The sequence below is a fragment of the Vibrio sp. genome, assembly GCF_048266485.1.
Lineage (GTDB): Bacteria > Pseudomonadota > Gammaproteobacteria > Enterobacterales > Vibrionaceae > Vibrio.
Genome location: NZ_JBLWZK010000004.1, coordinates 115,344 through 173,014, shown reverse-complemented (window position 1 = coordinate 173,014; position 57,671 = coordinate 115,344). Strand labels below are relative to the sequence as shown.

The following is a 57,671-nucleotide window of genomic DNA, read 5'->3' as shown; positions in this document are numbered from 1 at the left end:
TTGATATTACCTCCGAAGGTAGCCAAGCCGAGCAAGCGCTGTCCGCAATATGTGCCTTAATTGAACAAAAATTTGATGAAGAAGAATAAATAGCTGCTCATCAAGTTTTAACCTTCCCTTTTAGTCTCTCATTCAAAGCAAAAATACCGCTCTCAAAGCACTATAAGCTATGACATTTACCGTTAAATTAGGCTAATATTCACACCTCAAATATTATAGATGTCATTCAGGTGTATTTAGGAAACGTATCATGGCTGAACAACTAGAGTTTGAACTCACTCATCAAACCCTCCAAGAAGTAAGCGAAGCCATTGAAAGTGGTCGCTTTGTCCATGTTCGTCGTCAACTACAAGACATGGAACCTGAAGATATTGCACACCTTTTAGAAGCCTCCCCACACAAAAGCCGTGACGTACTCTGGCAACTGACTGATCCTGAAGATTACGGTGAGATCCTTGATGAACTTTCTGAAGATATCAAAGATAGCATCGTCTCAAAAATGGCCCCAGAGAAACTGGCCGAAGCTACCGAAGGCATGGATACCGATGATGTCGCCTATGTCTTACGTAGTTTACCTGATGACGTTTCGCGTGAAGTCCTTGATCAAATGGACTCTGAGGATCGTGAACGTGTCGAAACCGCCTTATCCTATTCCGAGGATAGCGCTGGTGGGTTAATGAACACCGACGTTATTACTATTCGTAGTGATGTCGATGTTGATGTTGTCTTGCGTTATTTACGCATGAAAGGGGAACTACCAGAAGCTACCGATGCTTTATATGTGATTGATAGCGAAAGTAAGTTAATTGGTCATTTATCTCTGACCTCACTCATCACATCACAAATCGATACCCCTATAACCGAATTGATGGAAGATGCCGATGAAGCTATTTCGGTTTATACCAGTGCAACAGATGTCGCTAGCTTATTTGAACGTCGTGATTGGGTATCGGCTCCGGTGGTTAACGAAGATGGTCAGTTGGTCGGTCGTATCACTATCGATGACGTGGTCGATGTTATCCGTGAAGATGCCGAGCACTCAATGATGAGTATGGCTGGTCTAGATGATGACGAAGATACCTTTGCACCAGTCGTTAAATCAGTACGTCGTCGTAGTATTTGGCTAGGAGCCAATGTATTAGCGGCACTGGCTGCCGCTTCCGTATCCAACATGTTTGAAGGCACCTTGGCACAAATGGCCTCAGTTGCTGTATTAATGACCATAGTACCGTCTATGGGCGGAGTTGCCGGTAACCAAACTGTAGCACTAGTTATTCGCGGCTTAGCATTAGGCCATATTGGTAATACCAACCAACGCTCATTATTATTCAAAGAAGCAGCCATTGGCTTCCTCAATGGTGTGTTATGGGCCTGTATTATTGGCGGTATTGTGATGTTTTGGAAAGGTAGCGTAGTGCTTGGCACCATCATGGCCGTTGCAATGCTCGCCAACTTACTGGCCGCCGGTATTGCAGGGGTAAGTATTCCAATCTTACTGAAGAAAATGAATATCGACCCAGCACTCGCTGGCGGAATGGCACTAACCACCGTCACCGATATGGTGGGATTATCCGCTTTCCTAGGTCTTGCGACCTTGATGATTAAGATGAATATGATTTAAAACGAAGCTCGTTTCTCGGGTGCTTCGCTGCTAGTTTCTCGAAAAAACGGTTTCGGAACTCGTTGCTTGGACGCTGCTCGTCTATCAAGAGAATCAATTTAGCACCGTCATTCCAAAAGTGAGGAACGAACTGTTTAGAATCTCCTATAATGGTTGGAGATCCTGAACTGCGTTCCTACGTCGCTTTTCAGGATGACGGCTTTTCCCCAGAAACTAGGAACTAGGAACCGCTCTTTCATCTTTTCCTAGCCACGAGAAACGAGCACTCGAGAATCGCTTATCTATTCCCCCGCAACCTTCATCGAATCAATCAAAATCGACCCTGTCTGAATTTGCGAACGGGTTTCCACATCCGTGCCTACTGCTGAAATATTGTTGAACATATCTTTCAAGTTACCGGCAATGGTGATTTCGGAAACTGGGTACTGAATGACACCATTTTCTACCCAGAAACCTGCTGCGCCACGTGAGTAGTCACCGGTGACCATATTAACGCCTTGTCCCATCAATTCGGTCACGATAAGCCCAGTGCCCATGTCTTTAACGAGTTGACCAAAGTCTTGTCCGGTTGATTCAACAAACCAGTTATGGATACCACCAGCATGGCCGGTTGGAGTCATGCCCATCTTACGTGCGGCATAGCTAGTTAATAGGTAGGTAGATAACACGCCATCACTAATGATTTGGGCATCTTTGGTGTAGACACCTTCACTATCAAATGCACCAGATGCTAAGCCGCGAAGCACATGCGGTTTTTCAGCGACATTAAACCAGCTCGGTAAAATTTGAGTATCCAAACGGTCAAGTAAGAAAGAGGATTTACGGTAAAGATTACCACCGCTGATCGCCATCACTAGGTGACCGAGTAAACCGGTTGCTACATCGGCTTGGAATAGAATAGGAAACTGGCCGGTTTTCACTTGGCGTGCATCTAATCGGTCGATGGTTTTCTTAGCCGCTTGCAAGCCTACACTTTCTGGCGTCCATAGATCATCTTTATGACGAGCAATGGTATAGCTGTAATCACGCTCCATTTCACCAGTTTTACCTGCACCAATCACGCTACAGCTCAAGCTATGACGGCTCGATGCATTACTCACTAGCAAGCCATGACTGTTGCCGTACACTTTAATACCGTAATGGCTATCATAACTCGCGCCATCACTTTGCTTGATCTTGTCGCTGTATTCTAAGGCGGCTTGCTCAGCACGAATTGCCATTTCAGAGGCATAATCGGGGTTTGGTTCATCAGGATGGAACAGATCCAAATCAGGGATCTCTTTAACCATTAATTCTTTTGGTGCTGGTCCTGCGTAAGGATCAGGGGAAGTAAACTTAGCAATATCTAACGCAGCGGCTACGGCTTTTTGAATCGCATGATCACTCAAATCAGAGGTTGAAGCACTGCCTTTACACTGACCACGGTAAACGGTAATACCTAATGCACCGTCACTATTAAACTCAACATTTTCAACTTCACAAGCGTGAGTCGTAACACTAATACCAGTGGTTTTTGTGATCGCAACTTCGACCGCATCGGCGCTGACTTTCGCAGTCTCCAACGCTTTTGCGACGGCGGCTTCCAATTCAATTTTTTGCTGTGCGATTTGCTGTTTTGCGTCCATATCCACTCTTATCTAATTTATTTCACTATTATTACCTCTAGGATAACAAGAATTTCGCTTTCTCCCCATAATTCTTGCTAAAATAGCCCAATAAGATTCTCATATTAAGAGTAAGTAGAGATTATGGCTCGTAAAAACCAAAAAGCACCTTGGGAAGAAGAAGAGGAAATCATCTGGGTAAGTAAAACCGAGATGAAAGAAGATATGGAAGCCCTACAAAAATTGGGCGAAGAGTTGGTCGGTTTGAAACCGTCTTCCTTGGATAAATTTCCATTAGATGATGATCTACGTGAAGCTATCGCTAATGCGCAACGCTTTAAAAACGAAGCCAAGCGCCGCCAACTACAATACATTGGTAAGCTAATGCGCCAAGTGGATCCTGAACCGATCCAAGCAGAATTAGATAAGCTACGTAATAAGCACTCACAAGCGACTGCTGAACTGCACAAGCTGGAAGAAATGCGTGATCGTATTATTACTGAAATCGACCCTGCGATTGAAGAGGTCATGGAGCAACACCCAGAAGCGGATCGTCAACGCTTACGCCAACTAGCACGCCAAGCGCAAAAAGAAAAAGGCGGCAATAAGCCACCGAAAGCGTCGAGAGAGATTTTTCAGATCTTGAAGGTGTTGAAAGAGCTTTAAAAGATAAAAGAAAGTTGCGAGTAGCGAGTGCGCTTCGCTTCGAGAACCGAGTAAAGACAAAAAAGCAGTTCTGAAATCTCAGACTGCTTTTTTTGATCTTGTTTCTGTATACCGGAGACAAGTACGATCTTTACACGCTACTCACAACACGTCACCCACAACCATGCCTTTAGCTCCCGATCGCAACATCCTCGAATCTCGATAAATCCCAAAGCACCGATCGAGCAACGAGCTACGAGAAACGCAGTGTCCGAGACTCGAAAACACACCGTGATGCGAAATTCGTCCAGTAACCGCCCCTAGAAACTAGGAACGCTTTTTCTTTTCCTCTACTGCGTCCCACCCACCGTAATCGAATCTAACTTCAAGCTCGGCTGGCCAACACCTACTGGTACGCTTTGACCTGCTTTACCACACACACCTACGCCTTTATCAATCGACAGATCATTACCTACCATTGAAACTTGCTGCATCGCTTCAATACCTGAGCCAACCAATGTTGCGCCTTTAACTGGTCGAGTGATTTTACCATCTTCGATTAAGTAAGCTTCAGATGCTGAGAAGACAAACTTGCCAGAAGTGATATCGACTTGACCACCACCAAAGTTAGGAGCATAAAGCCCTTTCTTGATCGTAGAAATGATTTCTTCTGGAGTATGCTCACCTGGCAACATGTAGGTATTAGTCATTCGTGGCATAGGTAAATGAGCATAAGATTCACGACGTCCGTTACCGGTTGGTGCGACGCCCATTAAACCAGCATTGTGCTTATCTTGCATGTAGCCTTTTAATACACCATTTTCAATCAGAGTATTGTATTGACCTTCAACCCCTTCATCATCGATATTCAATGATCCACGTAGATCTTTTAAAGTGCCGTCATCAACAATTGTACATAAGTCTGAAGTAACTTTTTGACCCAACTTGCCAGAGAATACCGAGGACTCTTTACGGTTAAAGTCACCTTCTAAACCATGACCTACCGCTTCGTGCAGGAGTACGCCCGGCCAACCTGAACCTAACACTACAGGCATAGTACCGGCTGGCGCTTCATCGGCTTCTAGGTTAACCAATGCTTGGCGAATAGCTTCATCGGCAAAGTGAATCGCTTGAGTTTTGCCATCTGCCATTGTTTGCATAAAAGCTTGATAGCCGTAACGACCACCGCCACCTGCACTACCACGTTCACGACGCTCACCACGTTGGGCTAATACCGAAATAGATAAACGTACTAATGGACGAACATCACCAGCGTAAGTGCCATCGGTTGCTGCAACCAGCACTTGCTCATACACGCCACTAATACTTACCGACACTTCTTGAATTAATGGCTCTTTGCTACGGATGTAGGCATCAATTTGCTTTAACAGCTCAATTTTTTTCTGTTTATCTAGGGTTTCCAGTGGGTTAACCGCTTGATAAGTTTGTGGCGTTACGCTGCGAGTAAAGGCTTTTACTTGGGTATTTTGGCCTTGTTGAGCAATACCACGCGCCGCAACCGCACTTTGTTGTAAACCATTAATATCGATTTGATCAGAATAAGCAAATCCCGTTTTCTCGCCGGCAATCGCTCGGATACCGACACCACGGTCAATATTAAACGAGCCATCTTTAATGATGCTGTCTTCTAATACTAATGACTCATGCCAGCTAGACTGAAAGTAAATATCCGCATAATCAATATGGCGAGTGGCAATGCTCGCTAATGTTTTTTGAATATCGCTATCGGTTAATCCCGACGGCGCTAATAATTCGCTTTCTACCTTAGTAAGTGTCATAGGTACTCTATTGTTTGGGTTTTAATTGACGGACAAATCGAGCGTGTTGCATCACGGGCATGCGTTGTCGAATGTCTTGGTTGATCTTGGTATCAATGGTAACGGTTATATAGCCTGCTGTCTCGGGTAAACATTCAACTATCTGCCCCCACGGATTAATCACCATCGAGTGACCCCAAGTTTGGCGACCACAAGGATGAGTGCCAGTTTGCCCAACTGCAACAATCCAACATTGAGTTTCAATGGCGCGCGCTCGCAATAACGGCTCCCAATGAGCGTTACCGGTGACATAAGTGAAGGCGGCAGGAACCACAATCACATTCGCACCGTCTCTCCTTAGCTGCTGAAATAACTCAGGAAAGCGCAGGTCGTAGCAAATGGAAAGCCCTAAATTAGCAAAGGGAGTTTGCGTAACAACCACGCGCTCACCCGCCAGAAAGGTTTCCGACTCACGATAGCGTTGATGACCATCACTGACATCCACATCAAACATGTGCAACTTATCGTAATCCGCTTGTAGTTCACCCTCAGAGGAAAACACCAGACAAGTGGTTTTGACATCATCACCAACTCGAATAGGAAAGGAGCCGACCACCAGCCAAACGCCATAATCATTGGCTAATTTTGCTAGAGCCGATTGTAACGGCCCTTTAGCTAAAGCTTCTGCATGTTGATGATAGTCTTCTCTGTGACCAAAAATAATCGCATTTTCTGGCAAGATAACCCAATCAACTTGCTGGTCTTGCATTGCTTGTAGCTGCTGTTCAACAAATACCAAATTATCTTGAGGATCTGGCCCCGAGGTCATTTGAATTAGTGCGACTTTAGACATATCCACACTCCTTGTGAAATTTAGTTCTACCAGACTATTTAGACGATTTATCCAACTGATATTCACCACGACTACGAGAAATTTCTTTTACTTCTGGTGCATCCAATGGACCTTTCACCGAGTACTGGACCTTAGTAAATACATCAACAACGGGTGACAACACTTTGGTAATAGCAAAAATTGCCACTGCCGTTTGAGGTGCAACCGCAAAAGCTGCCACCAAAGGCACACTCGAAGTTAAGTCTGGAATAAAGGTCACTTCCGCATCCACTAAACGAGTATTCAGATCCGCTTGCCCTTTTAGCATTAAATCACCGGCTGAACCATCCATCTCAAGATCGTTAGTAACAAAGATCCCATGCTTGATGTCACCGCTACCTTTGATGGAATCAAACGTCATACCGTCATCAAACACGCCAGTAAAATCTAGCTGCATCTTACGAACGATGGAATCTAAGCTAAACAGTCCCAACAAACGAGCTGCACCATTGACATCGGTGATCACACCATCTTTAAACTCAGTTTTTAAATGTCCATTTAATGTATCGGTTTTCACCGACCAAGGCGCACCATCCCAATTTGCAGCCATTGAAAGATCAAAGGACGCTTTTTGAATACCGGAGTTAATCCCAAAACGAGCCATTACCTCAGAGTTATTCTTACCGGTTAAGCTCAAATCAAAATTAGAATGACTCTTCTCACCAGATAATTGCCACCAGCCTTTTGCCTGCAAGTGGTTTGAACCGGTTTTAAAATCCAAGTTTTTCCAAACCAGCTTATCTTTATCGCGCTGCAACTGCATATCAACCGTACCAACTTTATAACCTTGCAGCCATAAGTCGCCAATTTTCAATGATAGATTCGGCATATATTGATGGAACTGACGATCAAATTCGCTAATCAAAGGTTCATCTTCAGCTTTACCTGAAATTAGTTGCGCATCTTGATTTTCTTTCTTGTTATCCCACTCAGGAATAAAAATATGTACTGATTCTAGATCTAGGCTTAAATCTTTTTTATTGCGGTAATGACCACTACCGACAATTTCACTACTCGATAAATTAAGCTGCCAATCTTGCGGTTTATGGATCGCATCTAGCTTCACCTGATGCCAATCTAAATCGCCCAACACCAAAGTTTTCGTTTTAATATTAATCACTTCAGGTACAGGTATCGCTGGCATATCAATGCTTGTAGCTTGAGCTTGCTGGCTACTGGCTTTTTGTAGGCTAACTTTATCACCATTGGTAGTCGACGAACTTTTAGCGGAATGTTCAGTAACACGTAATCCTGCCTCAACTGGTTTAATGTTTAATGTTGGATCTTTATTCACCGCAAAATCAAACCACTCATCAGCATTGAATTTATTAGTATTGATCGACAAATAATGACCACCAATAGGACTAACCTTAAACTCTCCCCGTCCGACAATTATGTTAGTCGCACTTAACACGGGCGTTTTAGGACGAATATCAATATCAGCTTGATACTTCACATTAGGGAGCGATATTCTCGCATTCACTGTTTCTTGGTTACCGGCAGCTTGCAGACGACCTCGGCCTTTAATACCTAAAGCTTTACCGAGTGGTGCGGGGTATTGACTGGTTAAAAACTCTAAATCGGCATTGCCATCAACCTGATAAGTAAAGCCAATATCACTCAAATGCAAATCAACGCCTAAATTCCACGGCGCATTCCCAGCTAAAGGCTTCAGCCACGTCGAGTCCACTTGTTTCTTCAACTCAGGAATATCGGTATCACCTACCACATCAATTTTCACCGCATAGCCCTGACCTTGGGTATGGCTATTAAAATCCAACGCAATAGGTTGATTTAGCAAGTTAGCTTTTAAGCCTGAACCAATCACAACATCATTTTTAAACTCAATTTTTCCGTTTGCTTTTTCAAGTTGAATCGACGGAGTTTGTATCGTAATCGGATTCTCTTTTAATTGCGCAAAACCACTGACATCCGGATCACTACCATCAAATGGTATATTTAAGCTAAACTCGGCATCGACTGGCCCTGAAACTTGTACCGCCGTTAGAGCTGCGCCAACCGAATCCACTAGAGGGCTGGAAGTCATATAGTCACGAACCGCTTCGCCATCCGCTTGTGCTTTAGCATTGATTTTAATGTGTCCGTTGGAATTTAAATTTGGAATAACACCGTCAATATGGCTCGCATGTACATCCATCAATGTCGCGGAATCAGAGCTTAAATACATGCTAGCATTTTCAAACAACAAATCGAGTTGTAACTCAGTAATCGCCGGCCATGCTGTATCAAAGCTGAAACGTGCATTTTGTAGTGGCACTCTCGCTTGGAAAATTCCTTTATGATGAAGATAAGGGAAATCGTTTAGCGAGCCATACCAAAGAATTTGAGCTGTTTTAGCAGTACCGCTTTGAATTGCAGCAGAAAGGTAGTCAGTTAGATCACGCCCCAGTGCTAAAGTTGGTAGGTAACGCCATGTTTCACCAGCTTTTTTAACATCAGCTTCAACATACAAGGATAAAAATGGCGATTGCTCATCAGGGAAATCTAGTTCAAATTCACCAATCGCAGATAAATCTGAATTCGACACTTCAATTTTATCCGCCCAAAGCTTCCAACCAGTTTGATACTTTTGCCATACCAGATTGAGCTTACTTTGCTCGATGTTAAGAGGCGCTTGGAACACATCGCCATAAGGCACCACATCATCTTGCAATGTCGCCTTAATCGAAGCGTTATTGGCATCCCCCGTCACAGTTGCAGAAAGTTTATTAATACCAGGTAATAACCCCCATTGCTTCATTGCCACTTTATTTAGTGAAGCAGAATACGTCAGCTTGTTTATGTGCTTAGGAATATTGACGCGTATATCTTCAATCGAACCGGCGGGGTGTAATTTATCCAGCCATTCCATTGAGCCATTTTGGCTTTTCAATATGCCCAGCAAAGGAGTCAAGTTTTCAATATCTAAACGAGATAAATTCAACACTTGATGATCAGGTTGCCAATCCAACGCAAATTGAAATTGTGGCCACTTGCCATCATTAGTCTTTATTAAAAAATTAGAACCTAAGATCGTCCAACCGTCAGCGCTCGGTTTAAGGTTTACCACACCATGCTCAATACCGAGTTGATGTTTATTTTTTTTATTATGCCAAATTAAATGAGAGGGCTTCAACTCAACTAACGCATCGGTTGGTTCACCTTGTTTTAGCGTTAACCATGAATTGAGGCTGACTCGACCAGAATCAATAGTGGTTGACTCTTTAACGTACTGCGGCATCCATGGAGTCACACGAATATTTTCTGCTGAAACAAAAAACTGTCCATCGAGGTAACGTAAGCTCCCTTGCTCACTAAAGTTAGCGATCACAGAAACTTTGTTTAGATTGGCACCAGCAATACTGACGACACCTTCAGCTCGGTGCTGATTATCATTATTTTCCCAACGTAAACGCTCGATATCGACTAAACGAATTTCACCATTAAGCGCAAGATATTGAATACTAGAATCAACTAAAGAAAATTCACCAAGTTGGCGTAAAAATATATTCTGTATACCTTTTAGTGATTTATTTGAACCATCAGACTGTGGAGCTGCCTTTTTATTTTTTTCAGGAATTAAAGGCCAACGACTAAGATCAGCACGCAGTCCTTCAATTTTGATATCCGCTAATTTAAGTTGAAGATGAATTAAGGATTGAATCAAGTCGACTTCAGCATCAGCACGATCAATCGTCACAATCGGAATTTGCTCACCGGGCAAAAAGACTTGCACATGCTTTAGTGCTAATGCCGGCGTAATATTTCCCCAGTAACCGCGAATTGATTCAAATTGAACCTCAACACCAGTGGATTTCAATACTTGAGCTTCAATCTCATCACGATAATGATCAAGACTAGGAAGAAACAGACGCAGTAAAGTAACACTAATCGCCCATACCACCGCAATTGTTAATATTGTCCATAATAAAGTCCGCCACAGGCGATTAGGCAAGGTCACTCTCTTCTCCGCTACATCATCACAACGTCAAACTGCTCTTGAATATACAAAGGTTCAGCATGAATTTTAACTTCTTTTCCAATAAATACTTCGAGTTCACCTAGTGCATGTGATTCTTCACCTTGCAAGGCTTCCGCAACTGCAACTGCGGCATACACAACAAATTTGTCAGCATCATAAGCACGGTTTACTCGAGTCACTTCTCTCAAAATTTCATAACAGACGGTTTCAACGGTTTTCACCGAACCGCGACCTTTACAAGTAGGGCAACCAGAACATAGAACATGTTCAATACTTTCTCGGGTTCGCTTGCGAGTCATTTCAACCAAACCAAGCTGAGTAAAGCCATTAATATTGGTTTTCACTCGGTCTTTCGATAGTGCCAATTCCAATGATTGAATAACACGACGACGATGTTCATCTTCAAGCATATCGATAAAATCGATAATAATAATGCCGCCAAGGTTACGTAGACGAAGCTGACGAGCTATCGCTTGAGTCGCTTCAATATTGGTATTGAAGATGGTCTCTTCTAAATTACGCCGACCGACAAAAGCTCCGGTATTAATATCTACCGTCGTCATCGCTTCCGTCTGATCGATAATCAAATAGCCACCCGATTTCAATTCTACTTTACGATCTAATGAACGCTGGACTTCATTCTCAGTGTCGTACATATCAAAAATCGGTTTATCGCCATGATACAGCTCTAGTTTGTCGGTTAAATTAGGCACAAACTCGGCGGTAAATTCCAACAAAGTTTCATAGGCTAAACGTGAGTCGACCTGAATACGGCTGATCTCTGTGCCAACAAAATCACGTAAAATACGCTGCGCTAAACCGATCTCACCATACAGCATCGACTTGGTTTTATATTTACTACGTCGTTCATTGATCTTATTCCACAAACGTTTTAGAAAAGCGGCATCTTGCGCTAACTCTTCACTATCGGCCCCTTCTGCAGCGGTTCGGATAATAAAGCCACCGTTCTCATCACAATAAGGTAATACGGTTTCTTTTAGACGGTTACGTTCTGCTTCATCATCAATACGTTGTGATACCCCAACATGAGCTGCTCCCGGCATAAAGACCAAATACCGAGAAGGCAAAGTAATATCTGTGGTTAATCGCGCTCCTTTAGTACCGAGTGGGTCTTTAACCACCTGCACTACCAAATCTTGGCCTTGACGAACCAATTCGGCGATATCTCTTACTTGGAATTGCTTCTTTTCATTTTCTGCCACACATTCAGTGTGAGGAACAATATCTGAGGCATGTAAAAAGGCCGCTTTATCTAAACCGATATCTACGAAAGCCGCTTGCATACCTGGTAATACTCGACTGACTTTGCCTTTATAAATATTGCCAACAATACCGCGGCGTGATTCACGTTCAATGTGGACTTCTTGCAATAGCCCCCCTTCAATCATCGCGACTCGAGTTTCACTAGGGGTGACGTTGATCAGTAATTCTGCACTCATGATTGTGCCTCATAAATTTTGGGTCGCTAAAAAGGAATTAGTTAAGATAAATTCTAAAGATATTGCTTCAATAGCTCATCGGTCTCATATAAAGGTAGCCCCATTACAGCATGAAAACTGCCATCAATACGAGAAACAAAACGGCCACCAATACCCTGAATGCCATAACCACCCGCTTTATCGCACGGTTCGCCAGTTTGCCAATAGGTTTCAATGTCTTGTTCAGTTAGAGACTTAAACCATACATCAGTTATCACTACTTTAGTGTGATACTCAGTAGAAGTTGCGACAGTCACAGAAGTCATTACTTGATGTTGTCGATTGGATAACGCCTGCAACATGCGTAAACAGTCAGCATAATCGTTTGGTTTTTCGAGAACGTGATCATCGACAATCACGATTGTATCGGCCCCTAAAACAGGCAGTTCTGATGCTTCTGACATCGATGAAATCAATTTAACACCCGCTTGGGCTTTTTCACGAGAAAGGCGTTTTACATAATCGACGGGAGATTCGCTAGGCTGTTTTTGTTCTTCAATATTAGGCACCACAATATTGAATTGGTAACCAAGTTGAGTGAGAAGTTCTTTACGTCGCGGAGAGCCTGAAGCCAGGTAAAAATTAGGATGCTGTGAATCAGAAGAATTAGACATGCGGCCTCGCCAGTGAAAGTTGTTTAACCTCAGCAGAGGTTATTTATATCAAAATCATCAAAGTTGCAGTGCGAATAGATGCACAACGAACAGCACTGCAGCTTCAAATCCTAGCGCATGTGCCAATGTCGTCTCACTCTTCTTAAAAGTAAGAACATCCACGGCCATAAAATGCAGTTCACTACACCTGACCATAGAAGGTGAGGATTAAAATCGATATCTCTTATTATAAACTCACCGAAGAACTCGAGGAACTCTGCCAATACGGTTAGCCCACCAATCACGACACCTTGTTGCCACAATGCCATATTACGTAGTACTTGGAAGTTTAGTGCAACAAGGTATGCAGTAATCGACATGACGATACCGTGAACACCTAACGTCGTACCAATCACCAAATCCCAAAGTAAGCCTAAGATTAATGCCGTACCTACATTCACTCGATGTGGTAAAGCTAATATCCAGTAGCTAAAAATGAGAATAAGCCAGCTTGGACGCATCATTTCAAGTGGTCCAGGCCAAGGCACAGCCTGCAAAATAAGAGCAATAAAAAAGGATATCCAAATAATTAACTTGCTTCTAAATAAGTGATTAGTCATTACCAATCGCCTCTTCTTCAGTTAATTCGATGGTTTGAGCTTGCTTTTGACGCCCTTGATCAGGCCACACCAGTAATAAATAACGTAAGCGATCAAATTCAACCACAGGTTTAGCGGCAATTTCAGAAAAAGGAAGATGGTTATCATTTTTAACACTCGTGACATAAGCCACTGGATACCCTTCAGGATAACGACCTGCCAAGCCAGAAGTCACCAGTAAATCACCGGTTTCAATATGAGTACTGGTTGGTACATTTTCTAATTGAATCGAATCGATATCCCCATTGCCTGATGCAATCACACGAATATCATTACGTAAAACTTGAACCGGAATCGAGCTATTGCTGTCGGTTAATAACAATACGCGACTGTTATGAGCCGATACATTGATCACTTGGCCGACAATACCTTTTTCGTTAATAACAGGTTGCCCTTCATAAACGCCATCGGTACGGCCTTTATCGATCACAACCTCATGACGATAAGGTGATGAGTCAACAGCCATCACTTCTGTCACAACTTTACGTTCATCTCTTACATAAGGAGAGCCGAGTAATTCTCGCAGACGAACATTTTCTTCTTTGTATTGCTCAAGTAGCAATAAGTTACTCTTCAAGCTAAGAACTTCATTTTTTAAAGTACTGTTGGTTTGCACCAAGGTTTTCATACTATTTAAACGTTCATACATCCCATCAAACATGCTTCTTGGTAAATTCGCCGCATATTGAATTGGTGCTACCGAACTATTGAGTAAATATCGAACATTTGAAAAAGTATCTAAACGACTATCAGCCAGCATTAAGCTGGCCGATAAGATCAGTGCGAAAAATAAACGCAGTTGTAAAGAAGGGCCGCGGCCAAATATCAATTTCATGCAGTTAAATTGTTCTATCTATCCATATGGATAATTCCAAAATAATTGAAGTTTCAGCGAGACAACTCGTCAATGAACGCGATTAACAAGGCTACAACTTCAAGAATGAAGGTATTATTCCTCGCTAAATAGATCACCACCATGCATGTCTATCATTTCAAGCGCTTTACCGCCACCAAGAGCAACACAAGTTAATGGCTCATCAGCAACCACAACTGGAATACCCGTTTCTTCAGTTAATAAGCGATCTATGTCTTTCAGTAGTGCACCACCGCCCGTTAGAACCATACCATTTTCAGAGATATCTGAAGCAAGCTCTGGTGGACATTGTTCAAGTGCAACCATTACCGCCGATACGATACCTGATAGAGGCTCTTGCAATGCTTCTAAAATTTCGTTTGAGTTCAATGTAAAGCTACGCGGCACACCTTCAGCCAGGTTACGACCACGAACTTCCATTTCCATCACTTCATCGCCAGGGTAAGCTGAACCGATTTCGTGCTTGATTTTCTCAGCTGTCGATTCACCAATTAAGCTACCGTAGTTACGACGAACATAATTAATGATCGCTTCATCAAAACGGTCACCACCGATACGAACAGAAGATGAGTAAACCACACCATTCAAAGAAATCACGGCAACCTCAGTCGTACCACCACCGATATCAACAACCATAGAACCGGTTGGCTCAGAAACGCGAAGGCCAGCACCAATTGCCGCTGCCATTGGTTCATCAATTAAATACACTTCACGAGCACCAGCACCTAAGGCTGACTCACGAATAGCACGACGTTCAACTTGAGTAGAACCACAAGGCACACATACCAATACGCGTGGGCTTGGTTTTAAAACACTATTATCATGCACTTGCTTAATGAAGTGTTGCAGCATTTTTTCTGTTACGTAAAAATCAGCAATCACACCGTCTTTCATTGGACGAATTGCAGAAATATTCCCCGGTGTACGACCAAGCATTTGTTTAGCTTCATGACCAACAGCAGCGACGCTTTTTGCAGTACCAGTACGATCCTGACGAATAGCGACTACAGAAGGCTCATCAAGAACAATGCCTTGACCTTTAACATAAATAAGAGTGTTGGCTGTACCTAGATCTATTGAAAGATCGTTTGAAAACATACCACGAAGTTTCTTGAACATATTCTTCGTTATCCTAAGAGCGATAGAAGGAAATAAAATTGTGCTAAATGTACCAATGCCTTGCACTATCGGCAAGCATTAACCGTACACAGAGTAAGAATAAGCGGTATTCTTACATAAAGTTAACTCAAGGTCAGGAAAAAGATAGGTTAAAGAGCGGTTCCTAGTTTCGAGTCCCAAGTTTCTAGGAAAAGAAGATCGGTGATCGTTACTCGGTGCTCGGGCGTTCCACTGCTCGTGGCTCGGAAAAGATCAAAAGATAAAGACTAGGTTTCTAGTGGCTAGAGATGAAAACTGTCATCCTGAAAAGCGGCGTAGGTACGCAGTTCATGATCTACAACCACTTTAGAAGATTCCAAACAGTTCGTACCTCACTTTTGGAATGACGGTATTAAATTGATCACCCTCGAGAAACGAGCAGCGAAGCGCCCGAAAAACGAGCCTCGAAAACGCTCTTCCTAGAAACTAGGGACTAGAAACCCACAGCCTTCCTACTCTCCCGTTAAATTCGGCTCACCCCGGAATATAATTCGATCATTCCTTCGGTAAGCGTCAAAGTTAACTTTATCTTCAATGAAATGAATACTCATAGGTTGTTTAAATTCCTCTATTTACGCCAACGATTTCTACGACCAGGCTTAATCACACGTGTTGTTTCTATACTTGGTAGCAATTGCTTTTCAGTTGCAAAGAAGCGACCTTGGGCACCATCCAACCCTAACTGAGATAAGACAAACCATTCATTTTCTGTCTCCACACCTACCGCGATAACCTTCGTGTTACTGTCAACACAAGAACCTAATATACTACGAACAAATAATTGATTCTCGCTTCTCCTATCTATTTGTTTTACCAGGCTACGATGCAACTTTAAATAACTAATCGGCAATGTTTTTATGTAGTGAGTACTGACAATTGTTCTGCCAACTTGATTAACTATTATTTGACAACCTAAGCCTGAAAGCATCTTTAACACTGGCCGCATAACGTCCAAATCTGTCACTAAGTTTCGTTCAATAAAAGAAAAACTTAATCGATGCCTTACCTCCGTAGGTAGTTGTAGCAATTCATACCTTAACCAGCGCCGATAATCTTTTCTCTTAAATGGCACAGTAAATAAGTTGACCGCATAGCGATTTTCTAGCCATTCAGATTTCAAGTGACTAAATACAGTTTTGAGTATAGCTTGATCCAGAATTCTCTCATAACCAACCTGCTCAATTGCGGTTAAGAAACGAGAAGCTTTAATTATGTCGCCCTTCTCATCTTGAATTCGGGTGAATAATTGATAATGTTCAGTGGTTTTTAAGTTGTCATTTTCCATTAGGTAACAAGGCTGCTCATAAATAAATAGCTTATTTGAACTTAAAGATAAATCAAATAGATTCCGCCAACGAACACCACCACGATATTCTACTGGTTTATGCTTATATTTATTAAACTTAGCCCACCCATTAACCCCTTCTAATCGAGCACTTTTGATAGCCGTTTCCGCCTCATCAATAATCTTACCGCGACGCTCCCCTTGTGAAAAAATTGTTGCACCGATGTGGCACCAGTTTTCACTATCTAGATCGTTCGGAATATCGAGTTTTTTAAGCTGATTAATACATTGACTTGCTAGGATTGAGATTTCTTTTTCTGACTGATGAGGGATTAATAAAGCAAATTGACCACTGTAATAACGAGCAAATACTGCATTCGGATATTTTTGGGTTAAATTCATCAATACTTGACCGACTGTCACCAAAAACGCTTCGTATTCAGATTTTTCTGAGGTTTCAACAAACTCATCCCAACCATTAATTTCAACCGCCAAAACCCCACCACCTGCACCAGTTTCTTGCAGAGCGGAGGTCAAACGGCTATCAAATAACACTCGATTGGCAGCCCCGGTAAGTTTATCTAAGAAAGTATGAGTACGAATGAAGGTATCAAAGCGACTTCGCTCTTGTCTGGCATCATTTAATTCTTCAATCAATTGGGTTAATGCTTGACTTGCTGAGTATGGAAACTCTCTTTCATCACCTTGGGTGTACTGTTCAACTTGTCCGGCTAAAATCATCCGACCACGTTCTTCAAGTAGCTCTGAGCCATATAGTTGCTCTCTTAACCACTGCAACCCTTTCAATAAACAAAACATCACTAGCACAACCGCCAGTGTTAACGAAAAGAATGCTTCAAAAGAATAACTATTATTGGCATAAGGCGGCACAACTTGGAATTCAGCAAAATAATCTTGATTACGCTGAAGTGGGTAGTTTTTTGTATAGAGCAACAACTCATCTTGTTGTAGTAGAGATTTGTTTTGGAAAGTATAGATCACACCTGCTGGCGAGGTAATTTTCAACTCTCCAACATCACTGGCCTGTAACAATTTAGGTAGCCAATGACGCATAACATCAAAATCTTGTGGGGTTGATAACTCTTGATCAATAACCGTTGTCAAGCGCTGTAAGTTTTGATCGACATATTGCCCACCCATTTTTTTAAAGGTAAACACGCCCCCCACGAATAATATAAACATGGCACTCACAACAATCATGGTGACAAAAGCAACCAAGCGGGTACTTAGTTTTAATGTTGGAGTCGCTTTCATTAAGTCGAAGTTCCGTATCGAGTGAAATCTATTAAATCTATCTATTTGTTATTATAACAAAAAAGCCACATTTAAGATGCGGCTTTTTATCAAATCGTGCGATGACGAGCATTTTTATTCAGTTCAATGCAGTGATATTAGAATGGAATATCGTCATCAAAATCCATTGGTGGTTCATTATATTGTGGAGCCTGTTGCTGTGGTGCTTGCTGTTGCGGTGCACGCGGTGCAGATTGTTGTGCTTGAGGTTGTTGAGGCTGCCCCCAGTTACCTTGATTATTGCTGGCTGCTGGCGCCTGTCCACCTTGAGAACGGCCACCTAGCATTTGCATTACGCCATTAAAGCCTTGTACAACTACTTCGGTAGTGTAACGGTCTTGACCGCTTTGATCTTGCCATTTACGTGTTTGCAGTTGACCTTCAATGTAGACTTGAGAACCTTTACGTAAATATTCACCTGCAACTTCAGCAAGTTTGCCAAACAAAGCAACGCGATGCCATTCAGTTTTTTCACGTTGTTCGCCTGTCGCTTTATCTCTCCATGTTTCAGAAGTAGCAATGGTAATGTTTGCAACCGCACCACCGCTTGGTAGATAACGAATCTCTGGGTCGTTACCTAGATTTCCGACTAAAATTACTTTATTTATTCCGCGGCTAGCCATGTTCTGCTCCGTCTTAATACATTTCAAAAATAGCTGTCGATCATATCATGATTTATACAGCTAACGGTATAATAATATCGCCTCAACTCACTTTGAGATTAACCTTCATGTTCACTATAACCAATAACAAAAGTCACTACTTAGCATAGTAACTTCCAAAGCATTCATCATAAATTATTGAATACAATGAATCTCTTCTCAAAACCAAGAATCGTATAAAAAACCAGCATAAGTTTATACTATTCAAGCTGCAAGTTTCATACAGTCGCAATATAAAGAATCAATCGCGTTATTAAAAATCAAGAAGGCTCTGTTGACATGACTTGCCAAAATCAAGAAACCTCTGTGTATTTGTTATCGCCACTTATTGAGGCCAATGACGCTTTTATTTCAATAGTCACAACACGGGTTGATATTCAATTAACACTTATTAATTACGATGAAGTGACTAAAATCTTACATCAGCAAGAACCTTACATTTTGCTTGTTGATGCGCGCTTTACTGAAGAGGAATTATTTGAGCTACAAACTCACCCTATTTTACAAAAAGCTCAAGCAAACGCCCTTATCTTTGCTCCTGAAAAAGCCAATTTGGTCTTACTGTCTCAATGGTATAATTTGACCGGTTATTTTTATCAATCAACATCCAATGAGCAACTTTGTGACGAATTGATAAAAATGCTCACTGGACATAATTGCTTGCCTAAATCACTATTAATCAAATTATTCAAACATTGGCAAGCTCTTAACCACCAGCGGGCCAATCCAACGGTCAAAGCTAAACTATCATTGACCCGAAGAGAGCTAGAAATTTTGACTCACTTACAAATAGGTCAATCAAATCTAGATATTGCGGATTCACTATTCGTCAGTGAACATACGATCAAATCCCATTTGTATCGAATTTTTAGAAAGCTTAATGTCAGCAATCGTCGACAAGCTATTAACTGGGCTCGGCTATATTTATCTGAGGGTTAATTTCTACTAATCGCGAAGATGCTACCCTCAACCACCATGTTCTTTGCTATATTTGTGTTTCTAATGAAAAAAATGCTATTTTAGCGCACAGATACCCCCTATTTATACAAGGTCTCAAACATGATCAAAAAATGTCTATTCCCTGCTGCAGGTTATGGCACTCGTTTTTTACCGGCAACGAAATCTATGCCAAAAGAAATGATGCCGGTCGTTAATAAGCCGTTAATTGAATATGGCGTTGAAGAAGCCATTCAAGCTGGTATGAATGGCATGTGTATCGTTACCGGCCGTGGTAAACACTCATTAACCGATCACTTTGATAAAAACTACGAATTAGAACATCAAATTAGCGGCACTAATAAAGAAGAACTGTTAGTTGATATCCGTAATATCATCGACAGCGCTAACTTCACTTATGTTCGCCAACGTGAAATGAAAGGTTTAGGTCATGCAATTTTAACTGGCCGTGAATTAGTCGGTGACGAACCGTTTGCCGTGGTATTGGCGGATGACTTATGTGTAAATCCAGATCAAGGCGTTTTAGCGCAAATGGTTGCACTTTATAAACAATTTCGCTGCACCATTGTTGCGGTACAAGAAGTACCAAAAGATGAAGTCTACAAGTATGGTGTGATTGCTGGTGAGATGATCAAAGATGATCTTTACCGTGTTGATGACATGGTAGAAAAGCCAGAGCCAGGTACAGAGCCAAGTAACTTAGCGATCATTGGGCGTTACATCATGACGCCAGATATTTTTGAATTAATTGAACAAACGGAACCAGGCAAAGGTGGTGAGATCCAAATTACCGACGCCCTACTCAAGCAAGCTAAATCAGGCTGTGTTCTAGCCTATAAATTTAAAGGTAAGCGTTTTGACTGTGGTAGTGTTGAAGGGTACATCGAAGCGACTAACTACTGCTATGAGAATATGTATCTAAAAGATCAAGATACTAAAACAAGTAAGAACTAATTCGTAACCTTCTTTACATCGTAAGCTCTCCTAGGCCGTAATAAATTGCTATTACGGCCTTTATTTTTATCTCTCACCCATCACTACAACTGTATTTTTATACAGCTAACTATTTCCACTTTTCTTAACCTATGTAATACTTATCTACTACTTAACATTCAATACTCACCAATACACAGATTGGTATCACTTCTATCATTTATGAGAGCGTGAAGCATGGAAACAATTGAAGTTCGCGGAGCCCGTACCCATAACCTAAAAAACATCAACCTGACCATGCCACGTGACAAGCTTATTGTTATCACAGGATTGTCGGGATCTGGTAAATCTTCGTTGGCTTTTGATACTTTGTATGCTGAAGGTCAACGCCGCTATGTTGAATCGCTTTCTGCTTACGCTCGCCAGTTTTTATCCTTAATGGAAAAGCCCGATGTCGATCATATTGAAGGTTTGTCTCCTGCGATTTCCATCGAGCAAAAATCGACCTCGCATAATCCACGCTCAACCGTGGGTACCATTACTGAAATCTACGATTATTTACGTTTGTTGTACGCTCGTGTCGGTGAGCCACGCTGCCCAGAACACAATACTCCATTAGCGGCGCAAACTATTTCACAAATGGTAGACAAAGTATTAGAACTACCAGAAAACAGCAAACTAATGCTATTAGCGCCCATCATCAAAGAGCGAAAAGGCGAGCACGTAAAAACGCTACAAAATCTCGCGGCTCAAGGTTTTATCCGCGCACGTATTGATGGTGAAACTTGCGATCTTTCTGATCCACCTACCCTTGAGTTACATAAAAAACACACTATTGAAGTTGTGGTAGATCGGTTTAAAGTACGTGATGGCCTGCAACAGCGTTTGGCTGAATCTTTTGAAACTGCGCTCGAATTATCTGGTGGTACCGCCACCATTACTTGGATGGGTGATTCACAGCAAGAAGACATTATCTTTTCTGCCAATTTTTCATGTTCTCACTGTGGTTACAGCATGCGTGAACTAGAACCGCGTCTATTTTCATTTAATAACCCAGCGGGCGCTTGTGAAACTTGTGATGGATTGGGTGTTCAGCAATATTTTGACGCAGAGCGAGTAATTCAAGATGAGAGTTTAAGTCTTGCTAATGGCGCAATACGTGGCTGGGATAAAAAAAACTTCTATTACTTCCACATGCTAACCGCACTGTCAGAGCATTATGGTTTTGACTTACAGCAGCCATTTAATAAGCTGCCGAAAAAAGTCCGTGATGTGGTACTGCATGGTTCGAAAAAAGAAGAAATCGAATTTAAGTACGTCAATGATCGCGGTGATACTCGGGTCAAACGCCACGCTTTTGAAGGGATCTTAAATAACCTTAACCGACGTTATCATGAAACTGAATCAAATTCGGTACGTGAAGAACTGTCTAAATATATCTCCAATAAGTCATGTTCTAGCTGTGGTGGTGCACGTCTAAAAACTGAAGCTCGTCATGTATTTATTGAAAATACTGCACTACCTCAAGTGGTAGAAATGAGTATTTATGGCGCGCTGCAATTTTTTGAGTCATTAAAACTCACCGGGCAACGTGCTCAGATCGCGGAAAAGATCTTAAAAGAAATCAATGACCGCTTAAACTTCTTAATCAATGTCGGCCTAAATTACCTCAATTTATCACGCAGTGCTGAGACACTTTCTGGTGGTGAAGCGCAACGTATTCGTCTCGCTAGCCAAATTGGTGCAGGTTTAGTAGGCGTCATGTACGTGCTCGATGAGCCGTCGATTGGCTTACATCAAAGAGACAACGAACGCTTACTGAAAACCTTGATTCATCTGCGTGATTTAGGCAATACAGTTATCGTTGTTGAGCATGATGAAGACGCGATTCGCGCAGCCGACCATGTTATTGATATTGGCCCAGGGGCTGGTGTCCATGGCGGTAACGTAATTGCCGAAGGAACGATACAAGATATTCTCGACAATCCTGACTCTCTTACCGGTCAATACTTAAGTGGCGATAAGCAAATTGAAATACCCCAAAAGCGCACTCCAATCGATAAGAAGAAAACCGTTGAACTGATTGGCGCAACGGGTAATAACCTACAAAACGTTAACCTATCTATTCCTGTTGGTTTGTTAACTTGTGTTACTGGTGTTTCTGGCTCAGGTAAATCAACGCTGATTAACGATACTTTCTTTAAAATCGCTCACGCCCGTTTAAATGGTGCGACCACAGCTGAAGCCGCACCTTATAAAAAAATTAATGGCCTAGAGCACTTTGATAAAGTCATCGATATCAACCAAAGCCCAATTGGCCGAACCCCACGTTCAAACCCAGCCACTTACACGGGCATTTTTACCCCAATTCGTGAATTATTTGCCGGCACACAAGAGTCTCGTTCGCGTGGTTATAAGCCGGGACGCTTTAGTTTTAACGTACGTGGCGGCCGCTGTGAAGCCTGCCAAGGTGATGGTGTTATCAAAGTAGAAATGCACTTCTTACCAGATGTGTATGTACCTTGTGATGCCTGTAAAGGTAAGCGTTATAACCGTGAAACGTTAGATGTGCGTTACAAAGGTAAGAGCATTGATGAAGTACTAGAAATGACGGTCGAAGATGCTCACACTTTCTTTGAACCTGTACCAGTGATTGCTCGTAAACTGAAAACGCTGATTGATGTTGGCTTGTCTTACATCCGACTAGGCCAAGCAGCTACTACGTTATCGGGCGGTGAAGCACAACGCGTTAAATTGGCTAAAGAACTGTCTAAGCGTGACACCGGTAAAACCTTATATATCTTGGATGAGCCAACTACCGGGCTGCATTTCCATGATATTCAACAGCTACTAAACGTTCTACATCGCCTACGTGATCACGGTAATACCGTAGTGGTAATTGAGCACAATCTAGATGTCATTAAAACAGCCGATTGGATTGTCGACCTAGGCCCCGAAGGTGGCAGTGGCGGTGGTGAAATCATCGCAGCAGGCACACCAGAACAAGTGGTGAAGGTAAAAGGATCGCATACCGCGCACTTTCTTAAGCCGTTGTTGAAGTAGGGATTCGTATCTCGTTGCTCGATCGCTTTGCTGCTCGTTTATCGAAAAAACAAAACATGGATCGAGTAACGAAAAACGAAGTGCTCTAAAAACAAAGTGCTCGAGATTCGTAAATCACTTTTTCCACAAACAATGCTAACATAGCCGTCCTATAGACAACTCAAACATCTAGAGGCTGCACTGTACATGGCAACGTTACATATCCAAGGCACGAAACTTGAAGAAGTGCCTGAACCTAATATCTTAGCCAAACCATTTCTTTGGTCGCTAGGTGTGGTGTTCTTACTTGCCATGCATTTTTTCCAGCCCAATCCAGGTGGTGCGGGACTCGCTCTCTCTTTCAATTCCACAACTTGGTTAGCCTTAAGTGTTAGTTTTGGCATTGGCTTATATGCGATTGCCAATCAGCGAGTGTTACGCATTACGAGCCTCACCATAGTGATGTTTATTGCTTGTATTATTTTAACTCTGCCAATTTTCTATTCGACCGCCAATGTTCAAGATGCCATGTTACGCTTGATTGGGTTATGGGCAGGTTGGCTGTTGTTACTGATTTTGCATCAATATCCACTCTCTATAAAACAAAAACAGACGCTATTACTTCTCATCGTTGGCGCGGTATGTATCGAAGCTACCTACAGTTACTTTCAATACTTATTTTTAGAGCCGGGTAATTCATTTGGTTACAACACCGAACAAAATCGTCCGTTTGCAATATTCCAACAACCGAATGTCACCGCGAGCTTTCTAGCCACAGGCTTAGCCATTGGTTCTTATTTATTGGCGAGACAAAGCCAAACCAATGCTCAGCTACATAAAGTATTCTCCGGCTTGTTGCTGTTAATGCCAATTATCACTATTCCATTATTATGGGTACTTGCTTCACGTACTGGCTGGCTAGGTGCGACTGTCTCTACCGTTCTTCTGATCCCATATCTCGCTAAATGCTTACCAAAGCGAATGATGTCATTATGGCTCATTTCAATCATTGTCGGTTTGGCTGGCGGTTATACTCTCGCCACAACCAATGGTGGTAATGAGTTAATTGCTAAGAAATCCAATTTAGAAAGCCCGCGTCGTTATACCTTTCCGCAAACCTTAGATATGGTGATAGAAAAGCCGCTAACCGGATATGGTTATGGTCAGTTTGAACCGGCTTATATGATTTACACCGCAAGACAGCACCAGCTAAATTCGGACTACCACCCGGGATTGCCTTCAATGGATCACCCACATAATGAGATTTTATATTGGGCGGTAGAAGGCGGCACCGTATCGGTATTAGGTTTGCTCATTGCAGCCTTGATGGTCTTTCGTAAAGTACGAAAGTCTCCGTCAGGAACCCGTTTGGCGTTAATCGCTTTATTTTTTCCAATCGTGTTGCATACCCAACTTGAATATCCGTTTTATCACTCTGCGATCCATTGGATCACCTTTGTCATACTTATCTACTGGGTTGATCAGTTGACTTCTCAATATAAAGTGGTGAGTTTTAGCAAAATAACCAAAAGCTTATTGAGTGTATTTTCATTACTCATCCCGATCATTACCGCGTTTTTCATGATCACAGCTCTACATACCAACTATGTTCTCAGTCGATTTGAATATACCAGGCCGATCAACCCAGACTTATTAAACCAAGTGACCAACCCTAGTGTTTGGAAGGATAGATTTGATTGGGATGTGTACAGCACTCAACTCAACATTGGCTTGCACCTTGATAATCCTGAGTACATCCAGCCTTATATTGATTGGGCAACTCAAGTTATCAAGCGCAAACCAAGAGCCGCGTTTTATTCAAAACTGATCGTGGCCTACCAAGGCATTGGTGATGACAGAAAAGCGGAAGAGATCCGCAAAGAAGCCAGTTTCTTATTCCCGGCGCAAGATTTTTCAACGATTCGTTATATTCCGCCGGAGGAGAGGGTTTCAAGGGCAGAGGCGGCATCGGAGGCTAAAGCGGTACAGGAAAAATAGAAACGTAGCTCGTTACTTGAACGCTTCGTTTCTCGTGACTAGAAAAAGCAAAAGCTAAATTCACATCACGAGAAAGCATGGTTGAAACATCGGTAACTCGGTATAGCGTAACTCGTTACTCCAATTTTTTACTTCTTGTAGCAAAAAGCTCCGAAGTATATTTCGAGTAACGAGCTACGATAAGCGAAGCGTCCGAGAGTCGTTACTCCCCTATCGTCTCCTGCAGCGCTTTTAGACATAACGCCACATTTTCACTTTTGGCGCTATATCCCATCAAGCCGATACGCCATACTTTGCCAGCTAACGCACCTAAACCACCACCGACTTCAAGGTTATATTCTTCCAGTAGATGCTGGCGAGTTTCGGCATCATCGACACCTTCCGGTAAATATACTGAGTTCAATTGTGGCAAACGACACGCTTCATCCACCACATAGGTAAAGCCTAATTCTTCCAGACCTTGTTTTAGTTTCTGATGCATATCAGCATGACGTTGCCAGGCATTTTCTAGCCCTTCGTTATACAAGCCAAGCAAAGCTTCATGTAACGCATATAGACTATTCACTGGCGCAGTATGGTGATAACTACGTTTACCTTCACCACTCCAATAACCAAGTACTAGGCTTTGATCTAAAAACCAGCTTTGCACTGGTGTCGTTCTTGCTTGAATCTTAGCAATCGCTTTAGGAGAGAAAGTCACTGGCGATAAACCCGGTACGCACGATAGGCATTTTTGGCTACCGGAATACACCGCATCTAACTGCCATTCATCCACTTTAAGAGGCACACCACCAAGTGACGTAACTGCATCAACAATCGTCAGTGCATCATATTGCTTAGCCACTTTCGAGAGTGCTTGTGCATCACTTAAGGCACCGGTTGAAGTTTCGGCGTGAACAAAAGCCAGAATTTTGGCATCTGAGTTTTCTGCAAAGGCAGCGGCGACTTTATCGACACTAACCGGTTTGCCCCATTCATCATCCACCAGCACAACTTCTGCGCCACTACGAATCGCATTTTCACGCATACGTTCGCCAAACACACCATTACGGCAAATAATCACTTTATCACCGGGCTCAATCAGGTTAACAAAGCAGGCTTCCATACCAGCACTGCCGGGTGCTGAAACCGGAATAGTAAAATCATTTTCGGTTTGGAAAGCATATTTCAGAAGCGTTTTCACTTCATCCATCATACCGATAAACAGTGGATCTAAGTGACCTACCGTTGGGCGACTTAAAGCTTGTAGAACATCCGATGAAATATCAGAAGGCCCCGGGCCCATCAAAATTCGACGAGGTGGAAAAAAGCGCTGAATTGTCATAATAATCCTTAATGGTGTATTCCATATTTATCATTCGCTCAATGACGACTTTACCCTGGCTTTTGGGAAACCTCGTAAATAAACATCGGCGAAATTTGTGTGCTGTATATACCTAAAGTAATTGGAGTTGCAGTGAAGCGACAAGTGAATGAACGCCGTCAACAAAGCTGAAGCTTCAAGTACGCAGGGTATAATATAAAATTACCACGCTCTGAGAGCCACCTCATCGCGAAGCCATAAAGCTGTGAGCTTGCTCAATTAATTGTGTACATTATTGAATTTTATTGTCGACAAATAAAGTTGAAAAAATGTTATCAAATACTTATCTATTATTGACTTTTTTGGTGCAACAACGTTCAATGGAGACTCTTTCGACCATGGGATAATGGTTGAAAAGGAAGAGGAGCGTAACCCAGGCAGATGACCAGTGGATCCCGAGATCCAAAACTTGTCATTCAGGGGGAGTTACGCCGAGATGGGTAAATGCTCGGAAATTTATCGCATCGGTTGTTCAGGTTGAATCCTGGCAACTGTCACTGAGTACCTCACTTAGTGAAGAGCTTCTAAGATTTACATGGTCACGATTCTAGTGATTCACTTCTATGTATTTCCCCCGCTCTAAGAAATCTCTCTTCAACATTGGACGTTTGCTTATTGATATCAATAAGCTTTATTTGAGAATTATGGGAGACAATGCCGTGAGCGCATTTAACGTAGCAAAGTTTGGTGGCACCAGTGTGGCGAATTTCGAAGCCATGAGTCGCTGTGCCGCAATTATTGAAGAAACACCGTCAACTAAATTGGTTGTTAGTAGTGCCTGTTCTGGCGTGACTAACTTATTGGTTGAGTTAGCGCTTGGGATACAAAACTCGGATGATCGCCTTGCGACTTTAGAAAAAATTCGTGCGATTCATTACAGCATTATCGAGCAATTTTCCGATCAAGAAAAAACGCGACATGCGGTTGATACAATTTTAACTACTCTTTCTAGCATGGCTGAAGCAGCTTCATTTCAATCGAGCGATAAACTCACCGATCATATCGTTGCCTGTGGCGAGTTAATGTCGACCCACATTTTAACTCAGCTTATGGTTGAGCGCGGCATCAACGCAGTACGATTTGATATTCGAGACGTATTACGTACCAATTCTGATCATGGAAAAGCAGAACCAATTGTTGCCGATATTTCTATTCTGGCACAACAAAAGCTTAGCCCCCTTTGCCAGCAACATGTCGTGATCACCCAAGGTTTTATTGGTAGTGATGCCGATGGCAATACCACAACGCTTGGTCGTGGTGGTAGTGATTACAGCGCAGCATTAATTGCCGAGGCAGTTAAAGCCTCTGGTTTAGAGATTTGGACGGATGTTCCGGGAATCTACACTACCGATCCTCGTATTGCTCCGAAAGCCACTCCGATTCCTGAAATTAGCTTTAGTGAAGCCTCTGAAATGGCCAACTACGGTGCGAAAATTTTACATCCTTCGACTTTACTTCCTGCGCTTCGTCACCAGATCCCTGTATTCGTAGGTTCTTCTCGCGAGCCAGAAAAAGGGGGGACTTGGATCCGAAAACAAGTAGAAAGCGCGCCACTATTCCGAGCATTAGCGTTACGTAATAACCAAACTATGGTGACATTACGTAGTCCAGACATGTTCCAAACTTACGGTTTCTTGGCTCAAGTATTTAATATCTTAGCGAAATATCAGATCTCAGTAGACTTGATCACAACGTCAGAAGTCAGTGTGTCATTAACTCTAGATCAAACCAATACATCCGGCCAAGCTCCAGAACTACCAGCAGAGGTTCGCACAGAACTAGAACAACTCTGCCTAGTTGAAGTGGAATATAACCTAAGCCTAGTCGCCTTAATCGGTAACAAGATGAGCGCCAAAAAAGGCTACGCTAAACAAGTATTCAGCGCACTAGAAGATTTTAACTTACGTATGATTTGTTACGGCGCAAGCCCGCATAATCTTTGCTTCCTAATTGGCGCAGAAGAAGCAAAAAATGCGGTAGAAATGTTGCACCGGGAGTTGTTTGAGTAAAAAGTCTTTCGAGCACTTCGTTTCTCGTAGCTCGTATTTCGAAAGAGCGGTATTGTGTATATTTCAGTACCGTGTTTTCCTTTCTAATTTACTTTTTTTAGAAATATAAAAAACGCTAACAGATTACTCTGATAGCGTTTTTTCTTTTTCGAGTTACAAGCAGCGGAGCGCCCTAAAAGCAAAGCGTTCGAGAAACGCCGCCTAGCTCAAATTCGGCCCTAGCCATTTCTCCATTTCCACTTCATCCCAGCCTTTACGCTGTGCGTATTCTTCCGCTTGATCTTGTTGAATTTGCGCTATCGCAAAGTAACGTGAATCGGGATGAGAGAAATACCAGCCTGACACTGAAGCGCCCGGCCACATTGCATAACTAGAGGTCAAAGACATACCGATGGTTTCTTCAACGTTGAGAAGCTCCCACAAGCTGCCTTTTTCAGTATGTTCAGGACAAGCAGGATAACCTGGCGCAGGGCGGATACCTTGGTACTTTTCACGGATCAAATCATTATTGGTTAGATTCTCATCCGGTGCATAACCCCAAATATCTTTACGCACTTGTTCATGCATATATTCTGCAAACGCTTCGGCTAAACGGTCTGCTACCGCTTGGATCATGATGGCATTAAAGTCATCACCTTGCGCTTTATAAGCATCAGCTAATTCGCGCTCACCAATACCACCAGTAACCGCAAAGGCACCAATCCAATCCGCTTTATCACTGTCTTTTGGGGCAATGTAGTCTGATAAACAGTAGTTCGGGCCTTTTGGCTTTTCGGTTTGTTGACGAAGGTTGTGCAACACTTTAATCACGTCGGTACGAGTTTCGTCTGCATAGACTTCGATATCATCACCCACACTATTCGCAGGGAACATTCCGCACACACCGCTCGCTTTAAGAATGCCTTCTTGCTCGATTTGATCTAAGAAGACATTGGCATCTTCATACAAACGCTTCGCTTCTTCACCGACTTCTTCATGGTCAAAAATCGATGGGTACTTACCCATTAATCCCCAAGTTAAGAAGAACGGTGTCCAGTCGATGTACTGACGTAAAATCGCCGTATCAATATGTTCAAATACATGCATACCCGGTTTAACCGGAGCCGGTGGTGTGTAAGCTTGCCAGTCAATATTCACCTTATTGGCGCGAGCTTGCTCTAACGTTACTGGCTTAGTACGCGGACGCTTACGTGCGTGTTGCTCACGCACACGGTCGTAATCTAGGTTTAATTTTTCAACAAAGGCTGGACGTAAAGTGTCAGAAAGCAGAGCCGAACATACCCCAACAGCCCTAGAAGCATTGTTTACATACACCACTGGTTGAGAGTAGTTTTGCTCAATTTTCACCGCGGTGTGGGCTTTTGAGGTTGTTGCTCCACCAATCAGTAATGGCAAGTCAAAACCTTGGCGCTCCATCTCTTTAGCTACATGCACCATTTCATCAAGTGATGGCGTAATAAGACCAGATAAACCAATAATATCAACGTTTTCTTCTTTGGCGACTTTCAAGATAGTTTCGGTTGGCACCATCACACCAAGGTCGATGATTTCGTAGTTATTACATTGCAACACTACTCCAACGATGTTTTTACCAATATCGTGTACATCCCCCTTTACTGTCGCCAGTAAGATCTTACCGTTAGTTTGTCCAACTTGTTTTTCAGCATTGATAAAAGGCTCTAAATAAGCCACCGCTTGTTTCATCACACGCGCCGACTTTACTACTTGAGGAAGGAACATTTTACCTTCGCCAAATAAGTCACCGACCACGTTCATGCCATCCATCAACGGCCCTTCAATCACCTCAAGAGGTTTGGCAGCTTTAGTTCGAGCTTCTTCGGTATCTTCAACAATAAATTCAGTTATACCTTTAACCAGTGCATGCTCAAGACGCTTTTCTACTTCCCAAGTACGCCATTCTAATAGAGCAGGGTCTTCCCCTTTGCCTACGTCATTTGAACGATATTGTTCCGCTAATTCGAGTAAGTTTTCAGTCGCATCGGCATGACGGTTAAGCACCACGTCTTCCACCGCATTACGCAGCTTTTCCGGTACATTATCGTAAATTTCTAATTGACCTGCATTAACGATCCCCATATCCATACCGCGTTTAAAACAGTGGTAGAGGAATACTGCATGAATCGCTTCACGTACGTAGTTATTGCCACGAAATGAGAATGAAACGTTAGAGACCCCCCCAGAGATCATCGCATAAGGGAGATCGCGTTTAATATCACCGACAGCTTCAATAAAATCGACGGCGTAGTTATTGTGTTCATCAATACCGGTCGCGATGGCAAAAATATTAGGGTCAAAAATCACATCTTCTGGTGGGAAGCCCACTTCATCAACCAGAATACGGTAAGCTTTGGTACAAATTTCGGTTTTACGTTCACGAGTATCGGCTTGACCCACTTCATCAAATGCCATCACGATCACTGCCGCGCCATAGCGACGGATCAATTTGGCTTGCTCAATAAAGTTCTCAACCCCTTCTTTCATTGAGATAGAGTTGACGATGCCTTTGCCTTGCACGCATTTCAAGCCCGCTTCAATGACGTCCCATTTAGAGGAATCAACCATAATAGGCACTTTAGAGATTTCTGGCTCAGAGGCACATAGATTCAGGAAGCGTTCCATACAAGCTTTGGCATCGAGCATTCCTTCATCCATATTGATATCGATGATTTGTGCGCCATTGGCTACTTGTTCACGAGCCACATCAAGCGCTTCATCATATTGCTCTTCAACAATCAGACGCTTGAACTTAGCAGAACCGGTTACGTTAGTGCGCTCACCAACGTTCACAAATAATGAATCTTTATCTATGGTAAGTGGTTCTAAACCCGATAGACGGCAGGCTTTTGGTAGTTCAGGCAATGCGCGAGGTTTTATCCCTTCAACAACACGCGCCATCTGGCGAATATGCTCAGGCGTAGTACCACAACAACCACCCACCATATTTAAGAAACCACTTTCTGCCCACTCTTGAATGTGCTTAGCCATTTCACGCGGCTCAAGATCATATTCACCAAAGGCATTTGGCAGGCCAGCATTCGGGTGAGCAGAAACATGACTTTCTGAAATGCGCGATAGTTCTTCAACATATTGACGTAGTTCATTCGGCCCTAATGCACAGTTGAGGCCAAATGACAGCGGCTCAACATGACGTAGTGCGTTATAAAATGCTTCGGTGGTTTGCCCTGACAGCGTACGGCCAGAGGCATCCGTAATGGTACCAGAAATCATTACTGGCAATTTGAAGCCAAGTTCATCAAACACACTTAACACCGCGAAAGCACAAGCCTTGGCATTTAAGGTATCAAAGATGGTTTCAATCATAATGATATCTGCGCCACCTTCGATTAGCGCGCGAGTAGATTCAGAGTAAGCAGTCACTAACTCATCAAAGCTGATATTACGAAAGCCAGGGTCATTTACATCAGGAGAAATTGAGCAGGTACGGTTAGTTGGCCCTAGAACGCCGGCAACAAATCTTGGTTTATCTGGCGTTTTTGCTGTCCACTCATCAGCCGCTTCACGCGCAAGTTTCGCCGCGGCAAAGTTTATCTCTGCACTTAAGCTTTCCATGTCGTAATCAGCCATCGCGATAGTGGTGGCATTGAAGGTATTGGTTTCTAGAATATCAGCGCCAGCAGCTAAGTAGTCACTGTGCAACTTTTTAATTAACTGCGGTTGAGTTAAAACCAATAAGTCGTTATTACCTTTAAGGTCACTATGCCAATCCGCAAAACGTTCTCCTCGATAATCATTTTCTTGCAATTGATGAGACTGGATCATGGTTCCCATGCCACCATCAATCAATAAAATTCGAGATTTTAATAACGTTTGAATTTGATGTTTTACTTCATTGTGATGAGAATTTGCGCTTCCAGCCACGATATAACCTCTTTCCTTAAGTCTTTGATATACCCAAGTGACTTCAAGTTGCAGAATTCAGAGATTCACCCAGCCTTTAAGCAAGGAAGATTGGAAAAGGAATGTAATCACCTTTCAAACCAATCTGACGCCATATAAAGGGCTGAATGAAACTCCCAAAGGGCTAGTTAAAACAAGCTTTATACTGCGTTAAATTGAATAGAGATAGAACAACTATGATCGTATTCAATTTGCCTTGTTTAAAGCTTGTTTTATTCTTGCTGAAACTTGCCACTTGAAGTTACTTAGGTATACATCCTAACATAGAAATCTAGACGTCTAAAATAAGTTTTAAATATCTAATATATCCTTTTTAACATGCTTTTCATCTGCTTTATTCCAATCTTGTTAAAAATATATTGATATTTATTGATAAGCGCATGAAAATTGCAACATTACAGTTTGTTACATTAGTCAAGGTTAAATTATGTCGGTCTATAATACCCTTTGCTTCCTATCGTTTGCTGCGATGGTGATTGCATTGATTAACAGTAAATTTGGTCGCCTACAAACGACAATTGCTATTACAGCGGGCTCTATGATGCTCTCTCTAATTATTATTATTGCAGGTTATAGCGGCTGGTTTAACCTTATCGATATCGCTTCAAAAACGATAACGGAAATTAATTTTGAGAGTTTCCTATTAAATGGTGTGCTTGGTTTTTTGCTATTTGCAGGTGGTCTAGGTATCAAGTTACCGCATTTTTCTGATCAAAAATGGGAGATTGCCATCCTTGCTTTTGGTGGCACTTTATTCTCTACTTTCTTTATTGGTTTCAGTTTATATGCGATTTGTGATGCGATTAACATTCACATTGATTTGATCTATTGCATCCTGTTTGGTGCACTTATCTCGCCAACCGATCCCATTGCAGTACTGGCCATTGTTAAAAAACTCCAAGCACCGCAACGTATTTCAACTCAAATTGAAGGTGAATCTCTTTTTAATGATGGTATTGGATTAGTTATTTTCGTTACTATCTTTACTGTTGCCTTCAGTGGCCAGGCTCCTACCCCTGGCGGCGTACTAACATTATTCTTACAAGAAGCAGTAGGTGGTATTGCCTACGGTCTTGTTCTAGGTCTCATATTCCACTACCTAATCAGTTCAACCAACGATCACTCAATGGAATTATTGTTGATGATCTGTATTCCAACCGCCGGTTACGCTTTTGCTGAAACCCTTGATGTATCAGGCCCATTGGCGATGGTTGTTTCTAGTATAATGATAGGTAACTGGACACGCTATGTTGGATTTTCTAAAGAAAGTACCGAGCACATGGATCACTTCTGGGAACTGATTGATGAATTCCTCAACGGTATCCTATTCTTACTTATTGGTATGTCGTTATTATTATTCGAGTTTCACTCAGAAGATTGGATCATGATGGCCATTGCAATACCACTGGTTCTACTATCACGCTTCTTAAGTGTTTGGATTCCATTTATCGGCTTTAAGCGTTTTAGAACTTACAACAAATGGTCAGTAAAAATCCTAACTTGGGGGGGGCTACGTGGTGGTTTAGCACTGGCTATGGCACTATCGATTCCACATGATAAATACTTTGTAACCGCTGGTCATATTGATATTAAAGAGATCATCATGGTGATGACCTACGCGGTAGTGGTATTCTCGATCCTAATTCAAGGCTCAACGATTACCCCAATGATCAATAAAGCCAAAGTGGTACAAAAACAAATGGAAGAAGCGGATCAACTACGCGCGCAAGTAGAAGCGGATTCGCAAGATCAGGAAAATAAGCCAAGTTAATTAATACCAATCACAACGCTTCACAAAAAAGCAGCATAACGTTAAGGCGTCATTCCAAATAGTTATGCTGCTTTTTTATTACTACTACGTTTATCGATACTAAACTGTACTAAGACTTTATTTATCAATCATCTTTAGTAAAATTCTCGATCGAAAAATGGTCAAGATCGTAAGGCGTTTGCTGGTAAACACAGTAATTTAACCAATTAGAAAATAACAAATGACCATGACTTCTCCAACTAGCAATCGGTGGATTATCTGGATTATCATTTGGATAATAGTTCACAGGAATTGCCGGATCCATCCCTTCAGCTAGATCTCGCACATATTCATTGTGTAGAGTATGGGAATCATATTCGGGGTGTCCTGTGACAAATACATGTCGTTTATCTTTGCTACTCGCGAGGTAAACGCCAGCATCCTCAGAAGTGGCTAAAATATCTAAATTTGTATGTTCAGATAAGTATTCAGCGGTAAAGTCGGCATAACGAGAGTGAGGCGCTAAGAAGTTATCATCAAATCCTCTAACTACCGGATGAAACTCGCTAACCACATCATGATAATACACACCCGATAGCTTCTCTTTACGCGTACGTTTCGGCAAGTTATACAGAAGCTTTAAGCCTGCTTGCGCTGCCCAACAAACATATAATGTAGACGTTACGTGATCTTTAGCCCATGACATTATCGTCTGTAAATGATCCCAATAAACCACATCTTCAAATTGTACTAACCCTAATGGTGCGCCCGTAATAATCAAACCATCAAAGTTTCGGTTTTTTACTGTATCAAATTGACGATAAAAATTATTCAAATGTTCTGTTGGGGTATTTTTACTTGGGCGGTCATCAATACGCAGCAGTTCAATATCAACTTGTAACGGACTATTTGAAAGTAAACGTAAGAACTGAGTTTCCGTCTCAATTTTTTTCGGCATCAAATTTAAGATCAACACTTTAAGTGGACGGATCATCTGCGTAGTTGCACGAGTCTCCGACATAATAAAGATTCTTTCCTGACGTAAAATATCAGAAGCAGGAAGTTGATCGGGAATCTTGATTGGCATTGCACTCTCTCCATAAGCAATCTAGACGTCTAAACACCTACGAGTATATCAAGACAAATTGGAATGTCGAGAAGGAATATTTAGAAGGTCTTTCGAACTTATTTATACCAATCACATTAATTAGGCGCTCAAAAATTGCGCTGAGAAAAGGCTTGAGAACAAGGCTGAAATTTTTGGTAAGTAGTTATTCTACAACCAAAATTTCTAACGCAGTTATCGAATCTTTTAGCAAGCAAGGATGAGTAAATAATTAATACGATTGGTATTAGACTCATTAGATTAAGTTTAGCGCAAAAAAAAGCAGCGCATTAAGTGCGCTGCTTTTGAAAAGGAAATGATTCAGTTATCACTACTTAACAATAGTTAAACTCGGACGACCTTTAGGTTTCGGTGCTTCAGATTCATTAGTAGCTGACGCTTCAGGAGCTTCATCGCTTAAGTCATCAACACTTGATAATGAAGATACTGGCTCTTCTTCGATACCAGCCTCCATTTCAACAGTGTAAGCACTTTCAGGTTCAAACATAGTTCCAGCGCCATTTTCACGTGCATAGATAGCTTGTACCGCATACATAGGAACAATGACTGAATGTGGACGGCCGCTAAAGCGAGCATTGAACATGATGGCATCATTACTGATTTCCAAGTTACCAACCGCCCGTGGCGCAACATTCAAAATAATTTGTCCATCTTGTACAAACTCTACTGGTACACGAACACCAGGTAATGTTGCTTCCACGACTAGGTGTGGTGTCAATTCATTATCCACTAACCATTCATAAAACGCACGTACCAAATAAGGGCGCCTTGGTGTCATTTTATCCATATCCATGATTAACGAACCAAACGCATTTCTCGTTCAGCTTCTGTTAATGAAGCTAAGAATGAATCACGCTCAAACACACGGCTCATGTAGATTTTTAATTCTTTTGAACCTGGGCCTGATAGCTCAATGCCAAATGTCGGTAAACGCCATAATAATGGTGCTAAGTAGCAGTCGATTAAACTAAATTCTTCACTCATAAAGTGCTCATATTCAGCAAAAACAGGGGCTAAAGTTAACAAGTCATTACGTAGTTTAGTACGAGCTGCATCCGCTTCTTCCGGTGTACCTGAAACAATTTTCTCTGCTTGTGAATACCAGTTACGTTCGATACGGTACATCATCAAACGACTATTACCACGAGCAACAGGATAAACCGGCATTAAAGGTGGGTGAGGGAAGCGTTCATCAAGGTATTCCATGATGATATTTGAGTTATATAATGCAAGTTCACGATCGACTAAAGTCGGAACTGACTTGTAAGGGTTTAATTCAATAAGTTCAGTTGGTAAGTTATCTTCTTCAACTAACTCAACTTCAACACTAACCCCTTTTTCGGCTAGAACAATACGAACCTGATGGCTATACATATCTGAAGCACTTGAAAATAGAGTCATCACAGAACGTTTATTGGCAGCTACAGCCATTGAGAAGCCCTCCAGCACACTTAAAAATAAAAAAGAATGGAGGCTCAATGCCCCCATTACATAAAAATTAGCAAGGAATTTTAGCACAAATATTTACATTCAGGCTAATTTTTATTCCTAAGCCTTATTGATTATAGCTTAACAAGCCTCTGCTATTAGTGAACATCACGCCAATATTCTTTCTTCAGTAAGACCACTACGATAGTAAAGATTACTAAGAAAGCCATTACCCACCAACCTAGTGCATGGCGTTCAAGCTTCACAGGATCGCCAGAATACTCAAGGAAGTTAACCAAATCACGGACAGTGTTGTCATACTCTTCCGTGGTTAACTCACCCATTGTGACGATTTTAGTTCCCATAACGACTTGATGTTCTTCACCATCAACGATCGTGGTTTCAAATACAGGCTCTGGGATCCCTTGTAAGCCTTCCAGTACATGTGGCATACCAACATTAGGGAAAGTTGTATTATTCACCCCAAATGGACGAGATGGATCTGCGTAAAAACTGCGTAAATATGTATACAACCAATCAACACCACGTACTCGAGCGACTAAAGTTAAATCTGGTGGCGGAGTACCAAACCATTTACCAGCGTCTTCCTCAGGAATAGCATTGGTCATCAAGTCACCGATTTTCGCATTAGGATCAAATACTAGATTTTCCATCATTAAATCATCAGGAATACCTAAATCCGTCGCGACACGTTGATAACGTTGATATTGCGTTGAATGACATCCTGCGCAATAACTCATAAAGGTTTGAGCACCACGTTGTAAAGATGCTTTGTCCGTTAAGTCATTATTAGCACTGTCTAAATGTACATTTCCACCTGCAGCCATTACCGAGAATGGCAACATAATAGTCAAAAGTCCTACAATCCACTTTTTCATTTGAATGTTACCCTCTCTGGCAATGGTTTCGTCGCTTCATTTTTACTATAAAAATACAGTAGAACGAAGAACATGAAATATCCTAGGCTAAAGATCTGTGATAACAAAGTATACAGAGGTGTTGCTGGTAAAGTACCTAAAATACCCAAGCCAATGAAACACACCACAAACTGGATAATATTTAATAAATGCCACTTGCTGCGGTAGCGGTATGAACGTACTTTACAACGGTCAAACCAAGGCAGTAAGAATAGGAATAAAATCGATGCCCCCATTGCCGCCACACCAATTAATTTATCAGGAACCGCACGTAAAATTGCGTAAAATGGTGTGAAATACCATACTGGTGCAATATGCTCAGGTGTTTTTAGCGGGTTAGCAGCTTCAAAGTTAGGCGGCTCAAGGAAATATCCTCCCATTTCAGGGTTAAAGAACAGCACATAGCTAAAGAAAAACAAGAAACCAGCCACACCCACTAAGTCTTTAACCGTACCATAAGGATGGAAAGGGACCGAGTCGATAATATTGTATTTTTTCGTAAACTGCTTATGGAATTTAAACTGAGTCTTATGTTCGCCGTTATCATCTGACGCTTTAGGAATCTTAGTATCAATACCATCTGGATTGTTTGAACCTACTTCGTGCAAGGCTAGTACGTGTAAAACAACCAATAGCAATAATACAATCGGTAATGCAATCACGTGCAGTGCAAAGAAACGGTTTAAGGTCGCGCCAGAGATAACATAGTCACCACGAATCCATAGCGTTAAATCATCACCAATAACCGGAATCGCACCAAATAGAGAAATAATTACCTGAGCCCCCCAGTAAGACATTTGTCCCCAAGGTAGCAAGTAACCCATAAAAGCTTCGGCCATCAATACTAAGAAGATCAACATACCGAAGATCCACAATAATTCACGTGGCTTTTGATACGAACCGTAGATAAGGCCACGGAACATGTGCAAGTACACCACAACAAAGAACGCAGAAGCACCGGTTGAGTGCATATAACGAAGCAACCAACCATATTGCACATCTCGCATGATGTATTCAACCGAGGCAAAAGCACCATCGCCAGAAGGAACATAATTCATGGTTAGCCAAATGCCAGTAAGGATCTGGTTAACCAATACCAACATTGCTAAAGAACCAAAAAGGTACCAAAAGTTGAAGTTCTTAGGCATTGGATATTCGGACAAGTGCTTTTTATAAGCATCCATCACAGGTAGACGTTTTTCTACCCAATCAAGTAAGGCTTGCATCAGGCTCCCTCCTCACGACTTTCGCCAATGATAATCCGTGTATCACTCAAATAACCATGCTCTGGAACCACTAGATTTAACGGTGCCGGTACCCCTTGGAATACACGCCCCGCCAAATCAAATTTTGACCCATGACATGGACAGAAAAAGCCTGATTTCACACCTTGAACTTGCTCACTAAAAGTGTCTGGTAAATAAGTCGGTGAACAACCAAGGTGAGTACAAATACCAACCGCAACAAAGTATTCAGGCTTTATTGAACGATATTTATTTTGAGCATAACTAGGTTGTTGCTCTTGATCTGATGAAGGATCACGAAGCTTATCATCCAATGCCTCTAGCTGCTCTAAAGTACTTTGAGAACGACGTACAACCCAAACCGGTTTACCTCGCCATTCAACACGAACCAACTGACCTTCTTCTATTTTACTTATATCGACTTCAACTGGAGCACCAGCCGCTTTTGCTCTTTCACTTGGATTCCAAGATTTAATAAAAGGCACAGCGACAGCCACAGCCCCTATTCCACCTACAACCGCAGTGGTGGCAGTCAAAAAGCGCCGACGGCCATTATTGATAGGCGCATTGCTCATCCAAACATCTCCCAATCTGTATTAAATACAAAAGAGTAACCCAATCCTTAGATCTTGCGACCTTTGTACTCTTAACGTGCATTTTCATTTTTTTAAAATCGATTTAGCTAACATCGACATTAATATGCTTATTATCATGCACATGTTTATAAAAATTCTTTTAAATGATAAAGAAACCGCTACATAGAGACAAGATAAAGCTACCTTTTAATAACATCTGTAACCCATATTTGTTTAGGACTTCACAAAAGCACCCAAAAACCCCAAATACAAGAAGATGAAGAATAACCAGAAAGCCTAAAAGGTCCGAAATCAATAGGATATTGCAAGATAATCAAGCCTAAATGACACATTATGTAACATTTAGATTTTAAGGAGAATTCAAAAAAAACAGGCGGAATTAAAAGAAAGCATTGACTAAAGAAACAAAAAAGCCCAGCCGAAGCTGAGCTTTTGTAACCACACACCAGAAAACTGGTGACGTTGATTTTGCAATACAGAGAAAACTCTGTAGAGAAAACTAACGCTTAGAGAATTGTGGTTTACGACGTGCTTTACGTAGACCAACTTTCTTACGTTCAACGCAACGAGCGTCACGCGTAACATAGCCAGCTGCGCGTAGAGCAGGACGTAGAGTTTCATCGTATTCCATAAGAGCGCGTGTGATACCGTGACGGATCGCACCAGCTTGACCAGAAATACCACCACCTTTAACAGTAATGTATAGGTCAAGTTTCTCTACCATTTCAACAAGTTCAAGAGGTTGTTTAACAACCATACGTGAAGTTGGACGACCGAAGTAGGTGTCTAGGTCACGTTTGTTGATTACGATGTTGCCGCTGCCTGGTTTGATGAAAACACGAGCAGCTGAGCTTTTGCGACGGCCAGTGCCGTAGTATTGATTCTCTGCCATTTCGATAATCCTCGATTAGATGTCTAGTACTTGTGGTTGTTGAGCAACATGGTTGTGCTCAGCGCCAGCGTAAACTTTTAGCTTACGGTACATAGCACGGCCAAGAGGACCACGTGGTAGCATACCTTTAACAGCTAGTTCAATAACCATTTCTGGCTTCTTATCAATCAGTTTTTCGAAAGAGATTGATTTTAGGCCACCAGGGAACTCAGAGTGACGGTAATAAATTTTACCTTTCGCTTTGTTACCTGTAACAGCTACTTTCTCTGCGTTTACAACGATGATGTAATCACCAGTGTCAACGTGAGGAGTGTACTCAGCTTTATGTTTGCCACGTAGGCGAGATGCAATTTCACTTGCTAGACGGCCAAGAGTTTTACCTTCAGCGTCTACAACATACCAGTCGCGTTTTACAGTTTCTGGTTTAGCAACGAAAGTTTTCATGCTAACAATACCCGTTTAATTTAAATTCATAGTTTAAGGAACAAGCAACCGCTTATTACCCTTAGGATAAGAAGCTCTAAAAGCTTATTCCCACTGTCTAAGAGTCCCATTCATCACCCCTTCGAGCCGTTGGTACTCTCGGCTTCGTTCATAGAACTTAACCTGCAGTAACGGTGGGTCGCAGGATTATAGAGAAGAGTGAGGGAAAAATCATCTATTTTTACCAAAAAACTGAGATTAATGATAAAAACCGATGAATCACTAGTTAATTCTATATTTTAGTATAGAAATCTAGCCAGCCCTTACTCACAACACAATATTAAGCCAAGTGTTCATTGGCTAAGTAATCAAGGCTCTGCATCTCAATCAAACGTGATTGGCAACGTTGGAATTCAAATTCAAGCTGCCCTTCACTATATAAAGACTCGAGTGCCACTTCCGCTGAAATAATTAACGTCACATTGCGCTCATAAAACTCATCTACTAAAGCAATAAACCGACGTGCCGCGTCATCTCTATTGCGTCCCATTTGCTTCACTTCAGAAAGTAATACTGTGTGGTACAAACGTGATATTTCAATATAATCAGACTGGCTGCGCGAGCTTTCACAAAGCTGTGAAAAGCTGGCAGACAACACGCCATCACATGCGCCTTTAACCTCAATATTACGATTATTAATCTCGACAGATTTAGTGTCTCGACATTCATCGCGGCTAAGTTGCAAATAATAGTGCTCTAAATTGGCCTGCGCTTTTTCGTCTAATGGGAAGTGATAAATTTCAGCTTGTTCAAGAGTTCGCATTCGGTAATCAATACCGCTATCAATATTCACTTCGATACATTGCTGTTCAATCAGCTTAATGGCCGGTAGAAAGCGGGCACGTTGTAAGCCATTTCGATACAGATCTTTAGGCGGAATATTTGATGTCGCCACCAGCACAATGCCACGTTCAAATAACGCTTCAAATAAAGTACCCAAAATCATTGCATCGGTAATATCGGAAACAAAAAATTCATCAAAACAAATGATATCCGCTTGTTGCTTAAACCTATCTGCAACTATCTGCAAAGGATCGCTGACATCTTTTAAACTTGAAAGCTCAGAATGTACCTTTTGCATGAAGCGATGAAAGTGCATGCGGCTCTTTTTTTCGTAAGGCAACGCATCAAAAAACAAATCCATAAGATAAGTTTTACCACGACCTACCCCACCCCAAAAATACAGACCTTTAGGCATGGTCACTTGAGCCTTCCGACCTAACAGTTTTGAAAATAAACGCAGTTTTTCTGGTGGAGTTGATACATACTCAAGAAATTGGTGATAAAGTTGATCCAGTTTCTCAACGGCATATTGTTGCGCAGGGTCATGTTGAAACCCAGAGTGTTCAATGTCGTTCTGATACTTTTGCTTAGGTGTCATCATTCAATATCATCCATGAATACGAAATAAAGTGGAATGTTGAGAAAAAATGGCCCATCTACGTTAGATGTTTTTAAGGGCAGTTTTTGCTTTATAGAGCAAGAATCTCATAGTACCATGTATCTCATAGTACCATGTATTGCAAACATGTATAACATGTCGTAATAAACATGTTAAAAATCAATAGTAAGGAGCTTGTATGGCTTTTCTTTATGCTGCAGTAGGTTTGGTTATCGGTATCATTATCGGCATTATCGTGGCCCGTTTAATGACGCCAGAGTACAAGAAACACAAACAACTACAAAAAGAACTAGAAACGGCTAAATTTGAACTAGAGCAGCATCGCCAAGATCTTTCTGATCATTTTTCAAATGCCGCTGAAATGCTTGACACTCTTGGTAAGAATTATACTAAGCTTTATCAACACATGGCTCAGACTTCTACCGATCTATTGCCAAATATTCCCAAACAAGATAATCCATTTATCACTCAAACCACTGAAGAGCCATCGGAAGCACCTAGTAAGCCTGAAGAGACACCGGAAATTCAACCTAAAGATTACGCTAATGGTTCAACTGGTTTATTAAAAGAGCAACCAAAAACTTATGTTGATTCTCCAACGTTGAATAAAGCGTCATAAATCGCTCTCATTAAACGATTCATTTTGGGAACTTTGTAAAGGTTTTTAGTTCTAATATCCTTGATATTGATTTTGTTCAATAAAGGAGTATTAGAATGAAAAAACCTTTACTTGTTTTGAGCGCTATCTCATTAAGCCTCAGCGCTATCCTTACCCCTGCTTTAGCATCAGCAAGCCTTCCTTCAGTCAATGGCCAACAAACACCTAGTCTAGCGCCTATGCTAGAACAAGTAACACCTGCAGTTGTTTCAGTGTTAGTTGAAGGTAAAAAAAATGCCATAAATCAATCTATCCCTGAGCAATTTCACTTTTTCTTTGGCCCTGACTTTCCTTCACAATCTCTACCTGAGAGACAATTTAGAGGATTAGGCTCAGGGGTTATTATTGATGCTAAAAATGGCTACATCGTCACTAACTACCATGTCATCAATGATGCCGATAAGATTCTCGTGTCCCTGTCAGATGGAAGAGAAGTGAAAGCTACGTTGATTGGTGGCGATAAGTTATCCGATATTGCGATCATCAAACTCGACAAAAAAATATCCGACCTCGTGCAAATCAAAATGTCCGACTCAGATCAATTACGTGTCGGTGATTTTGCTGTGGCGATTGGCAACCCATTTGGGCTGGGACAAACTGTGACTTCTGGCATTATTTCTGCGCTAGGACGTAGTGGACTCAACATTGAAAACTTTGAAAACTTTATTCAAACCGATGCGGCTATTAATACCGGTAACTCGGGTGGTGCTTTGGTGAACCTCAACGGGGAACTTGTCGGAATCAATACTGCAATCCTTGGACCAAGTGGCGGTAACGTGGGTATTGGTTTTGCTATTCCCTCCAACATGGTAAAAAACCTAACCGAGCAAATTATTGAATTCGGCGGCGTAAAACGAGGTATCTTAGGGATTCAAGGTGGAGAAATTACCCCTGACCTTGCCGAAGCCATGGGTTATAACAGTAGTAAAGGTGCATTTGTCAGCCAAGTGCTGCCAGAGAGCGCAGCCGAGAAAGCGGACCTACAAGCAGGTGATGTGATCACTTCCATAAATGATAAAAACATTGATACTTTCGGAGAGCTTAGAGCAAAAATTGCCACTATAGGAGCAGGCAAAACCGTCAAAATTGGATTAATTCGTGATGGTAAAGCGTTATCTAAAACGGTGACCCTTGGCGAAGCCGAACAAATTCAAGCCAGTGCTAGTGATATTCACCCAGGGTTAGAAGGGGCGAAATTCAGCAATACCGACAGTAGTGATAGTATTTCAGGAATTAAAATTACCGATATTGCCAAAGGTTCTCCAGCCGAAGCCTATCAACTACAACAAGGCGATATTATCATTGGTGTTAATCGAACTCGCGTGAAAAACCTAGCGCAAATGAAAAAAGTGCTCGATCAAAAAACCAATATTCTGGCTTTAAATATCCAACGAGGTAATCGAACCATTTATCTTGTGGTGAAATAGAACTTTCCTAAACAATACCATCCAAATATAAAGCCGAACCGAAAGAGAAGTTTATAATCACTTGGCTATAACAATAAACTTCTCTTTTCTTTGCTTTCCATCCAGTGCTATTCTTTGCCGAATCATCTCTTTTCTAATTCTGCCTATTTGAGGAAAAAATGCTTAAATTTTTGCTTCGACCTATTCTTATCGGGCTAGCAACAGCAGCGGTCATTCTTATTGCCGCTCCTTCATTACGTCAGGGTTTAGTTCCTATCGAAACCAAATCTAAAGCTGAAAACATCGAGGATATTCAGGTTTCGTTTAGCCATGCTGTACATCGTGCAGGACCTGCAGTAGCGAATATTTACAGTCGAAAATATGTTGAAGGCGATCGGTTAAAGCTTAAAACTCAAGGGCTTGGTTCTGGGGTTATCGTCTCAGATAAAGGCTACATCATTACCAACTACCACGTCGTCGCACAAGCCGATCAAATCGTAGTCGCATTGCAAGATGGCCGAGTATCGAGCGCCCAATTAGTGGGATCAGATAAACGAACCGATATCGCAGTACTCAAAGTTGAAATGACTAATCTACCGGTTATTCCACAAAATTCGCACAATAAGACCAAAGTTGGCGATATTGTTTTAGCCATCGGTAACCCTTACAACCTAGGTCAAACCACCACATTTGGTATTATTTCTGCTATTGGCCGATCCTCTGTTAGCTCCGATGGCCGCCAAGCACTCATCCAAACAGATGCGGCTATTAATAAAGGTAACTCGGGGGGCGCATTAGTAAACACTCGTGGTGAGCTTATCGGGATTAATACCGCTTCATTTCAACAAGCGACCGATCTCGAAACTTATGGAATATCCTTCGCTATTCCCTACCCTTTGGCTTATAAAATCATGACCAAAATTATTGCTGATGGTCGGGTGATCCGCGGCTACATAGGGATTGATGGTCAAGACATGAACGCGGTGGCCGCACGCCTACTCGGCATTGATCATGTTAGTGGTATTATTGTACTAAGCATTGCCGAAGGTGGGCCAGCAGACAAAGCCGGCCTAAAAGAAAAAGATGTGATTGTCGCTATTGATGACAATAAAGTACTCAACAGCCAAAGCGTCATGGAAATGATCACCGAATTGAGACCTGGTACTACGGTTGATTTTGATGTACTACGCGATGGTAAAACCATCACACTACCTGTGACTATCGAAGAAGATCCTAGGGATTAAGTCGTTCAAGTCCTTATTAACTTTATAGATTAAATGGAAGCCTAACATGACATGGATATTGTTTACTTTGATGGCTGCCTTTATGCAGTCTTGGCGCAATGCATTTCAAAGTAAACTATCCACAGAAGTCAAAACGCTAGGGGTAACCTTAGCGCGATTTTTATGGGCTAGCCCAATTGCTGCGCTGTATCTCTTTGCCCTTTATCAAGCCAATCCTATTTCTTTACCCGAGCTCAATACACGCCTTATTTCCTTTGTCATTGCCGCCGCTTTAATGCAGATCCTCGCCACCGCGCTAATGGTACAATTATTTAAACTCAATAATTACGCAATTGGTGCTGGTCTTGCCAAAAGCGAAGCGTTAACCGCCGCAATTTTAGGCATGCTGTTTTTTGGCACTCAATTATCACTACTCGGTTGGATGGGCGTTTGCTTAGGCGGTGTTGGAGTATTTCTGTTAAGTACAACCTCTGGTATTCGAGGGATTTCCCTCTCAACCGTACTACTCGGTTTATGCTGCGGCAGTGCATTTGCTTTAACTTCGTTATGGATACGCGAAGCGAGTTTATCCCTTAACTTACCCTTTCCTTATAACGCCGCTTGGGTGTTGTGGTTAGTGATCAGCATACAAACACTTATCTTATTGGCTTATATTTTTATAACCGATAAATCTACCCTACAAGCTTTATGGCAGCGTCCCAAACTTACCTTTCTTGCTAGTGCCACCAGTTGTTTGGGATCGATTGGTTGGTTTAGTGCGATGTCACTAGAAACAGTACCGTATGTTAAAACACTAGGACAAGTTGAAATCTTTTTTACCATGATGATTTCAGTACTTTGGCTTAAGCAGAAAGTCAAAGTTAAGGATGGTTTAGGTTTGGTTCTGGTGGCGATTGCCGCAGTTTTAGTGATGTGGACATAGCTGAGTTGCGAAGTTGCGAAGTTGCGAAGTTGCGAAGTTGCGAAGTTGCGAAGTTGCGAAGTTGCGAAGTTGCGAAGTTGCGAGCAATTATAAAGCCACTAAACAACTTGTCTAGCGGCTTTAATTCTTTTAATAACAAAGACAGAATTTATTCTTCTTCGTTACTTGTCGAACTATTGGCTTCCACTTCAATACGAGTCACACGTTGCAAGCCTCTTGGTAGTTTACCACCACGACGACCACGCTCGCCTCGGAAGTTATCCAAATCAATCGGTTTCAAGCCCAGCTTACGTTTTCCTGCATATAAAGTTACAGTCACACCATAAGGGATGGCAATCAGTTGCGAGATCACTTCTTCACGCGCTTTGGCTTTTGCTGAAGGAATATTGATGATCTTATTGCCTTTACCTTTGCTTAGCTGAGGTAGATCTTTGATCGGGAATAACAGCATTCTGCCATCATTGGTGATCACTAAAATCTCATCTTTCTCGATATCTGAAACTCGGCTAGGCGGTAGTACTTCTGAGTTTTCTGGAAGATTTAACAACGCCTTACCGCTACGGTTTTTCGATAATAGATCCGCACCTTTACATACAAAGCCATAACCAGCATCAGAGGCAATTAGCCATAATTGATCTTCTTCGCCCATCAAGACTTGGCGAATTTGACTACCTTCGGCAATCCCTAAACGACCTGTGATCGGTTCACCTTGACTACGTGCTGAAGGAAGCGAATGCGACTCTAATGAGTAACTACGGCCATCGGAACCTAAGAACACCGCTGGCTGGTTGCTCTTACCATGCGCTGAAGCGAGATAACTATCACCTGATTTATAGTTCAGTGTCGAAGCATCAACATCATGGCCTTTGGCATGACGGATCCAACCTTTTTCAGATAGTACAACCGTAATCGGCTCACTTGGAATTAAATCACGTTCAGTTAAGGCTTTCGCTTCTGAACGTTCAACGAGTGGAGAGCGACGATCATCACCATATTTTTCCGCATCCGATTGGATTTCTTTCTTGATCAAGGTATTTAAACGACGATCAGAGCTCAGCAGTTGCTCTAGTTTTTGACGCTCTTTTTCTAACTCATCTTGCTCACCACGCAGCTTCATTTCTTCAAGCTTAGCTAAGTTACGCAAACGAGTATCTAAAATCGCATTGGCTTGAATTTCCGTGATCCCAAAGCGTGCCATTAACACTTCTTTTGGTTCATCTTCAGTACGGATAATTTCAATCACTTCATCAAGGTTTAGATAAGCAACCAATAAACCTTCTAAAATATGTAGACGATCGAGCACTTTATCTAAGCGATGTTGCAAACGGCGGCGCACTGTTGTTTTACGGAATTCAATCCACTCAAGCAGAATTTGAACTAAACCTTTCACTTCAGGCCGATTATCTAAACCAATCATGTTTAAGTTAACACGGTAGTTTTTCTCAAGATCGGTGGAAGCAAATAAATGGTTCATCAATTGATCACAATCGACACGGTTTGAACGCGGTACAATCACAATACGAGTTGGGTTTTCATGATCCGATTCATCACGTAGATCATCAACCATCGGCAGCTTTTTAGCACGCATCTGGTTGGCAATTTGCTCAAGCAGTTTTGCGCCAGACACTTGGTGTGGCAATGCGGTAATAACGACGTCAGAACCTTCTTTGTGCCATACCGCGCGCATCTTAATGCTGCCACGGCCATTGCGATAAATTTTTTCTATATCAGCCGGTGCCGAGATAATTTCCGCTTCCGTTGGGTAGTCTGGGCCTTTAACATGCTCCATCACTTCGCCCAAGTCAGCTTTCGGATTATCAATCAAATGTACCGCTGCGCCAGCAATTTCACGCACATTGTGTGGCGGAATATCGGTCGCCATACCAACTGCAATCCCGGTAATACCATTCAGTAAAATGTGTGGCAAACGCGCCGGCAGCATTTTTGGCTCTTTCATGGTGCCATCAAAGTTTGGCGTCCATTCTACTGTGCCTTGGCCTAGCTCACCGAGCAATACTTCAGCAAACTTAGAGAGTTTGGCTTCCGTATAACGCATCGCAGCGAAAGACTTAGGATCATCCGGCGCACCCCAGTTACCTTGACCATCAACCAGTGGGTAGCGGTAAGAGAACGGCTGAGCCATCAGTACCATGGCTTCATAACAGGCTGAATCACCATGTGGGTGGTATTTACCTAATACATCACCGACAGTACGAGCGGATTTTTTATATTTTGCTGCAGCGGATAAACCAAGCTCAGACATCGCATAAATAATACGACGCTGTACAGGCTTGAGACCATCCCCGACATACGGTAAGGCACGGTCCATAATTACGTACATTGAATAGTTTAGATACGCATCTTCAGTAAATTTGCGCAGGGCTAACTGTTCAACGCCATCAAATGTCATTTCAGAACTCATTGATTAACCTTAATTCTTTTCTATAAAGGGCTTATAGCTCTACGTCTGCTTGATCACCGTAGGCTTGTAGCCAATTACGACGGTCTTCCGCTCGCTTTTTACCAAGTAGCATGTCCATCATTTCCATGGTTTGTTCATTGTCATCTACGGTTAATTGCACTAAGCGACGAGTGTTTGGATCCATGGTCGTTTCGCGAAGCTGCAATGGGTTCATCTCACCCAAACCTTTAAATCGCTGCACGTTAATTTTGGCTTTCTTGTTGCTTAATCGCTCTAAAATGCCATCTTTTTCAGCTTCATCTAAGGCATAGAAGACTTCTTTACCACAGTCGATACGGAACAAAGGAGGCATGGCAACATACACATGGCCAGCACGAACCAACGATTCAAAATGACGCATAAATAGCGCACAAAGCAGGGTCGCAATATGCAAACCATCTGAGTCCGCATCGGCAAGAATACAAATTTTTCCGTAGCGTAAACCATCAAGACTATCAGTATCTGGGTCGATACCTAATGCAACCGAGATATTATGAACTTCATCAGAGGCAAGAACTTGGTCTGAAGACACTTCCCAAGTATTTAAAATTTTACCACGCAGCGGCATGATGGCTTGGAATTCACGATCGCGAGCTTGCTTGGCTGAGCCGCCCGCCGAGTCCCCTTCCACTAAGAAAAGTTCGGTACGGTTTAAATCTTGCACCGAACAATCGGTCAATTTACCCGGCAATGCTGGACCAGAAGCCACTTTCTTACGCACCACTTTTTTACTGGCACGCATACGACGATGGGCGTTGGCAATACAAGATTCTGCAAGTAGTTCAGCAATTTGTGGTTTTTCATTTAGCCATAAACTGAAAGCATCTTTGACCACGCCAGAAACAAAAGCGGCCGATTGACGAGAAGATAAACGCTCTTTGGTTTGACCGGCAAATTGAGGATCTTGCATTTTGATCGACAGTACATAAGCACAGCGGTCAAAAATATCATCACCGGTTAATTTCACACCACGTGGCAGCAGGTTGCGGAATTCACAGAACTCACGCATTGCATCCAGTAAGCCTTGGCGTAAACCGTTAACGTGTGTACCACCTTGAGCAGTTGGGATCAGGTTAACGTAACTTTCTGTAATTAAATCGCCACCTTCTGGCAACCAAATAATCGCCCAATTCGCAGCTTCGGTTTGTGCAATAAACTCACCTGTAAAAGGTTCTTCAGGCAATACAGGGAAACTTTTAACCCCTTCAACTAGGTAATCTTTTAAGCCATCTTCATAAAGCCATTTGTGAGTTTTATCATTCACTTTATCGATAAACTCAATTTCAAGACCTGGGCATAACACGGCTTTTGCACGTAAATTATTAACTAAACGACTAACGGAAAAGTTGCCAGAATCAAAATAAGAAGCATCTGGCCAAAAATGAACACTAGTCCCAGTGTTACGACGACCACAAGTACCGGTGATTTCAAGTTCAGATACTTTATTACCGTTTTCAAATGCGATTTCATACACTTGAGCATCGCGTCTAATCGTTACTTCGACACGTTTGGATAAGGCATTCACAACCGAGATACCTACCCCATGCAAACCGCCAGAGAATTGGTAGTTTTTATTTGAGAACTTACCACCCGCATGCAATTTACAGAAAATCAGCTCCACCCCTGAGATTTTCTCTTCTGGGTGGATATCGACTGGCATACCTCGCCCATCATCGGCAACTTCTATTGATTGATCAGCATGGAGTATCACCTGCACTTTAGATGCATGACCAGCTAAGGCTTCATCGACACTGTTATCTATAACTTCTTGCGCCAGATGGTTTGGACGTACCGTATCGGTATACATCCCCGGACGACGGCGAACCGGCTCGAGCCCATTTAGGACCTCAATCGCACCAGCATTATATTGTTCAGTCATAATAAAAAGATATTCTCAAAAAAAGATGGTAGCCATTTTGGCATACAAATGATGTCACATAGTATTCATTGGAAATATACTCTGTATCCCCATATACAATGTCAAGTTAAGCCACAAAGACATAAAGGATTCTATAGTTATCCCCAGACAACCTCAAGATACGAGTTTCATACGATAACGGTAAACAGACTACAGTTGCAAAAACTCAATAATTTGTTGTGGGTAGCGTTCAAAATTCACAAAACTGTGATCACCGCCGACTTCAACGGTTGAGCGACTATGCTGATATTTTTCTACCGCTTGACGATAATCGAGCACTTCATCGCCTTTTTGTTGTAATAACCAGAAATCTTGTGGCGATCTAAGACTTGCCACTTCAAGTGCTTTAAGCTCTAAAATATGTTTCTGTTCTAATACGTAGTGTTGCTGAGTATAAGGATTGGTTTGTTGACCAAGGAAGTTAACCAATAACTCATAAGGACGAACTGCTGGATTAATCACCACGGCTCGACAACCATATTTATCATTAAGCCAAGTAGATAAATAGCCACCTAATGAGCTGCCAACTAAACCAATATTATATTCTCGTTGATGGTTACTCACAAAAGCATCAATGTAATCGGCGGCACGTTTCGGAAAATGAGGGAGCTGTGGGATTTCTAACTTAATATCAGGGCGATGTTGCTGACAGTATTGACGAATAACATTGGCTTTATGAGAACCGGGAGAGCTGTTAAAGCCATGTAAATACAGCAACATTGAAGGTTTGGACACGAGACACTCCTCAGTTATTGATTGAGGCGCTATTGTATACCCAAGTCATCTAGGTATAAACTCATGTACCGTTAAATAATATTAAGGGGATTAGTATCCTTGCGCCTCAAAGTTTGGTAAGAACTCCTCTCCCTCCAATCGATACACTTGAGTATCAAGCTGACCGTTAGCCTTCAAACTCAAAGAACGCCAACCTGGAGATACTTTATCAAGGGCAAAGTTATTCGATCGCGGCTTAAACTGAATGCAAGTCGATGGACTCGTCAGCACCTCAACACCTTGATGAACTTGATGGAAATCTTGGTGAACATGACCACATAATACCGCTTTCACATTATTAAATGGCTCTAGCGTTTTCCAGAATTCATCACTGTTATGCAAGCAATGTTGATCGAGCCACTGGCTCCCCACCAATAATGGATGATGGTGCAATAACACTAAACTAAAACGGTCAGAGTGCTCAGATAGACAATCTGATAAATACTGCCGTTGTTGCTCAGTCAAAAATCCATGTGGACTGCCTTCAGCTTGACTATCTAATAAAATGACTTGCCAATACTTACCTACCAACAGATGTGTATCTTGTTGAATTTGGGTAGAAGGATAAACACTTCGCATGCTTGGTTGATAATCGTGATTGCCCGGTAACCAATAACAAGGCTTACTCAAAGGGGCAATGCCTTGCTCAAAGTTGGCATAAGAAGCATCAGTATGATCTTGCGATACATCCCCAGTCATAATCAAAGCGTCATAATCGAGTGCTTGTTTTTCAATATCAGCAACCACAGCAGAAAAGCTACTTAAGGTATTCACACCAAGTAACTCCCCTTTGTCATCCGCAAAAAGGTGGGTATCAGTAATTTGAACCAAGGTTATATCTTCACGATCTGGTTCAATCATATTGGGAGAATCTTTTTTCAAGGCTGCTAACTCAAATATACTATGGTTAAAATTAATTAGTTGGGGTGAGATTAATAAAATGATTGAAACTAATAAATAGGAGCACGGCTAATTCCGTACCTTAAACAAAAGCTTAACCACTCACCAAGAAATTGGTTTACTTGGAACTTTTCGTCTTTTTGCATCATTCTTTTATTAGGATAATCATAACGCGCTTCTACCCGAGAAATCTGCTCACTAGCACACACTTCCGCAACTCGAGCATCATGATATAAACGTACTTGCATGCGCGGCAATGGGAATACTGGACGAACATCACATTGACAAACATCGACTAAAGTCGTGTAACGCGTAATTTCTTTAATTTCTAATTGATAAGCCATTTGCGAAACTTGATACGAACGCGTATCCCCTACCGTAGGTTCAAACGGCAATAAAGAATTCATTTTGGCATAATTGGTTTCATATACTCGCATTAAACCCGCCAAATCAACATGATACGCTTTTTGCAACTTTTGCATTAATAACCTTAGAAACCTTTTTATTGAATATTTTTAGTCTTCAAAACATCGAGATAGTTCATCGACTATAGAGTCTTTACTCAGCCCAACGCTGTTTGAGCTTTTGATGATTTAACTCTAACCATAGTAGAGCAATAATAGTGGCACCATTTTCAATCACACCAGATTCGACCAGCTGATACGCTTGCTCACGACTCATTACGTGCACTTGAATATCTTCGTCTTCGTCATCCACTCCGTGAATACCAGACGCTAAACCAGCATCGACTTGACCAATGAACACATCTAAAGTTTCAGAGCAGCCGCCAGACGAAGGATAATAGTGGCTAATATGCTCCACTTCGCCGATTTCAATGCCCGCTTCTTCCTTGGCTTCACGCCGAACGACTTGATCGAGTGGCTCATCCTTATCATTGATGCCTGCGATAATTTCTAGCTGCCAAGGTGATGAATGCTCTAGTGCGCCAACTCGAATTTGCTCGATTAATACTACTTGGTCACGGGTAGAATCATAAGCCAATAAAGCGGCGGCATGGCCTCTCTCAAACATTTCACGAATCACCGGCAGACTCCAACCACCCGCGAATAAACGATGCTTAAAGGTGTATTTCACTACTTTAAAAAAACCATTAAATACAGTTTCTTTGCTCTCAATTTGAACGTCACTAGACTGAAAAAGCGACCGAAATGGTTTAAAGTTCATGGTGAAACTCCTTTTTATCGAATCAGAGATCTAATCACGATAATAATCAATCAACAAGCGTTGTTATAAATTTATTTGATAAACATTGAGTTTTTTTTAATTTTAACCTAACTTATTATCCAGTTGGATAGTAAATGATAAAATAGTGTAAAAGTTTGCATAACATTCTAGCTACTTAGGTTACAATCTAAGCCATGTTGTCTATTAATTTTATAAGCGGGAAAGAATCATGAAAAAACTGCTTCCACTTATCATTGGCCTGACTCTAGGTGGCGTTCACCTTGCACACGCTGATGATCTGGCAGAGATTTATAATCAAGCAAAAGAAAACGATCCTCAATTATTACGTTCAAAAGCTGACCGTGACGCCTCTTTTGAAGCGATCGAGTCAAGCCGTGGTGATCTTTTGCCTCAAATTAATTTGACCGCGGGTTACAATATCACTCGTAATATTAATACCCACACTGGTTCACACTCTGTTTCTAGCCCTACTTTAGGTTCACCATCAGAGCAAAATGCATTCACTGCCGGCGTGGAACTCTCTCAAGAATTATACAGTCGTGACAGCTGGGTAAATTTAGATATTGCTGAGCAAAATGCTCGCCAACAAGATTCAGCCTACGCCGCAGAACAACAAGCAATGATTTTGCGTGTTTCTCAAGCCTACTTTGAGGTACTGCAAGCACAAGATAACCTCACCTTTATCCAGGCTGAAAAAAAAGCAGTTGCTCGTCAACTTGAACAAACCAAACAACGTTTTGAAGTTGGTTTATCTGCGATTACCGATGTTCATGATGCTCAGGCTCAATACGACAGTGTTTTAGCCGATGAAATTCTAGCGAAAAATGATGTGACTAACAGCTATGAAGCACTACGTGAAATCACTGGCCAAGATCACAAAGATCTCAGCGTGTTAGATACCAAACGTTTTGCTGCTAATGTGCCGCAGACCAACCAAAACACTTTAGTTGATGAAGCACAACAAAAAAACCTTAATCTATTAACTGCTCGTATTGCGCAAGATATTGCTAAAAGCAACATTTCTTTAGCTCAATCAGGTTACACACCATCACTAACCCTTGATGGTGGGTATCAATATTCCGATATTGATGAACACAAAAATCACACAGCGGCAGGAAACTACACCAGTAACGACTACAACATTGGTATTAATTTAGTGGTTCCACTATACCAAGGTGGCTCAACCAGTGCCGATGTGAAAACCGCTCAATACCAATACGTATCAGCAAGCCAACAACTTGAAGCGACTTACCGTAACGTAGTGAAAAATGTTCGCGCTTACTACAACAACATTAACGCTTCAATTGGTTCAATCCGTGCTTATGAGCAATCTGTGGTTTCAGCTAAATCCGCTTTAGAAGCAACAGAAGCTGGCTATGAAGTGGGTACTCGTACCATTGTGGATGTGTTAGATGCAACACGTCGACTATATGATGCAAACCGTCAGCTTTCAGATGCTCGTTACGGCTATATACTAAGCGTACTTCAGCTAAAACAAGCAGTGGGTACATTAAGCGAACAAGATATCCTAGATATCAATGCCGGTCTTAAACGTCCATCATAATCTCTGATCTGACAACAATCAGAGTTTTTAATTCTCGCTTAAATAAAAACGCCACTTCAATTGAAGTGGCGTTTTTGTGTCTCTTTAGGTTAGTTATTCGAAACAGAAAGGATTAACCTTTTCCGCCTTTAATTGCATTAATGATCTCTGACGTTGAACAGCCATCTTCAAAGTTTAATACTTTCACTTCTCCACCAGCCGCAATCACTTCTTCACCACCAGCAATCTCTTCCGGCTTATAATCGCCGCCTTTGACAAGAATACTTGGTAGTACTTCTGAGATTAAGCGTTGTGGCGTCTCTTCACTAAACGGTACGACCCAATCAACCGCACCAAGTCCGGCTAACACTGCCATACGGCGATCAGTAGGATTCACTGGACGGCCAGGACCTTTAAGACATTTCACTGACGCATCAGTATTTACTGCCACGATAAGCTTATCACCAAGCTCTGCGGCATTATTTAAATAAGACACATGGCCAGCATGCAAAATATCAAAGCAGCCATTAGTCATCACCACTTTTTCACCACGGGCACGCGCACGTTTGACCGCTTCAATTAAAGCAGACTCACTGATCACGCCATAATCGGTATCTTTACTACCATGGATCGCTTCAGCTAATTCAATGGTTGATAATGTTGAAGTACCTAGTTTACCAACCACAACACCTGCTGCCGCATTCGCTAAGGCACAAGCTTCTTTCAAATCTTTTCCCGCCGCAACCGAAGCGGCTAATACTGAAATTACCGTATCGCCAGCCCCCGTTACATCAAACACTTCTTGCGCTTGAGTTGGTAGATGGAAAGGTTCTTCACCACGGCGTAGTAGCGTCATGCCATGCTCACTACGTGTCACCAATAACGCTTCGAAATCGAACTTTTCAATCAAAGCTAAACCTTTTTCTACTAGCTCTTGTTCGTTTTTGGTTTTACCTACTACTAATTCAAACTCTGATAAATTTGGCGTAAGTAGAGTGGCGCCACGATAACGTTCAAAGTCGGCACCTTTCGGGTCAATAAACACGGGAACATTGGCCGCTTTGGCTTGCTGAATCATGGTTTGCACATCGTCTAATGCGCCTTTGCCATAATCAGATAGGATCAATGATTTTACTTGAGGTAGGTATTGCGCCATACGCTCTAACATTGGCTTAGAATCAACATCTTCAAAGCTGTCTTCAAAATCTAAACGAATTAATTGCTGGCCACGGCTCATCACTCGTAGCTTAGTAATCGTCGGTAGATTCGGCACAGTGACAAAATCACAAGTGACATTAAGTGACGATAACTTTTGATTTAACACTTGAGCGGGTTCATCTTCACCGGTTAAACCGACTAATTTTGCATTGCCACCTAATGCCGCAATATTCATTGCAACGTTTGCTGCGCCACCCGGTCTTTCTTCATTATTTTCAATTTTAACTACCGGCACCGGTGCTTCAGGCGAAATACGACCTGTTGGGCCATACCAGTAACGATCTAGCATCACATCACCAATGATCAATACACCAGATTGGGCGTAATCAGGCAAAATAGGTTTCATACTGTTCTCCGCATGCTTAATGGTTATCTGCCATTAAGACAAAATTAACGTTGTTATGTCGATAATATCACAGGCTTATAAGCTTGTATTTAGTCGCTGCGATTAACAAACCAATGCTGCCAATGGTCAATCACACACTCTCTTTGTTCAATAAAAAGAGCATCATCAACATCGGCGTCTAAGTTTAGCAAGTTTCTACGGTGCGTCTCATTACGCAAGCAAGTATAAGCTTCCGTTAGTTGCTCGCGCCCTTGCTTACTCATGAGGCCTTGTTCGGCAGCTTTTTCCAAAATACGCACATTATCCGACCATTGAGTTAACGGTGAATGAGTGTGGCTATATTGCAACACCAAATATTGCACTAAAAACTCAATATCGGTAATGCCGCCTTTATCTTGTTTAAGCATAA

The 57,671-nt window shown here is 42.0% G+C and carries 44 protein-coding genes and 1 riboswitch (2 of these 45 cut by a window edge); of the genes, 14 read left to right on the top strand and 30 right to left on the bottom strand.

Annotated elements, in window-relative coordinates; genetic code table 11:
* Positions 1-89, top strand: the end of a protein-coding gene (locus ACN0T8_RS07905) for an HPr family phosphocarrier protein (protein WP_417880081.1). The gene continues 226 nt to the left of window position 1, outside the view; 89 of the gene's 315 nt are visible here — the last part of the coding sequence; the start codon falls outside the window, past its left edge; its stop codon occupies positions 87-89.
* A 161-nt stretch (positions 90-250) separates the two neighbouring features.
* Positions 251-1,621: a magnesium transporter gene (gene mgtE, locus ACN0T8_RS07900; RefSeq protein WP_417880080.1), complete on the top strand. Its 1,371-nt coding sequence runs from the start codon at positions 251-253 to the stop codon at positions 1,619-1,621.
* 281 nt (positions 1,622-1,902) lie between these two features.
* On the opposite strand, the gene pmbA is transcribed toward mgtE, so the two are convergent.
* The gene (gene pmbA, locus ACN0T8_RS07895) at positions 1,903-3,246 is read right to left on the bottom strand and encodes a metalloprotease PmbA (RefSeq protein WP_237294641.1); all 1,344 of its coding nucleotides are present in this window, start codon (positions 3,244-3,246) and stop codon (positions 1,903-1,905) included.
* A 123-nt stretch (positions 3,247-3,369) separates the two neighbouring features.
* On the opposite strand from pmbA, the gene yjgA reads away from it, so the two are divergent.
* Positions 3,370-3,891 carry a ribosome biogenesis factor YjgA gene (gene yjgA / locus ACN0T8_RS07890; protein ID WP_417880079.1) on the top strand — a complete coding sequence of 174 codons (522 nt, stop codon included), beginning with the start codon at positions 3,370-3,372 and terminating at the stop codon, positions 3,889-3,891.
* Positions 3,892-4,220: 329 nt separating this feature from the next.
* Here the strand turns inward: yjgA and tldD are convergent, their stop codons facing one another.
* The 10 genes from tldD to ACN0T8_RS07840 form a co-directional block, all read right to left on the bottom strand.
* On the bottom strand, positions 4,221-5,669 hold the full coding sequence (tldD, locus tag ACN0T8_RS07885) for a metalloprotease TldD (protein ID WP_417880078.1): 1,449 nt from the start codon (positions 5,667-5,669) through the stop codon (positions 4,221-4,223).
* Positions 5,670-5,676: 7 nt separating this feature from the next.
* On the bottom strand, positions 5,677-6,501 hold the full coding sequence (locus ACN0T8_RS07880) for a carbon-nitrogen hydrolase family protein (RefSeq protein WP_417880077.1): 825 nt from the start codon (positions 6,499-6,501) through the stop codon (positions 5,677-5,679).
* A gap of 34 nt (positions 6,502-6,535) precedes the next feature.
* Complete coding sequence (locus tag ACN0T8_RS07875) at positions 6,536-10,501, bottom strand: YhdP family protein (RefSeq protein WP_417880076.1); 3,966 nt, start codon at positions 10,499-10,501, stop codon at positions 6,536-6,538.
* 11 nt (positions 10,502-10,512) lie between these two features.
* Positions 10,513-11,982 (bottom strand): ribonuclease G, encoded by a 1,470-nt coding sequence (gene rng, locus ACN0T8_RS07870; RefSeq protein ID WP_417880075.1) that lies wholly within the window; start codon positions 11,980-11,982, stop codon positions 10,513-10,515.
* A gap of 53 nt (positions 11,983-12,035) precedes the next feature.
* On the bottom strand, positions 12,036-12,635 hold the full coding sequence (locus ACN0T8_RS07865; RefSeq protein WP_417880074.1) for a Maf family protein: 600 nt from the start codon (positions 12,633-12,635) through the stop codon (positions 12,036-12,038).
* Positions 12,636-12,745: 110 nt separating this feature from the next.
* Positions 12,746-13,234 (bottom strand): rod shape-determining protein MreD, encoded by a 489-nt coding sequence (gene mreD / locus ACN0T8_RS07860; protein ID WP_417880073.1) that lies wholly within the window; start codon positions 13,232-13,234, stop codon positions 12,746-12,748.
* Positions 13,227-14,108 carry a rod shape-determining protein MreC gene (gene mreC / locus ACN0T8_RS07855; RefSeq protein ID WP_417880072.1) on the bottom strand — a complete coding sequence of 294 codons (882 nt, stop codon included), beginning with the start codon at positions 14,106-14,108 and terminating at the stop codon, positions 13,227-13,229. The genes mreD and mreC overlap by 8 nt, the downstream gene beginning before the upstream one ends.
* Positions 14,109-14,222: 114 nt before the next feature.
* Entirely contained in the window at positions 14,223-15,266 is a 1,044-nt protein-coding gene (locus tag ACN0T8_RS07850) for a rod shape-determining protein (RefSeq protein ID WP_027697752.1), read from the bottom strand.
* Between the two features lie 607 nt (positions 15,267-15,873).
* On the bottom strand, positions 15,874-17,865 hold the full coding sequence (gene csrD / locus ACN0T8_RS07845; RefSeq protein WP_417880071.1) for an RNase E specificity factor CsrD: 1,992 nt from the start codon (positions 17,863-17,865) through the stop codon (positions 15,874-15,876).
* Between the two features lie 137 nt (positions 17,866-18,002).
* A complete protein-coding gene (locus ACN0T8_RS07840; RefSeq protein WP_417880070.1) occupies positions 18,003-18,527 on the bottom strand; it encodes a single-stranded DNA-binding protein in 525 nt (174 codons plus the stop codon).
* Between the two features lie 318 nt (positions 18,528-18,845).
* On the opposite strand from ACN0T8_RS07840, the gene ACN0T8_RS07835 reads away from it, so the two are divergent.
* The 4 genes from ACN0T8_RS07835 to ACN0T8_RS07820 all read left to right on the top strand — a co-directional run bounded on the left by ACN0T8_RS07835 (position 18,846) and on the right by ACN0T8_RS07820 (position 25,496).
* Positions 18,846-19,505 carry a LuxR C-terminal-related transcriptional regulator gene (locus ACN0T8_RS07835; protein ID WP_417880069.1) on the top strand — a complete coding sequence of 220 codons (660 nt, stop codon included), beginning with the start codon at positions 18,846-18,848 and terminating at the stop codon, positions 19,503-19,505.
* 120 nt (positions 19,506-19,625) lie between these two features.
* The gene (galU, locus tag ACN0T8_RS07830; protein ID WP_417880068.1) at positions 19,626-20,477 is read left to right on the top strand and encodes a UTP--glucose-1-phosphate uridylyltransferase GalU; all 852 of its coding nucleotides are present in this window, start codon (positions 19,626-19,628) and stop codon (positions 20,475-20,477) included.
* A 216-nt stretch (positions 20,478-20,693) separates the two neighbouring features.
* Positions 20,694-23,519 (top strand): excinuclease ABC subunit UvrA, encoded by a 2,826-nt coding sequence (gene uvrA, locus ACN0T8_RS07825; protein ID WP_417880067.1) that lies wholly within the window; start codon positions 20,694-20,696, stop codon positions 23,517-23,519.
* 186 nt (positions 23,520-23,705) lie between these two features.
* Complete coding sequence (locus ACN0T8_RS07820; protein WP_417880066.1) at positions 23,706-25,496, top strand: PglL family O-oligosaccharyltransferase; 1,791 nt, start codon at positions 23,706-23,708, stop codon at positions 25,494-25,496.
* A gap of 202 nt (positions 25,497-25,698) precedes the next feature.
* On the opposite strand, the gene ACN0T8_RS07815 is transcribed toward ACN0T8_RS07820, so the two are convergent.
* Positions 25,699-26,820, bottom strand: a complete 1,122-nt coding sequence (locus tag ACN0T8_RS07815; protein ID WP_417880065.1) for a pyridoxal-phosphate-dependent aminotransferase family protein — start codon at positions 26,818-26,820, stop codon at positions 25,699-25,701.
* A 390-nt stretch (positions 26,821-27,210) separates the two neighbouring features.
* Positions 27,211-27,391: riboswitch (Lysine riboswitch) on the top strand.
* 127 nt (positions 27,392-27,518) lie between these two features.
* Here ACN0T8_RS07815 and lysC point away from each other — a divergent pair.
* Complete coding sequence (lysC, locus tag ACN0T8_RS07810; RefSeq protein ID WP_417880064.1) at positions 27,519-28,868, top strand: lysine-sensitive aspartokinase 3; 1,350 nt, start codon at positions 27,519-27,521, stop codon at positions 28,866-28,868.
* Between the two features lie 201 nt (positions 28,869-29,069).
* Here the strand turns inward: lysC and metH are convergent, their stop codons facing one another.
* Positions 29,070-32,768 carry a methionine synthase gene (metH, locus tag ACN0T8_RS07805; protein WP_417880063.1) on the bottom strand — a complete coding sequence of 1,233 codons (3,699 nt, stop codon included), beginning with the start codon at positions 32,766-32,768 and terminating at the stop codon, positions 29,070-29,072.
* Between the two features lie 466 nt (positions 32,769-33,234).
* On the opposite strand from metH, the gene ACN0T8_RS07800 reads away from it, so the two are divergent.
* On the top strand, positions 33,235-34,578 hold the full coding sequence (locus ACN0T8_RS07800) for a cation:proton antiporter (protein WP_417880062.1): 1,344 nt from the start codon (positions 33,235-33,237) through the stop codon (positions 34,576-34,578).
* Between the two features lie 124 nt (positions 34,579-34,702).
* On the opposite strand, the gene metA is transcribed toward ACN0T8_RS07800, so the two are convergent.
* The 9 genes from metA to zapE all read right to left on the bottom strand — a co-directional run bounded on the left by metA (position 34,703) and on the right by zapE (position 42,645).
* Positions 34,703-35,644: a homoserine O-succinyltransferase MetA gene (gene metA / locus ACN0T8_RS07795; RefSeq protein ID WP_417880061.1), complete on the bottom strand. Its 942-nt coding sequence runs from the start codon at positions 35,642-35,644 to the stop codon at positions 34,703-34,705.
* Positions 35,645-35,993: 349 nt separating this feature from the next.
* Positions 35,994-36,476, bottom strand: coding sequence for a ClpXP protease specificity-enhancing factor (sspB, locus tag ACN0T8_RS07790; protein ID WP_417880060.1), 483 nt, complete (start codon positions 36,474-36,476; stop codon positions 35,994-35,996).
* 2 nt (positions 36,477-36,478) lie between these two features.
* On the bottom strand, positions 36,479-37,114 hold the full coding sequence (gene sspA, locus ACN0T8_RS07785; protein WP_417880059.1) for a stringent starvation protein SspA: 636 nt from the start codon (positions 37,112-37,114) through the stop codon (positions 36,479-36,481).
* Between the two features lie 155 nt (positions 37,115-37,269).
* Positions 37,270-38,010 carry a cytochrome c1 gene (locus ACN0T8_RS07780; RefSeq protein WP_417880058.1) on the bottom strand — a complete coding sequence of 247 codons (741 nt, stop codon included), beginning with the start codon at positions 38,008-38,010 and terminating at the stop codon, positions 37,270-37,272.
* Positions 38,007-39,275 (bottom strand): cytochrome b, encoded by a 1,269-nt coding sequence (locus tag ACN0T8_RS07775; RefSeq protein ID WP_417880057.1) that lies wholly within the window; start codon positions 39,273-39,275, stop codon positions 38,007-38,009. Before ACN0T8_RS07775 ends, ACN0T8_RS07780 begins: the two co-directional genes overlap by 4 nt.
* A complete protein-coding gene (petA, locus tag ACN0T8_RS07770) occupies positions 39,275-39,868 on the bottom strand; it encodes a ubiquinol-cytochrome c reductase iron-sulfur subunit (protein WP_417880056.1) in 594 nt (197 codons plus the stop codon). The genes ACN0T8_RS07775 and petA overlap by 1 nt, the downstream gene beginning before the upstream one ends.
* A 520-nt stretch (positions 39,869-40,388) precedes the next feature.
* Positions 40,389-40,781 carry a 30S ribosomal protein S9 gene (rpsI, locus tag ACN0T8_RS07765; RefSeq protein WP_027697786.1) on the bottom strand — a complete coding sequence of 131 codons (393 nt, stop codon included), beginning with the start codon at positions 40,779-40,781 and terminating at the stop codon, positions 40,389-40,391.
* A gap of 15 nt (positions 40,782-40,796) precedes the next feature.
* The gene (gene rplM, locus ACN0T8_RS07760) at positions 40,797-41,225 is read right to left on the bottom strand and encodes a 50S ribosomal protein L13 (protein WP_017024950.1); all 429 of its coding nucleotides are present in this window, start codon (positions 41,223-41,225) and stop codon (positions 40,797-40,799) included.
* 319 nt (positions 41,226-41,544) lie between these two features.
* On the bottom strand, positions 41,545-42,645 hold the full coding sequence (zapE, locus tag ACN0T8_RS07755; RefSeq protein ID WP_417880137.1) for a cell division protein ZapE: 1,101 nt from the start codon (positions 42,643-42,645) through the stop codon (positions 41,545-41,547).
* Positions 42,646-42,844: 199 nt separating this feature from the next.
* Here zapE and zapG point away from each other — a divergent pair, with 199 nt between their 5' ends.
* The 4 genes from zapG (at position 42,845) to ACN0T8_RS07735 (ending at position 46,896) form a co-directional block, all read left to right on the top strand.
* Entirely contained in the window at positions 42,845-43,285 is a 441-nt protein-coding gene (zapG, locus tag ACN0T8_RS07750; protein ID WP_417880055.1) for a Z-ring associated protein ZapG, read from the top strand.
* A 95-nt stretch (positions 43,286-43,380) separates the two neighbouring features.
* Positions 43,381-44,751 carry a Do family serine endopeptidase gene (locus ACN0T8_RS07745; protein ID WP_417880054.1) on the top strand — a complete coding sequence of 457 codons (1,371 nt, stop codon included), beginning with the start codon at positions 43,381-43,383 and terminating at the stop codon, positions 44,749-44,751.
* A 158-nt stretch (positions 44,752-44,909) separates the two neighbouring features.
* Positions 44,910-45,974, top strand: coding sequence for an outer membrane-stress sensor serine endopeptidase DegS (gene degS, locus ACN0T8_RS07740; RefSeq protein ID WP_417880053.1), 1,065 nt, complete (start codon positions 44,910-44,912; stop codon positions 45,972-45,974).
* A gap of 46 nt (positions 45,975-46,020) precedes the next feature.
* A complete protein-coding gene (locus ACN0T8_RS07735; RefSeq protein WP_417880052.1) occupies positions 46,021-46,896 on the top strand; it encodes an EamA family transporter in 876 nt (291 codons plus the stop codon).
* A gap of 148 nt (positions 46,897-47,044) precedes the next feature.
* On the opposite strand, the gene parC is transcribed toward ACN0T8_RS07735, so the two are convergent.
* The 6 genes from parC to nudF form a co-directional block, all read right to left on the bottom strand.
* Positions 47,045-49,318: a DNA topoisomerase IV subunit A gene (gene parC / locus ACN0T8_RS07730; protein WP_417880051.1), complete on the bottom strand. Its 2,274-nt coding sequence runs from the start codon at positions 49,316-49,318 to the stop codon at positions 47,045-47,047.
* A gap of 31 nt (positions 49,319-49,349) precedes the next feature.
* The gene (gene parE / locus ACN0T8_RS07725) at positions 49,350-51,236 is read right to left on the bottom strand and encodes a DNA topoisomerase IV subunit B (RefSeq protein WP_417880050.1); all 1,887 of its coding nucleotides are present in this window, start codon (positions 51,234-51,236) and stop codon (positions 49,350-49,352) included.
* Between the two features lie 189 nt (positions 51,237-51,425).
* Entirely contained in the window at positions 51,426-51,995 is a 570-nt protein-coding gene (gene yqiA / locus ACN0T8_RS07720) for an esterase YqiA (RefSeq protein WP_417880136.1), read from the bottom strand.
* 105 nt (positions 51,996-52,100) lie between these two features.
* Positions 52,101-52,910, bottom strand: a complete 810-nt coding sequence (gene cpdA, locus ACN0T8_RS07715; protein ID WP_417880049.1) for a 3',5'-cyclic-AMP phosphodiesterase — start codon at positions 52,908-52,910, stop codon at positions 52,101-52,103.
* 89 nt (positions 52,911-52,999) lie between these two features.
* A complete protein-coding gene (locus tag ACN0T8_RS07710; RefSeq protein ID WP_417880048.1) occupies positions 53,000-53,431 on the bottom strand; it encodes a DUF1249 family protein in 432 nt (143 codons plus the stop codon).
* A gap of 76 nt (positions 53,432-53,507) precedes the next feature.
* The gene (nudF, locus tag ACN0T8_RS07705; protein WP_417880047.1) at positions 53,508-54,134 is read right to left on the bottom strand and encodes an ADP-ribose diphosphatase; all 627 of its coding nucleotides are present in this window, start codon (positions 54,132-54,134) and stop codon (positions 53,508-53,510) included.
* A 229-nt stretch (positions 54,135-54,363) separates the two neighbouring features.
* Here nudF and tolC point away from each other — a divergent pair, with 229 nt between their 5' ends.
* Positions 54,364-55,719: an outer membrane channel protein TolC gene (tolC, locus tag ACN0T8_RS07700; RefSeq protein ID WP_417880046.1), complete on the top strand. Its 1,356-nt coding sequence runs from the start codon at positions 54,364-54,366 to the stop codon at positions 55,717-55,719.
* A 112-nt stretch (positions 55,720-55,831) separates the two neighbouring features.
* Here tolC and hldE read toward each other — a convergent pair whose 3' ends face one another.
* On the bottom strand, positions 55,832-57,262 hold the full coding sequence (hldE, locus tag ACN0T8_RS07695; RefSeq protein WP_417880045.1) for a bifunctional D-glycero-beta-D-manno-heptose-7-phosphate kinase/D-glycero-beta-D-manno-heptose 1-phosphate adenylyltransferase HldE: 1,431 nt from the start codon (positions 57,260-57,262) through the stop codon (positions 55,832-55,834).
* An 89-nt stretch (positions 57,263-57,351) separates the two neighbouring features.
* A protein-coding gene (glnE, locus tag ACN0T8_RS07690) for a bifunctional [glutamate--ammonia ligase]-adenylyl-L-tyrosine phosphorylase/[glutamate--ammonia-ligase] adenylyltransferase (RefSeq protein ID WP_417880044.1) crosses the window boundary here: on the bottom strand, positions 57,352-57,671 show its 3' end. 2,539 nt of this gene lie beyond the right edge of the window; the window shows 320 of its 2,859 coding nt (coding positions 2,540-2,859); the start codon falls outside the window, past its right edge; the stop codon is at positions 57,352-57,354.

Bases quoted from the DNA above. Each gene is read 5' to 3' on its own strand.
- petA (WP_417880056.1), bottom strand. From the start codon at position 39,868: ATGAGCAATGCGCCTATCAATAATGGCCGTCGGCGCTTTTTGACTGCC.
- parE (WP_417880050.1), bottom strand. From the start codon at position 51,236: ATGACTGAACAATATAATGCTGGTGCGATTGAGGTCCTAAATGGGCTC.
- mreD (WP_417880073.1), bottom strand. From the start codon at position 13,234: ATGACTAATCACTTATTTAGAAGCAAGTTAATTATTTGGATATCCTTT.
- csrD (WP_417880071.1), bottom strand. From the start codon at position 17,865: ATGAAAGCGACTCCAACATTAAAACTAAGTACCCGCTTGGTTGCTTTT.
- rpsI (WP_027697786.1), bottom strand. From the start codon at position 40,781: ATGGCAGAGAATCAATACTACGGCACTGGCCGTCGCAAAAGCTCAGCT.
- ACN0T8_RS07820 (WP_417880066.1), top strand. From the start codon at position 23,706: ATGGCAACGTTACATATCCAAGGCACGAAACTTGAAGAAGTGCCTGAA.
- ACN0T8_RS07735 (WP_417880052.1), top strand. From the start codon at position 46,021: ATGACATGGATATTGTTTACTTTGATGGCTGCCTTTATGCAGTCTTGG.
- tolC (WP_417880046.1), top strand. From the start codon at position 54,364: ATGAAAAAACTGCTTCCACTTATCATTGGCCTGACTCTAGGTGGCGTT.
- ACN0T8_RS07815 (WP_417880065.1), bottom strand. From the start codon at position 26,820: ATGACAATTCAGCGCTTTTTTCCACCTCGTCGAATTTTGATGGGCCCG.
- ACN0T8_RS07800 (WP_417880062.1), top strand. From the start codon at position 33,235: ATGTCGGTCTATAATACCCTTTGCTTCCTATCGTTTGCTGCGATGGTG.
- cpdA (WP_417880049.1), bottom strand. From the start codon at position 52,910: ATGATTGAACCAGATCGTGAAGATATAACCTTGGTTCAAATTACTGAT.
- parC (WP_417880051.1), bottom strand. From the start codon at position 49,318: ATGAGTTCTGAAATGACATTTGATGGCGTTGAACAGTTAGCCCTGCGC.
- tldD (WP_417880078.1), bottom strand. From the start codon at position 5,669: ATGACACTTACTAAGGTAGAAAGCGAATTATTAGCGCCGTCGGGATTA.
- zapE (WP_417880137.1), bottom strand. From the start codon at position 42,645: ATGACACCTAAGCAAAAGTATCAGAACGACATTGAACACTCTGGGTTT.
- ACN0T8_RS07780 (WP_417880058.1), bottom strand. From the start codon at position 38,010: ATGAAAAAGTGGATTGTAGGACTTTTGACTATTATGTTGCCATTCTCG.
- uvrA (WP_417880067.1), top strand. From the start codon at position 20,694: ATGGAAACAATTGAAGTTCGCGGAGCCCGTACCCATAACCTAAAAAAC.
- sspA (WP_417880059.1), bottom strand. From the start codon at position 37,114: ATGGCTGTAGCTGCCAATAAACGTTCTGTGATGACTCTATTTTCAAGT.
- ACN0T8_RS07835 (WP_417880069.1), top strand. From the start codon at position 18,846: ATGACTTGCCAAAATCAAGAAACCTCTGTGTATTTGTTATCGCCACTT.
- mgtE (WP_417880080.1), top strand. From the start codon at position 251: ATGGCTGAACAACTAGAGTTTGAACTCACTCATCAAACCCTCCAAGAA.
- zapG (WP_417880055.1), top strand. From the start codon at position 42,845: ATGGCTTTTCTTTATGCTGCAGTAGGTTTGGTTATCGGTATCATTATC.
- nudF (WP_417880047.1), bottom strand. From the start codon at position 54,134: ATGAACTTTAAACCATTTCGGTCGCTTTTTCAGTCTAGTGACGTTCAA.
- degS (WP_417880053.1), top strand. From the start codon at position 44,910: ATGCTTAAATTTTTGCTTCGACCTATTCTTATCGGGCTAGCAACAGCA.
- ACN0T8_RS07745 (WP_417880054.1), top strand. From the start codon at position 43,381: ATGAAAAAACCTTTACTTGTTTTGAGCGCTATCTCATTAAGCCTCAGC.
- ACN0T8_RS07880 (WP_417880077.1), bottom strand. From the start codon at position 6,501: ATGTCTAAAGTCGCACTAATTCAAATGACCTCGGGGCCAGATCCTCAA.
- pmbA (WP_237294641.1), bottom strand. From the start codon at position 3,246: ATGGACGCAAAACAGCAAATCGCACAGCAAAAAATTGAATTGGAAGCC.
- ACN0T8_RS07865 (WP_417880074.1), bottom strand. From the start codon at position 12,635: ATGTCTAATTCTTCTGATTCACAGCATCCTAATTTTTACCTGGCTTCA.
- ACN0T8_RS07840 (WP_417880070.1), bottom strand. From the start codon at position 18,527: ATGGCTAGCCGCGGAATAAATAAAGTAATTTTAGTCGGAAATCTAGGT.
- ACN0T8_RS07775 (WP_417880057.1), bottom strand. From the start codon at position 39,275: ATGCAAGCCTTACTTGATTGGGTAGAAAAACGTCTACCTGTGATGGAT.
- rplM (WP_017024950.1), bottom strand. From the start codon at position 41,225: ATGAAAACTTTCGTTGCTAAACCAGAAACTGTAAAACGCGACTGGTAT.
- galU (WP_417880068.1), top strand. From the start codon at position 19,626: ATGATCAAAAAATGTCTATTCCCTGCTGCAGGTTATGGCACTCGTTTT.
- sspB (WP_417880060.1), bottom strand. From the start codon at position 36,476: ATGGATATGGATAAAATGACACCAAGGCGCCCTTATTTGGTACGTGCG.
- yjgA (WP_417880079.1), top strand. From the start codon at position 3,370: ATGGCTCGTAAAAACCAAAAAGCACCTTGGGAAGAAGAAGAGGAAATC.
- metA (WP_417880061.1), bottom strand. From the start codon at position 35,644: ATGCCAATCAAGATTCCCGATCAACTTCCTGCTTCTGATATTTTACGT.
- yqiA (WP_417880136.1), bottom strand. From the start codon at position 51,995: ATGTTGCTGTATTTACATGGCTTTAACAGCTCTCCCGGTTCTCATAAA.
- hldE (WP_417880045.1), bottom strand. From the start codon at position 57,262: ATGAAACCTATTTTGCCTGATTACGCCCAATCTGGTGTATTGATCATT.
- rng (WP_417880075.1), bottom strand. From the start codon at position 11,982: ATGAGTGCAGAATTACTGATCAACGTCACCCCTAGTGAAACTCGAGTC.
- mreC (WP_417880072.1), bottom strand. From the start codon at position 14,108: ATGAAATTGATATTTGGCCGCGGCCCTTCTTTACAACTGCGTTTATTT.
- ACN0T8_RS07850 (WP_027697752.1), bottom strand. From the start codon at position 15,266: ATGTTCAAGAAACTTCGTGGTATGTTTTCAAACGATCTTTCAATAGAT.
- ACN0T8_RS07710 (WP_417880048.1), bottom strand. From the start codon at position 53,431: ATGCAAAAGTTGCAAAAAGCGTATCATGTTGATTTGGCGGGTTTAATG.